This window comes from Leptospira ryugenii (assembly GCF_003114855.1).
GTDB classification, from domain to species: domain Bacteria; phylum Spirochaetota; class Leptospiria; order Leptospirales; family Leptospiraceae; genus Leptospira_A; species Leptospira_A ryugenii.
In genome coordinates, this window is record NZ_BFBB01000002.1 from 402,707 (window position 1) to 459,905 (window position 57,199).

General features: G+C 40.5%; 59 protein-coding genes and 2 tRNA genes (2 of these 61 cut by a window edge). 53 read left to right on the forward strand and 8 right to left on the reverse strand.

The features are described 5' to 3' along the window. Window positions 1–819, forward strand: partial view of a glutamine-hydrolyzing GMP synthase gene (guaA, locus tag DI060_RS02655; protein ID WP_108973416.1) — the final stretch only. It extends 993 nt beyond the left edge of the window; the window shows 819 of its 1,812 coding nt (coding positions 994–1,812); its start codon lies beyond the left edge, outside the window; the stop codon is at window positions 817–819. Between the two features lies 1 nt (window position 820). Here the strand turns inward: guaA and DI060_RS02660 are convergent, their stop codons facing one another. After that, window positions 821–1,243 (reverse strand): LIMLP_04285 family protein, encoded by a 423-nt coding sequence (locus DI060_RS02660; protein WP_108973418.1) that lies wholly within the window; start codon window positions 1,241–1,243, stop codon window positions 821–823. A gap of 135 nt (window positions 1,244–1,378) precedes the next feature. Here DI060_RS02660 and DI060_RS02665 point away from each other — a divergent pair. After that, window positions 1,379–1,449, forward strand: a tRNA-Cys gene (locus tag DI060_RS02665). Window positions 1,450–1,515: 66 nt separating this feature from the next. Further along, a tRNA-Leu gene (locus DI060_RS02670) sits at window positions 1,516–1,599 on the forward strand. Window positions 1,600–1,621: 22 nt separating this feature from the next. On the opposite strand, the gene DI060_RS02675 is transcribed toward DI060_RS02670, so the two are convergent. Beyond that, window positions 1,622–3,499, reverse strand: a complete 1,878-nt coding sequence (locus DI060_RS02675; protein WP_108973420.1) for an O-antigen ligase family protein — start codon at window positions 3,497–3,499, stop codon at window positions 1,622–1,624. Here DI060_RS02675 and DI060_RS02680 point away from each other — a divergent pair. The 9 genes from DI060_RS02680 (at window position 3,488) to DI060_RS02720 (ending at window position 11,454) form a co-directional block, all read left to right on the forward strand. Beyond that, window positions 3,488–4,354, forward strand: a complete 867-nt coding sequence (locus DI060_RS02680) for a glycosyltransferase family 2 protein (RefSeq protein ID WP_167836891.1) — start codon at window positions 3,488–3,490, stop codon at window positions 4,352–4,354. The genes DI060_RS02675 and DI060_RS02680 overlap by 12 nt on opposite strands. Beyond that, the gene (locus DI060_RS02685) at window positions 4,341–5,081 is read left to right on the forward strand and encodes an LBBP_01157 family protein (RefSeq protein ID WP_108973422.1); all 741 of its coding nucleotides are present in this window, start codon (window positions 4,341–4,343) and stop codon (window positions 5,079–5,081) included. The genes DI060_RS02680 and DI060_RS02685 overlap by 14 nt, the downstream gene beginning before the upstream one ends. Continuing rightward, window positions 5,078–5,665: a D-sedoheptulose 7-phosphate isomerase gene (locus tag DI060_RS02690; protein WP_108973424.1), complete on the forward strand. Its 588-nt coding sequence runs from the start codon at window positions 5,078–5,080 to the stop codon at window positions 5,663–5,665. The genes DI060_RS02685 and DI060_RS02690 overlap by 4 nt, the downstream gene beginning before the upstream one ends. Beyond that, window positions 5,652–6,422, forward strand: coding sequence for an ATP-binding cassette domain-containing protein (locus tag DI060_RS02695; RefSeq protein ID WP_167836892.1), 771 nt, complete (start codon window positions 5,652–5,654; stop codon window positions 6,420–6,422). The genes DI060_RS02690 and DI060_RS02695 overlap by 14 nt, the downstream gene beginning before the upstream one ends. Then, a complete protein-coding gene (locus tag DI060_RS02700) occupies window positions 6,328–7,869 on the forward strand; it encodes an FHA domain-containing protein (protein WP_108973429.1) in 1,542 nt (513 codons plus the stop codon). Before DI060_RS02695 ends, DI060_RS02700 begins: the two co-directional genes overlap by 95 nt. Window positions 7,870–8,026: 157 nt before the next feature. Beyond that, on the forward strand, window positions 8,027–9,421 hold the full coding sequence (leuC, locus tag DI060_RS02705; protein ID WP_108973432.1) for a 3-isopropylmalate dehydratase large subunit: 1,395 nt from the start codon (window positions 8,027–8,029) through the stop codon (window positions 9,419–9,421). Between the two features lie 10 nt (window positions 9,422–9,431). Next, on the forward strand, window positions 9,432–10,058 hold the full coding sequence (leuD, locus tag DI060_RS02710; protein ID WP_108973434.1) for a 3-isopropylmalate dehydratase small subunit: 627 nt from the start codon (window positions 9,432–9,434) through the stop codon (window positions 10,056–10,058). Window positions 10,059–10,065: 7 nt separating this feature from the next. Continuing rightward, window positions 10,066–10,446, forward strand: coding sequence for an FKBP-type peptidyl-prolyl cis-trans isomerase (locus DI060_RS02715; protein WP_108973436.1), 381 nt, complete (start codon window positions 10,066–10,068; stop codon window positions 10,444–10,446). A 6-nt stretch (window positions 10,447–10,452) separates the two neighbouring features. Further along, on the forward strand, window positions 10,453–11,454 hold the full coding sequence (locus DI060_RS02720) for a PLP-dependent cysteine synthase family protein (protein WP_108973438.1): 1,002 nt from the start codon (window positions 10,453–10,455) through the stop codon (window positions 11,452–11,454). On the opposite strand, the gene DI060_RS02725 is transcribed toward DI060_RS02720, so the two are convergent. The 3 genes from DI060_RS02725 to DI060_RS02735 all read right to left on the reverse strand — a co-directional run bounded on the left by DI060_RS02725 (window position 11,451) and on the right by DI060_RS02735 (window position 15,800). After that, window positions 11,451–13,331 (reverse strand): SpoIIE family protein phosphatase, encoded by a 1,881-nt coding sequence (locus DI060_RS02725; RefSeq protein WP_108973440.1) that lies wholly within the window; start codon window positions 13,329–13,331, stop codon window positions 11,451–11,453. The genes DI060_RS02720 and DI060_RS02725 overlap by 4 nt on opposite strands. A 116-nt stretch (window positions 13,332–13,447) precedes the next feature. Next, entirely contained in the window at window positions 13,448–14,002 is a 555-nt protein-coding gene (locus tag DI060_RS02730) for a YceI family protein (protein WP_108973442.1), read from the reverse strand. A 73-nt stretch (window positions 14,003–14,075) separates the two neighbouring features. Then, window positions 14,076–15,800: a patatin-like phospholipase family protein gene (locus DI060_RS02735; RefSeq protein ID WP_108973444.1), complete on the reverse strand. Its 1,725-nt coding sequence runs from the start codon at window positions 15,798–15,800 to the stop codon at window positions 14,076–14,078. Between the two features lie 121 nt (window positions 15,801–15,921). Between DI060_RS02735 and recN the strand changes: the two genes are divergently transcribed. The 8 genes from recN (at window position 15,922) to DI060_RS02775 (ending at window position 26,274) form a co-directional block, all read left to right on the forward strand. Next, complete coding sequence (recN, locus tag DI060_RS02740) at window positions 15,922–17,631, forward strand: DNA repair protein RecN (protein ID WP_108974013.1); 1,710 nt, start codon at window positions 15,922–15,924, stop codon at window positions 17,629–17,631. 77 nt (window positions 17,632–17,708) lie between these two features. Beyond that, a complete protein-coding gene (locus tag DI060_RS02745) occupies window positions 17,709–18,323 on the forward strand; it encodes a MotA/TolQ/ExbB proton channel family protein (RefSeq protein WP_108973446.1) in 615 nt (204 codons plus the stop codon). Window positions 18,324–18,328: 5 nt separating this feature from the next. Continuing rightward, window positions 18,329–18,760: an ExbD/TolR family protein gene (locus tag DI060_RS02750; RefSeq protein ID WP_108973449.1), complete on the forward strand. Its 432-nt coding sequence runs from the start codon at window positions 18,329–18,331 to the stop codon at window positions 18,758–18,760. 3 nt (window positions 18,761–18,763) lie between these two features. After that, window positions 18,764–21,637, forward strand: coding sequence for a BamA/OMP85 family outer membrane protein (locus tag DI060_RS02755; protein WP_108973451.1), 2,874 nt, complete (start codon window positions 18,764–18,766; stop codon window positions 21,635–21,637). After that, complete coding sequence (locus DI060_RS02760) at window positions 21,637–23,820, forward strand: ATP-dependent helicase (RefSeq protein ID WP_108973453.1); 2,184 nt, start codon at window positions 21,637–21,639, stop codon at window positions 23,818–23,820. The genes DI060_RS02755 and DI060_RS02760 overlap by 1 nt, the downstream gene beginning before the upstream one ends. 18 nt (window positions 23,821–23,838) lie before the next feature. Further along, on the forward strand, window positions 23,839–24,249 hold the full coding sequence (locus DI060_RS02765) for an LIC11625 family surface-exposed protein (RefSeq protein ID WP_108973455.1): 411 nt from the start codon (window positions 23,839–23,841) through the stop codon (window positions 24,247–24,249). Between the two features lie 25 nt (window positions 24,250–24,274). Next, complete coding sequence (locus DI060_RS02770) at window positions 24,275–25,147, forward strand: 3'(2'),5'-bisphosphate nucleotidase CysQ (RefSeq protein WP_108973457.1); 873 nt, start codon at window positions 24,275–24,277, stop codon at window positions 25,145–25,147. After that, entirely contained in the window at window positions 25,141–26,274 is a 1,134-nt protein-coding gene (locus DI060_RS02775; protein ID WP_108973460.1) for a glycosyltransferase family 4 protein, read from the forward strand. Before DI060_RS02770 ends, DI060_RS02775 begins: the two co-directional genes overlap by 7 nt. A 3-nt stretch (window positions 26,275–26,277) precedes the next feature. Here DI060_RS02775 and DI060_RS02780 read toward each other — a convergent pair whose 3' ends face one another. Then, complete coding sequence (locus tag DI060_RS02780) at window positions 26,278–26,592, reverse strand: hypothetical protein (RefSeq protein WP_135354975.1); 315 nt, start codon at window positions 26,590–26,592, stop codon at window positions 26,278–26,280. Between the two features lie 35 nt (window positions 26,593–26,627). Here DI060_RS02780 and DI060_RS02785 point away from each other — a divergent pair, with 35 nt between their 5' ends. From DI060_RS02785 to DI060_RS02795, 3 genes are all read left to right on the forward strand, one after another. Then, window positions 26,628–27,200, forward strand: a complete 573-nt coding sequence (locus tag DI060_RS02785; protein WP_167836894.1) for a TlpA family protein disulfide reductase — start codon at window positions 26,628–26,630, stop codon at window positions 27,198–27,200. A gap of 138 nt (window positions 27,201–27,338) precedes the next feature. Then, window positions 27,339–29,276, forward strand: coding sequence for an AMP-dependent synthetase/ligase (locus DI060_RS02790; protein WP_108973466.1), 1,938 nt, complete (start codon window positions 27,339–27,341; stop codon window positions 29,274–29,276). A 31-nt stretch (window positions 29,277–29,307) separates the two neighbouring features. Beyond that, a complete protein-coding gene (locus tag DI060_RS02795; RefSeq protein WP_108973468.1) occupies window positions 29,308–30,036 on the forward strand; it encodes an LIC11631 family protein in 729 nt (242 codons plus the stop codon). A gap of 1 nt (window position 30,037) precedes the next feature. On the opposite strand, the gene DI060_RS02800 is transcribed toward DI060_RS02795, so the two are convergent. Continuing rightward, a complete protein-coding gene (locus tag DI060_RS02800; protein ID WP_369689608.1) occupies window positions 30,038–30,694 on the reverse strand; it encodes an LON peptidase substrate-binding domain-containing protein in 657 nt (218 codons plus the stop codon). On the opposite strand from DI060_RS02800, the gene rfaE1 reads away from it, so the two are divergent. From rfaE1 to DI060_RS02940, 28 genes are all read left to right on the forward strand, one after another. Then, entirely contained in the window at window positions 30,689–31,708 is a 1,020-nt protein-coding gene (rfaE1, locus tag DI060_RS02805) for a D-glycero-beta-D-manno-heptose-7-phosphate kinase (protein WP_167836895.1), read from the forward strand. The two genes, DI060_RS02800 and rfaE1, sit on opposite strands and share 6 nt — an antisense overlap. After that, a complete protein-coding gene (gene rfaE2, locus DI060_RS02810; protein WP_108973471.1) occupies window positions 31,705–32,193 on the forward strand; it encodes a D-glycero-beta-D-manno-heptose 1-phosphate adenylyltransferase in 489 nt (162 codons plus the stop codon). The genes rfaE1 and rfaE2 overlap by 4 nt, the downstream gene beginning before the upstream one ends. A 67-nt stretch (window positions 32,194–32,260) precedes the next feature. Further along, complete coding sequence (locus DI060_RS02815) at window positions 32,261–33,883, forward strand: CTP synthase (RefSeq protein WP_108973473.1); 1,623 nt, start codon at window positions 32,261–32,263, stop codon at window positions 33,881–33,883. A 2-nt stretch (window positions 33,884–33,885) separates the two neighbouring features. Next, window positions 33,886–34,731 (forward strand): 3-deoxy-8-phosphooctulonate synthase, encoded by an 846-nt coding sequence (kdsA, locus tag DI060_RS02820; protein WP_108973475.1) that lies wholly within the window; start codon window positions 33,886–33,888, stop codon window positions 34,729–34,731. A 2-nt stretch (window positions 34,732–34,733) separates the two neighbouring features. Then, complete coding sequence (gene lptC, locus DI060_RS02825) at window positions 34,734–35,273, forward strand: LPS export ABC transporter periplasmic protein LptC (protein WP_108973477.1); 540 nt, start codon at window positions 34,734–34,736, stop codon at window positions 35,271–35,273. After that, on the forward strand, window positions 35,270–36,673 hold the full coding sequence (locus tag DI060_RS02830) for an LptA/OstA family protein (RefSeq protein WP_108973479.1): 1,404 nt from the start codon (window positions 35,270–35,272) through the stop codon (window positions 36,671–36,673). The genes lptC and DI060_RS02830 overlap by 4 nt, the downstream gene beginning before the upstream one ends. 46 nt (window positions 36,674–36,719) lie before the next feature. Then, window positions 36,720–37,427, forward strand: a complete 708-nt coding sequence (gene lptB, locus DI060_RS02835; protein ID WP_108974019.1) for an LPS export ABC transporter ATP-binding protein — start codon at window positions 36,720–36,722, stop codon at window positions 37,425–37,427. A gap of 1 nt (window position 37,428) precedes the next feature. Continuing rightward, on the forward strand, window positions 37,429–38,850 hold the full coding sequence (gene rpoN / locus DI060_RS02840; protein ID WP_108973481.1) for an RNA polymerase factor sigma-54: 1,422 nt from the start codon (window positions 37,429–37,431) through the stop codon (window positions 38,848–38,850). A gap of 4 nt (window positions 38,851–38,854) precedes the next feature. Next, entirely contained in the window at window positions 38,855–39,817 is a 963-nt protein-coding gene (gene hprK / locus DI060_RS02845; protein WP_108973484.1) for an HPr(Ser) kinase/phosphatase, read from the forward strand. After that, complete coding sequence (locus tag DI060_RS02850) at window positions 39,792–40,070, forward strand: HPr family phosphocarrier protein (protein ID WP_108973486.1); 279 nt, start codon at window positions 39,792–39,794, stop codon at window positions 40,068–40,070. The genes hprK and DI060_RS02850 overlap by 26 nt, the downstream gene beginning before the upstream one ends. Then, window positions 40,057–41,877: an LIC_11548 family sensor histidine kinase gene (locus tag DI060_RS02855; RefSeq protein WP_108973489.1), complete on the forward strand. Its 1,821-nt coding sequence runs from the start codon at window positions 40,057–40,059 to the stop codon at window positions 41,875–41,877. Before DI060_RS02850 ends, DI060_RS02855 begins: the two co-directional genes overlap by 14 nt. 3 nt (window positions 41,878–41,880) lie before the next feature. Then, window positions 41,881–43,245 (forward strand): sigma-54-dependent transcriptional regulator, encoded by a 1,365-nt coding sequence (locus tag DI060_RS02860; RefSeq protein ID WP_108973491.1) that lies wholly within the window; start codon window positions 41,881–41,883, stop codon window positions 43,243–43,245. Beyond that, window positions 43,242–44,069 carry a hypothetical protein gene (locus DI060_RS02865; RefSeq protein ID WP_108973493.1) on the forward strand — a complete coding sequence of 276 codons (828 nt, stop codon included), beginning with the start codon at window positions 43,242–43,244 and terminating at the stop codon, window positions 44,067–44,069. The genes DI060_RS02860 and DI060_RS02865 overlap by 4 nt, the downstream gene beginning before the upstream one ends. Continuing rightward, on the forward strand, window positions 44,069–46,024 hold the full coding sequence (gene priA, locus DI060_RS02870; protein ID WP_108973495.1) for a replication restart helicase PriA: 1,956 nt from the start codon (window positions 44,069–44,071) through the stop codon (window positions 46,022–46,024). The genes DI060_RS02865 and priA overlap by 1 nt, the downstream gene beginning before the upstream one ends. A 7-nt stretch (window positions 46,025–46,031) precedes the next feature. Next, window positions 46,032–46,982 carry a methionyl-tRNA formyltransferase gene (gene fmt / locus DI060_RS02875; protein ID WP_108973497.1) on the forward strand — a complete coding sequence of 317 codons (951 nt, stop codon included), beginning with the start codon at window positions 46,032–46,034 and terminating at the stop codon, window positions 46,980–46,982. Continuing rightward, entirely contained in the window at window positions 46,979–47,995 is a 1,017-nt protein-coding gene (locus DI060_RS02880; protein WP_108973499.1) for a PASTA domain-containing protein, read from the forward strand. The genes fmt and DI060_RS02880 overlap by 4 nt, the downstream gene beginning before the upstream one ends. 1 nt (window position 47,996) lies before the next feature. Further along, window positions 47,997–48,644 (forward strand): ribulose-phosphate 3-epimerase, encoded by a 648-nt coding sequence (rpe, locus tag DI060_RS02885; RefSeq protein WP_108973501.1) that lies wholly within the window; start codon window positions 47,997–47,999, stop codon window positions 48,642–48,644. Window positions 48,645–48,704: 60 nt separating this feature from the next. Further along, window positions 48,705–48,965, forward strand: coding sequence for a 30S ribosomal protein S16 (gene rpsP / locus DI060_RS02890; protein ID WP_108973503.1), 261 nt, complete (start codon window positions 48,705–48,707; stop codon window positions 48,963–48,965). Window positions 48,966–48,968: 3 nt separating this feature from the next. Then, window positions 48,969–49,199 carry a KH domain-containing protein gene (locus DI060_RS02895; protein ID WP_108973505.1) on the forward strand — a complete coding sequence of 77 codons (231 nt, stop codon included), beginning with the start codon at window positions 48,969–48,971 and terminating at the stop codon, window positions 49,197–49,199. Beyond that, entirely contained in the window at window positions 49,189–49,740 is a 552-nt protein-coding gene (gene rimM / locus DI060_RS02900; protein ID WP_108973507.1) for a ribosome maturation factor RimM, read from the forward strand. The genes DI060_RS02895 and rimM overlap by 11 nt, the downstream gene beginning before the upstream one ends. Then, window positions 49,730–50,383: a tRNA (guanosine(37)-N1)-methyltransferase TrmD gene (gene trmD, locus DI060_RS02905; protein WP_108973509.1), complete on the forward strand. Its 654-nt coding sequence runs from the start codon at window positions 49,730–49,732 to the stop codon at window positions 50,381–50,383. Before rimM ends, trmD begins: the two co-directional genes overlap by 11 nt. Before the next feature lie 8 nt (window positions 50,384–50,391). Then, a complete protein-coding gene (gene rplS, locus DI060_RS02910) occupies window positions 50,392–50,808 on the forward strand; it encodes a 50S ribosomal protein L19 (protein ID WP_167836896.1) in 417 nt (138 codons plus the stop codon). Between the two features lie 78 nt (window positions 50,809–50,886). Continuing rightward, window positions 50,887–51,504, forward strand: a complete 618-nt coding sequence (locus DI060_RS02915) for a ribonuclease HII (RefSeq protein WP_108973514.1) — start codon at window positions 50,887–50,889, stop codon at window positions 51,502–51,504. Beyond that, window positions 51,470–52,138 (forward strand): hypothetical protein, encoded by a 669-nt coding sequence (locus DI060_RS02920; protein ID WP_135354976.1) that lies wholly within the window; start codon window positions 51,470–51,472, stop codon window positions 52,136–52,138. Before DI060_RS02915 ends, DI060_RS02920 begins: the two co-directional genes overlap by 35 nt. Continuing rightward, complete coding sequence (locus DI060_RS02925; RefSeq protein WP_108973518.1) at window positions 52,135–52,395, forward strand: EscU/YscU/HrcU family type III secretion system export apparatus switch protein; 261 nt, start codon at window positions 52,135–52,137, stop codon at window positions 52,393–52,395. The genes DI060_RS02920 and DI060_RS02925 overlap by 4 nt, the downstream gene beginning before the upstream one ends. 34 nt (window positions 52,396–52,429) lie before the next feature. Next, window positions 52,430–53,617 carry an HD-GYP domain-containing protein gene (locus DI060_RS02930; protein WP_108973520.1) on the forward strand — a complete coding sequence of 396 codons (1,188 nt, stop codon included), beginning with the start codon at window positions 52,430–52,432 and terminating at the stop codon, window positions 53,615–53,617. Then, window positions 53,614–53,964, forward strand: coding sequence for a YraN family protein (locus DI060_RS02935; protein WP_244594250.1), 351 nt, complete (start codon window positions 53,614–53,616; stop codon window positions 53,962–53,964). The genes DI060_RS02930 and DI060_RS02935 overlap by 4 nt, the downstream gene beginning before the upstream one ends. Before the next feature lie 104 nt (window positions 53,965–54,068). Continuing rightward, window positions 54,069–54,269 (forward strand): hypothetical protein, encoded by a 201-nt coding sequence (locus DI060_RS02940; RefSeq protein ID WP_108973522.1) that lies wholly within the window; start codon window positions 54,069–54,071, stop codon window positions 54,267–54,269. On the opposite strand, the gene DI060_RS02945 is transcribed toward DI060_RS02940, so the two are convergent. Beyond that, a complete protein-coding gene (locus tag DI060_RS02945) occupies window positions 54,270–55,754 on the reverse strand; it encodes an ATP-binding protein (protein ID WP_108973524.1) in 1,485 nt (494 codons plus the stop codon). A gap of 104 nt (window positions 55,755–55,858) precedes the next feature. On the opposite strand from DI060_RS02945, the gene DI060_RS02950 reads away from it, so the two are divergent. Next, window positions 55,859–56,239, forward strand: a complete 381-nt coding sequence (locus DI060_RS02950; RefSeq protein WP_244594251.1) for a type II secretion system-associated lipoprotein — start codon at window positions 55,859–55,861, stop codon at window positions 56,237–56,239. A 12-nt stretch (window positions 56,240–56,251) separates the two neighbouring features. Continuing rightward, a protein-coding gene (locus DI060_RS02955) for a peptidoglycan DD-metalloendopeptidase family protein (RefSeq protein WP_108973529.1) crosses the window boundary here: on the forward strand, window positions 56,252–57,199 show its 5' portion. It continues 63 nt past the right edge of the window; only the first 948 of its 1,011 coding nucleotides appear in the window; the start codon lies at window positions 56,252–56,254; its stop codon lies beyond the right edge, outside the window.

Here is a 57,199-nt window from a genome sequence, read left to right on the forward strand (position 1 = left end):
GATACCATAGAATCAGGTGGAACCAAACACTCTCATAAAATCAAAACACACCACAATCGAGTTCCAGCGATTCAGAAAATGATTGAGGAAGGGAAAGTGGTAGAACCCATTTCCCAGTTGTACAAGGATGAGGTGAGAGATTTGGGTAGACGTTTGGGATTACCAGAGGTCTGGGTGGAGAGACATCCTTTCCCAGGTCCGGGCCTTGTGGTTCGAATGATTAGTTCTTTGGAAAGCCCGGGCAATGAGATCCTACCCAAAGTGGAATCCTTTCTGAAGTCCATGGGAAGTAAGCACTCTGCTGGTATCCTTCCCATCCAATCAGTTGGTGTCCAAGGAGACCAAAGGAGTTATGCGCATGCTTGTGTCTTAAATGACCTGAATTTAGACTGGAAAGCTTATGATTCTGTTTCCATTGCCATTACCAATAAAATCAAAGAAGTGAATCGGGTGGTCTTTATGCCGGGACTTGCCACACTACCAAAAGAATTTTTTTATACTAAAATAGAACTGGATCGGCATACTTCCGACCTTTTACGAGAAGCAGATTTTCTAGTAAACCAACACCTCTTCACTGCAGGCATCCATCGAGAGATTTGGCAAATGCCCGTGGTGCTTGTGCCTGTAGGAAGTAAGGCCAAGACCTATGGCATTGTCTTACGTCCCGTTGAGAGTACAGAAGCAATGACTGCTAATTTCTATCCCATGGATCAAAATATACTCAAAGCCATGACAAAGGACTTACATAAACTGTCCGAAATATCCGCAGTCTTTTACGATTTGACCCATAAACCTCCCGGGACGATTGAATGGGAATGACTTACGGAAGTAAAAAATAAAGGAGTACCATTCCTCCCATTGCAATCTCCGGGAATCTTCGCTCCAGTGCACTTTTGGGTGGCTCTTCAGTATTTGTTTTCCCATCAACATTCGCTTGGGTTTGGCCACCTTCAGTGCTTTGGTTGGTTTGAGAAGATTTACCAAATAGTCTTTGAAAGAATCCTGGTTTTGCTTCTGGCTTTGGTTCTTCCCAAACAACGGGTGCAGAAACAATTTGTACTTGGTTTTCTTTGAACGTTTGTTTGGTGCCGTCTTTGGACTCTACAATGAGATTGCCCGTTTGGTCTTTACTTGTCTTTACATTTTCAAAGACTTGCTTTGTTTTTTTTACCGTCACAGTGTCAGCGAGTAGAGAGACTGTAGAAAAAACCAGGGTAAGGATAAAGATAGAAAAAGTTCTCATAAGTCAAGGTCAGGGTCCATAGCTTCCTTTCCAACCGAAATCTAGAATTCAATTGTTACATTCCCATGAAATTCGTAAAATTAGAATCCATTTGACAGTGCGGTCCCTTTTTTTAGCCTATCCAAAGTACGCAATGGCGTCGTGGCCAAGTGGTAAGGCATGGCTCTGCAAAAGCTTGACCGCCGGTTCGAATCCGGCCGACGCCTCGGGGTGTGGAATAGTTGAATTCCCTTGACTGTATACCTTCCCGAACCATTGTAACCCTAAAGCTTGCCTGGATGGTGGAACTGGTAGACACACAGGACTTAAAATCCTGTGGGAGTAATCCCGTGCGGGTTCGATTCCCGCTCCAGGTACATAATGGATGCATCCATCCGCTTAATCACAATTAGGTTTTATCTGAAGTTCAGGGAGCTGTATGGATTGGTTTCCTTTGGCAGGGAAATAGGCAATTCCCAAATCATAGAATTTTAAGTCCTCATTCTTAATTTTTGGTAAGGCGATTGCAAAGCTTTCTTGCCAAGGGTCCAGAGAAAATTCTCTAGTATCGATGATTTCTTCCCCATGGGCTTGGAACCGCTGGTCTTGGTCAAAGGCATCCCTTTGCCTAAGTTCTATTCGTACCTTCTCAGGGTAAGGTACCAATGGTTCCTTTTCTCTGCGGAGTAAACGAAATCGAATGGGTTCTTCCCTGAATCCGAATCTCTTTTTGAAATTGCGAGATTGGTTTAAACATCCTTCCAATTTAAAATAGAAAAAAGGTTCTTTTTCTAAGTTTACACGTACACTTTGTCCTCTCAAAGTAGACTGAGCAAGAGGGAATAGGAAATTTTTTGCATCTCTAGTTCTATGGATAAAGATGTCTGCAATCGGTGTTTTGTTTGCGAAGTATAGGTAGCCAAGTGAAAAAAACACTGGCAAAAGTAGGAACATAAGCATTTTGCGGATCCCGCTGTTTGAAGGAGTATATTTCCCTCCCATTAGTCCTACCAAAGCAAAAAATGGTAAAGTTACTTCATCATCTAACAAATAACATTGGAAAAATCCTGAAATGTATATGATTGGAATCCCTATTGCCCTAATGTCAAGTTTATAACCTTTTAGTGCTGTTTGAATGGCTCGGAAATAAAAGGATAAAAAAAGAAAGGCAGAGAATACTCCGCCAATGACAAAAAAATGTAGAAGATCATTATGTGCATGTCCTTTCGGTGTAATGAAAATCTCATAATACAAGTAAGGTGCGCTTTCGATCATTGTATCAAAACGATTCTCAAATGCGAGTGTGTAGTTTCCAGCACCTATCCCCCAAGGAAATCCTTCCGATAGTAGCGAGGCATTTGCCTTGTGGATCCATATTCTCTGATTTTCCAAGGTCTGTTTTTCAAAGAGCTGGGAAATACTCCGACGAAAGAGCCAATTGGTTTGGTAAAGCAAACAAAGACTCCCCAAAAATGCGAAGGCAGCGAATGCTAAAGTAAGGATTGTTTTTTTCTGCGGTCGAATCGAGAAAAAGCGATCCCCAAAAAAGACAAGTAATGAGAGAAAGCCACCTAACCATATGGATCTGCTTTGGTTAAGAAGTAAAAGAAATAAACCCAATATACAAATGACAAATAAGGCTAGGAGTTTCCAATGAAACCGATCTTTGTTTCGTCTATTTGTCCTAACGAGAATGAGCATTTTATAAGGAACAATGGGCAAAAAAAGAGCGAGCAGCCCTCCGTAGGTCAGATGGGTGTTTTGGAATCCAATGGGCAAAAAGAATGCTTGGGACAATACATATCCGATCAGGTGTGGAAGCCGTCTGCCCTCAACATACTGAAAACCATCCATCACAAAGCTAGAGAGCCTATAAGGGAAAAATACTGATACCAAACCTAATCCGACAAGTAAACAGGCTGTCACTAGCAACCAATTGTAGATTTTATGTTTGTACCTTCGGTTTAACAAAATGATCGGTAGAAAGATGAGTACCATCCATACATCAAATATCTCTGAGGTTTTGATCTGCCGAATGTTGCCCATACCCCCCAAATCAAAGCGAATGAAATGGGGAAGGAGGAGTGAGGCATAGAATAAGAGCAAAAGAAAGAAAAAGGGATGAGCCTTTAGAGAAGCCAAGTCTAGTTTTGGTAGAGAACAAAGGATAGACAGAACGGCAAAGAATTGTGAGACTGTAATGGAAAAGGGTAGGCTCAACAAAAAGCAAACAAAACAAGCATAGCTTAGTTTTAAGAGCGAAATTTGGGTCACCATTGGAAACAAAGAAATCCCGAGTCTTTCAAAGTGTCTAGCCAAGGTTCAAAAAAAATATCGGTTGCGATCATTACATTCAATGAAGAACGGAACATCAAAGATTGCATAGAATCTGTGCTTCCCTTCGCAGATGAAGTGGTGGTATTAGATTCTTACAGCCAAGACCGCACCGAGGATATTGCGAAGTCATTTCCTATCGTTCGTTTCTACCAAAATCCGTTCTACGGCCACGTAGAACAAAAAAACAAAGCCATAGAGCTCTGCCAAAATGATTGGATTCTCTCTTTGGATGCGGATGAGCGCGTGGATATGGATCTAAAAACGGAGATCCTTAGGTTCCAAAATACGACTCTCAAAGAAGGTACGCAAGGCTTCGAAATGGCAAGGCTTACCTATCATTTGGGACGTTGGATCAAACACAGTGGTTGGTACCCCCAACGGAGGTACCGGCTCTTCCTGAAACAAAAAGCAAAGTGGGTAGGAGAGAACCCACACGATTACATTGCCATAGAAAATCCCCAAGCAGGCCAAAGGATGAAGGGAAATATCCTCCATTACAGCTTTCTGGATTTTTCGCACCAAATCAATACGATCAATCAGTTCTCTTCCATAGTAGCCTTTGCAAGGAAAGAAAAAGGCCACTCATTTTCTCTAACAAAGTCCCTTTTAAAACCGTTTGGTAAATTCATTGAAATATATTTTTTTAAATTGGGTTTTTTAGATGGGATTCCTGGGCTTTTCATTGCCCTTTCCTCTTCTTTCTCTACCTTTCTCAAATATGCAAAACTCTATGAATTGGATTTAAAGGTGATCGAAAGACCGTCTAACATAAGAAAGGACTATGGGAAAAAATAAGAAAAACTTTTTCTCTCGACTTTTGGGCTTTTTCAAAAGAAGGAAAGTATCCTCAGGAAACGGCGATGAAAACAAAATCAGAAAGCAGAATTTCCTGAGCGAATGGAACCTTGCCTCTCAAAAGATAAAGTCTCTTCTCCCATTATTATTTGCACCCATTGGTTTCATTTGGGAATCAAAGTCTTTGAAGGTAAGTAAAACAAACCAAAACCTATTTAAATTAGAAGGTAAGACCTTTCAATTTTTATTGGTCACTGGCTCCTCAATTCAAAAAAATTCGGATGGGAACTACACAGGTATCATCATCGATGAGAAAGGCAAGTTCCACCGCGCCATTCAATCGGAAATCAAAACAGCGGAGGAACTTTTCCAAAAGTTGGAACTTCCCTTTCCCGAAGTGGATTCTCAAGTAGGTGAAAGTTGGAAGGCAATCCTACAATGGGAGAGGTTTTGGCAGGCACAACTCTTGGCAAAACTCAGACCAAATGTAATTGCCATTCTCTCTCTTTTATTAGGCGAAGAGTTTAAAAAGTTTCTTGTTCTCACTACTTCCGAAAGGCAATTAGAACTGGTTCGTGATGAATTATTTTATTTAAACCTAGGAAAAGTGGGTCAGGCCTATTCACCTCACTCTAAAAATTTTCACTACTATGAGTTTGGGACCGCCTTGCAGGAATTCAACCAGAGGATATTGGAAGTTACCGAGAAAAGGAAACAAAGTATATGAAGTACCAAAGTTTAATCAAATCTACGATTCTTGATTCTATAGAAACCAAACAAAAAGTACTCGAGTCAAACCGAGAACACATTGAAAAAGCTGCCCTTCTTTGTATCGAAACATTACAGAAAGGCGGAACGCTTTATTTTTGTGGAAATGGTGGTTCTAGCTCAGATGCTTCCCACATCGCCGCAGAATTGGTAGTTCGTTATAAGGGCGGAAATGAGAGAAAGGCCTTGCCAGCCATTGCTCTCAATGCAGACTCAGGCGTTCTCACTGCCTGTGGAAATGATTATGGATATGAACATGTTTTTAGAAGGCAGGTGGAAGCCTTTGGGAAACCGGGTGATCTTTTTTTTGGGATCACCACCTCGGGAAACTCAGCCAATATCATTTTAGCCCTAGAAGAGGCAAAGAAGATTGGTCTAAAAAGCATACTGCTGTTAGGTGGAACAGGTGGCAAATTGAAAGGAGAGGCTGAGGTTGAGATTATTGTTCCTTCAAACGTTACAGCACGCATCCAGGAATCACATATCATGATTGGTCACATCATCTGCAGTATCATTGAAAAGGATTTATTTGGACTCGACTAAATCCATTCCATTAGTAGAAATCCAAGGAGCCAATCTTGTCTCGGAAAAAGGGGACAAAATCTGGAACTCCTTCTCTTTTCGGTTGGAATCACAAAGTATCCATGCCCTCATCGGACAATCAGGTTCAGGAAAGAGCACATTCGCCTATTCTTTGTTTGGTGTGATCCCACAAAAGTGCAACCTTACCTACCAGATATGGAATGTTTTAGGCAATCAATTTGAGGAAAAAAGAAGCGCCAAACACCAAATGTTTTTGGTTCCCCAAAACCCAAATCTTGCTTTCCATCCCTATTTGAGTTTAGAATCCCAAATGAAATCCTTTTATAGGTTTTCATTGGGAAGAAAGTACGACCCTAAGGAGCTGGAAAATCTATGGGAGTCCCTAGGTCTTTTGGGAGTGGCCCAAAAATCAAAGGAGACACCCCATTCTCTCTCGGGTGGGGAAAAGCAGAGAATCCTTCTATCATTGGCTTTACTGGCTGATGCCCAAATACTCGTTTTGGATGAACCGACTACAGGGCTAGACTCGGAATCGGAGTCTTGGGTGTTAAATCGAATCTATGAATTTTCAAAAAAAAAGGACAAGGCAGTCATTTTTGTCAGCCATGACCTGAGGATTGTGGAAAGTCTAGCAAGTCATATTACGATAATGAAAGAAGGGCATGTGGAAGAATTCCAAACAATTAAAGAACGTAGCTGGATACCGAGTTCTGACTATGGCAAAATCCTATATGAGGCGTATGCATTCTTTCAATAGATTCATTCTAGTTCTATTTGTATGTTTGAGCCTTAGGCCTATCTATTCCGAAGAAAACCTAGAAATCAAAGAGACAATTAGCAGCCAATACCCCGATATCAAAATTGTTTGTAAGGCGAGAAACTATTCCCCAGATAAGTCAGAAGAAATCCTACTTTCAGAAGGGGTAGGCCCTGAAAAAAAAATCATTTCTAAGTTTCAGATCTTAGAGCACAAAAATCCAGATCCTTTAGAAGTCTACCTATCGTTGCCAAGTTACCAGAATTGGGAGGAGAAAAAATGGCTCCTATCATTTGCTCATAACATTGCTTTGGTGCTCGAAAGAAGTAAGGGACAGTTTTTTCTGAATATCCAATCTGATGAAAAATTCATCCTTTATGAAGGCATTCCATCGCAAAAGATAAATCCATCCTTTTCCCTTCCCAAAGAAGAACCATCCAAACAGCCAATCCGTTCTTGGGAAAAGCTACTCTCTCGTGTAGAAAGCAATGGAAATAAAAACCAAGTCTTTATTGTTGTATCATTCCATACTGACTGGGAAGATAAATTTAAAATCTCAGATTTCGCAAGGAAGGTCCAAGACAAAAAAATTTCCTTTTTAGTTCTTGGGCCTAATGAACTCGAAACTACAAAGTTAGCAAGTTATGCGAATGGAACCTTTTTCTCGATCTCATCCAAAGAAGGCATAGCAAATCTATTTAAAGAATTGAGCGTCTTATCTCTTCCTTTACTCGATATTCATTACCAATCGCAATTAGGTTTTTCCAAATGGTCGGATGCGGCTGTAAAAGGGGAGATTGTTTGGCAGGACGGTAAAGTATTTGAATATTCTTACCAACTTTCTTGGTGGCGTGCACTCTATGAATTGATGATAGATCCTTTTGTCTTTTTTCCTATACTTTTCTTTTTTATTATCCTCTGCTTCTCCATTCTCTATTATCTGAGAGGATTCGATCCTATTACAAGCGTAGCGGAAAGCCCATCTACCCAAACAATAAACAGGGAAAAAAGAGCAAAAGAATTTCGCTCCCCACAAAGGGAACAAGAAAGAACCATATACGAACAGGTATATGGCGAAGTCTCCGAAAAGGCCAAAGAAAATGAAATGGTCCAACAAATCCTGGAAAAGGAAGAACTGATGGGTAATGAATACCATGTTGCTTTTTTGGTTCTTAAAGAAGGTAATCATTCTGGTGAACGATTCCAGGTACAAAAGGAAGAAATCTTTTTGGGACGAAATGACACGAATGATATTGTGGTGAATGATCCCTATGTGGAAGGAAAACATGCGAAGATCAGGCGAATCCGAGGCCGACTTGTGCTTTTTGACTGTGCAAGCGAAGAGGGAGTTTTTTTGAATGGGAGAAAGTTACTGCGTCCCAAGCCCCTCCACGACCTAGATGAAATTCGGATAGGCAAAACAAATCTTGTGTTCCGTGCTCGGTAAAGCCATTGAGCGCTACTCATCACTAGAAGTCGCAGTCTAAGCTAAAAGAGGGATACATCCAGTCCGTATCGAATCTGAAAAGCCAATTTCTTTTTTCTCAAATTCTCTGGACGAGTACCCCCTTTTGTAAGGTATGACTAAGGTGAGGGAGATTCCAATGAAAACGATGTTTGAGAAAATTTGGGAAGACCATTTGGTCGATGAGGAAAATGGCACATGCATTCTTTACATTGATCGCCATCTCGTTCATGAAGTCACTAGCCCGCAAGCCTTTGAAAACTTAAAACTAACTGGTAGAAAGGTGCGTCGTCCTGAGGCAACCTTTGCTACGATGGACCACAACGTTTCTACGCGCACCAAGGATCTTTCGAAGATAGATCCCATCGCTGTCCTCCAAATGCAAACCTTAGAAAAAAATTGCAAAGAGAATGGCATTTCCTTATTTGATATCAACCACCCAGACAATGGGATCGTGCATGTTGTTGCACCCGAGTTGGGAATTACACACCCAGGAATGACGATCGTTTGTGGTGACTCACATACGGCAACGCATGGAGCCTTTGGTGCTCTTGCCTTTGGGATTGGTACATCCGAAGTAGAACATGTGCTCGCGACACAAACACTTGTCCAAAAACGCCCCAAAACATTGGAAATCCGCGTGGAGGGTAAACTCTCTCCTTTAGTTTCTGCAAAAGATATTGTCTTGGCAATCATTGGAAAGATTGGCACGGACGGAGCGACGGGCTATGTCATAGAATTTACAGGTTCTGCCATTCGGGCACTTTCCATGGAAGGAAGAATGACGATCTGTAATATGGCGATTGAAGCAGGTGCCAGGGCAGGGCTCATCAGCCCAGATGAAACTACAATCTCCTATATTAAGGGAAGAGACTTCGCCCCGAAAGGTGCCGAGTGGGACCTTGCCGAAAAGCGATGGCGTGCTCTTGCGACAGATCCAGGAGCAAAGTATGACAAGTCAGTCGTCTTACAAGCAGATGAAATTGCACCGATGGTGAGTTGGGGTACTTCTCCAGGACAGGTTGTGCCTGTAACAGCGAATGTCCCAAGTCCCGACGATTTCTCAGATCCAGTCCAAAAAAAATCCGCGGAGTCTGCCTTGAAGTATATGGATTTGAAAGCAGGGCAAAAGATATCCGATATTTCTGTGAATAAGGTATTCATAGGATCCTGCACCAATTCGAGAATCGAAGACCTACGAGTCGTTGCGAATACAGTAAAAGGCAAAAAAGTAAACCCAAATGTTGAGGCGATCATTGTGCCTGGCTCAGGCAGAGTGAAGAGGCAAGCGGAAGCAGAGGGTTTAGACAAAATTTTTCTGGAGGCTGGATTCCAGTGGAGAAACCCAGGTTGTTCTATGTGCCTTGCCATGAACGATGATGTTCTATCTCCCGGAGATCGTTGTGCTTCTACTTCCAATCGGAATTTTGAAGGAAGACAAGGTAAAGGCGGACGGACTCATTTAGTAGGACCTGCAATGGCTGCAGCGACTGCCGTGGCTGGACACTTTGTAGATATTCGAGATTGGAAATAAGGAAATCATTATGAAAGCATTTACAACATTAAAAGGCATTGCTGCACTCTTGGATAGGGCGAACGTAGACACAGACCAGATTATTCCCAAACAGTTTTTACGAAAGATTGAGCGTTCTGGTTTCGGAAAACACTTGTTCCATGATTGGAGATTTTTGGATGATGCTGGCCAAAAGCCAAATCCTGATTTTGAATTGAATGCCCCTCGTTATCAGGGTGCGAATATCCTAATCACACGAGACAATTTCGGCTGTGGCTCCTCACGTGAGCATGCTCCATGGGCTCTCGAGGACTATGGCTTTCGGTGCATTATTGCTCCTTCTTTTGCGGATATCTTTTTCAATAATTGTTTCAAAAACGGTATGTTGCCCATTGTCTTGGATGACAAGACAGTAGAAGCTATCTTCCAAGAGATTTCCCCGACACCTGGGGCAGAAATTTCCATAGACCTAGAGCAGCAAAAGGTGATTTTACCATCGGGAAAAGAGCATTCCTTTGAAGTGGATGCCTTTCGGAAATACTGCTTACTCAATGGCCTAGACGACATTGGCCTCACCTTAAAAAAGGCTGATAAAATTGCGGAATTTGAAGAAAAGAATAAAAAAGATGTTCCCTGGCTCTACACAAAAGCGGTATAATAAAAGTATGAAAACTAAAAGTTTACTGGTTACCTTATTTGTTTCCTGTTTTTTTGGGCTCCACGCGGAAGACCTTTTGGTCCAAGATACCAAGATCGGCTTGGGTAAAGAAGCCACTCGCGGGACTGAAGTTACAGTGCACTATGTAGGCAAACTTACGAATGGAAAGATATTTGATTCTTCCTTAGACAGAGGCAAACCCTTTGTATTCAATCTTGGCCAAGGCCAGGTAATCCAAGGTTGGGAAAAGGGAATCCAAGGCATGAAAGAAGGTGGGAAGAGAACTCTAACAATTCCACCAAATCTTGGTTATGGTAGCCGTGCCGTTGGCCCCATCCCCCCTAATTCTACTTTGATTTTTGACGTGGAATTACTAAAGGTAAAATAAAAAGAGATGTTCGATCCGATTTCCAAAGGTATTGATGATTTAGGCAATAGCCTCCTACAAGCATTGAATAACGTACAAGGTATCTTTGGAAAAGAACTCTCAGTCGCAAATCCACTAAAAGACAATATTCTCCAGCTAATTGGCAATACTCCTCTGATCCGCTTGAACCGGATTGGCTCGGAGTACAGGGGCATTCACTTTTATTTGAAAGCAGAATTTTTAAATCCCACTGGTTCTGCTAAGGATCGCACCGCATTAGCTATGTTCATCGATGCGGAGAGACGAGGCAGGCTGAAGAAAGGAATGTCCGTCGTGCTCATTGGTTCTGGCTCTTCTTCCATTAGCTTTACTTGGATCGGTAAATTGAGACAATACCCGGTGTATTGTTTGGTTCCCATCGGAACTTCCTCGGAACGAGTACAAGTTCTCAGAAGCTATGGTGCTGAGGTAACCATTGCGAGTACAGCAGATGAACTCTCACTCTGGCAGCTAGCAAACCAAAAAGCCCAAAAGGTAAATGGTTGGATCCCAGATGAGAAAGAAAATCCCGCAAATCCTAACTTTCACTTTAAAACGACAGGCCCTGAAATCTTCCGAGACCTACAAGGGAAGGTGAATGCCTTTGTTTCATCTCCTGGGACAGGAGGAGCGATTACAGGGATCGGACGCTACTTAAAATCTCAAAACAGAAACATTAAAGTAGTCCTGGCTGGAAAACCAAACTCACCTTACCTGCAATATGCGAATGAGAAAGATAAAAAGAAACAAGAGCAAATCAATCTTCCAGCTGTTTATGACCCTAGATTGGTTGACGCTTACTTTACAGTGACAAATGACGAGGCCTTACACATCCAAGCAGATCTTTATGAAAAAGAAGGTATTTTTGCTGGTTTGACAACGGGCGCAGTCATTAGTGCAGCTTTACAATACTCCGCGCAAATATCAGATCAAATGAGTTTTGAAAGAGAACCTTACAATATCATCATATTATCGCCTGACAAAGACTAATCAATTCTCACGAGTATCAAAGTAATATCGTCTGTTTCCCTTTCTCTTAATGTTCGAAGGTAGTGGATCAAGGCTCGAGAAAACTCTGACTTTGGCGAAGCTAAACATGCGAGAGCAGCATTTCTAAGAATGTCTTCAGGGCTTTCTTCGCTATTGATGTCTCCATTTAAACCATCTGTATACAATAGGTAGACATCGCCAGGCTCTATCTCTGTATCAAATGTCTCATATTGAGCCTCAGGGACGAGTCCTAATAAAAATCCTTCCGAAGGCAAGAATGTCAATTCCCCATTTCGAATCCTAAGGATGGGTGGGTGCCCAGCGGTAGCATAGAACAATCGCTGGCTATTTAGATCAAAGAACGTATACACAGCACTCACGAATCTTTGGTCAATGGTCTCATACAAAAATGAGTTCACATTTTTCATGAGCTCCTTCGGTTGCAAAGCCTGCATTCTTTCATTTCGAAAGGCTATCTTTACAGTGGATGAGTCCATAGCTGCACTCACTCCATGCCCTGTTACGTCCGCCAAGAATACACCCAATTGGCTCTCGCTTGTCTCATAAAAAACATAAAAATCACCACCCACAAGTCCTAAAGGATGGTATTCCACATTCACTGTGATCTGATTTAACTCAGGGATTTTACTTGGTAGGATTCGATTCTGGATCTTTCTTGCAACTTCCAGATCTTTCTGGATGATCAGGAGACTCGCATTTACTTTTTCCTTTTCTAGTGTTAGGACACGGATCCGCCGACCGATCGCGATAGCAAATAGAATGATCTCCAATAGAGAAGAGATTTGCGTTCCAAACCTACCAATCCAAAATTCCATGGGAAGCACAGCCAAATTGGTAAGTGTCTCTAAGATGATCCCAGTCGTAACAACAACCCAAGCATATAAAAAAAACTGAGATTGTTGAACATTTTTTCTAACACTTTGACCCGCAGATAACATCATTAACAAAGAGCCAAAAGGCAAAAGATAATTCATCGATTTCACCATCCAAGAGAAGGGAAGCCAAAGGCTTAAAATAGCTAATATTAGTCCAAAATAGGCCAATGTTTTTAATAAAAGATGAAGTGTGTAAAATGATTTTCTTAAGGATAGAAATTCATCGGTAAACTGGAGGACCGAGAAAATAGTCATATAGGATGCGAAAAATAGTCCTGGTTTGATAAACATAGGTGCATTAGGAAACAGAAACAGTCTTGCGAAACCACCTAATACGAGATAAATGTAAATAACAGATGCAATGTAAAGACAGTAATATAGAAGGCTTTTTTCCTTTGTGATGATGAATATAAATAAATTATAAAAAAATAAAGCAATGATCGATCCAAAATAAATCCCGTGGATCAGATATTCACCTTTGATTTTGTCGACAAATTCTTTTTCTGTTAAGAGTCTGAGTGGGATTGTCAACAATCCAGAATTATATGCCTTAATGTAGATATTTACTTCTGACTGTCCTGGAATTTTAAAATCGAAACTCGGATTTCTATGATTGAGTTCTGTTTCCGATCTTTTTAGAATTGCCCCATATGTCTTTTCTTGTATTTTCTCATTTTCTTTAATTAGATAAAATTCAACTCGGTCCAAGTACGAGACACCCAATTCAAGAACATACGATTGAAGTTCAGAACTATTGTTTTTTATCTTTGTTTTTAGCCATACTGTCGGTTTTCCGTTTCCGAAATTGGGTATTGAACCATTGATCACTTTCCATTCAGTGGAAGGTATCTCTACAATGGACTCTATATTGTCTTCGCTAAATACCCACTCCAACTGTGGCCTTTGGATATCCTGCGTACAAGAGACTAGGAATGTGAGAAGGCAAACTAGGAAAGATCTAACATAGATTTGCAGGCTCATAGGGAGTAGCAGGGATTGCTAATGGGAAATATTGGTTGTTTTATGAATCTTTGTCTCCAACATTTTCATAGCTTGAACGATTTTAAAGAGATTGGGCATCAAGCTATGATGACCCCTTAGTTTTGCCAAAGAATCACTAACTTTACTTGGACGATTCTGTTTACCTTTAGGAGCACCAATTTAGGGATTTGGATATTGTAGTCGTCTAGAGCCAGATTGAAATTGACAAGGAGCTCATAGCCATTCTCTTTTTTGCTAAGAAAACCTCGGAATTGCTGTTTTTCTTTTTTCACACCATGCAGAAAAAAGTTTCCAAATGCGATTACCTCACCTTCTTCTCGGTAGTTGGAAACAAAACCTATGAATTTTGCAGTCGGGTATTTTTCTATTTCAAAGTAATTGTCATGGAGATGGGAAGTTTGTAAGGAATTTTTTGTTTGGATGGAACTAAGGTCTACCTCTAAAAGTAAATTCTTTGTTTTGGGGTCGAAGGTACCTGAAATGCCATCTCCTTCTCCAACGATGGTTTCGAGTTCTGTGTTAGAGACAAAACTAACTTTACCAGAACTGACAGTCCAAATTTCGCTCGCCCACAGGGTGCTTTTGGGTGCTAGGAAAAAAACAAGTAGGGCAAGTAGGAAGGAAAGAGAGAATTTTGAATCGAATGTCATTGTTGGCAAGCCTTGTCTTCTTAATTGGACGTTTTATCCTGACTTCTGCTGAAAGGGAATGTGCAAAATCTACCTATACCTTTTCATTTGGGTCAAAGAGCTTACGGATTTCTGTCAAGGATTCTCTGGCAACACGTTCCCCGATCTCAATGAACTCTTTTGACCTCCAAAATTCAAACCAATTGGAATTGGCAAGAATTGGATTTAAATAAACGTCTGCATCTTGAGCGGAATACTTTCCGATTCTATATTGTAAGGAATACAAACTGTTCACAATAATATCGAGCACATTTAAATTTGCTAATTTATTTGTTTTCATTTCATCTCGGGAAGAGGGCATCGAATTCACAGCGATGATTTTTTCTACCCCTTCTGCCTTCAGAGGAGATACGGGTAGCGGATTGACAATACCTCCATCCACATAGACTTTCCCATTCTCCTGGGCTTGGGGAGAAAAAACACCAGGTATGGAAATACTTGCCATTACCGCATCTAAAACCTTTCCTTCCGAGAGAACGACTTCCTTTCGACTGGTGATGTCACAAGAAATTAACCTAAGTTTTATGCTTAGATCCTCGAAGGATACATCACCTAGATACCGTTCTAGTAGATTTCTTACTTGTTTTCCGTGCAAAAGACCCTGGCCGGGAAAGGATAAATCCACTAATTTAAACATTTTGAAAATAGAATCGATTTCTGCGAGCAATGGTAGGATTCCTTTGTATCCCAAACCGCTTGCCCAAAAAGCACCTATAATGGCACCGATGCTTGTCCCTGAAATCATGTCGAGTTGTAGATTCTCTTCTTCGAAGACCTTCATGATGCCAATTTGTGCTAATCCGAGAGCAGCACCACCTCCAAGGGCAATCCCCACTTGTACACCAGAGATTTCTCTAGCTTTTCTTGTTAAAAATAGAGAGTATTTATCTTGGTTTTGCAACTTTTCGATGTTGATTGTGGAATAGAGATTGGTATTGGATAAAATCTCTTCTGGAATGAAACTGAGCTCATCCTTAGGATCTAAAAGGTCTTTAGAAGAGAGGCATTCTATATGATCAGCTTCCTCAATTAATGTTTGTTTTACTTCGATCGGGTCCTCAGGAAAGATATCTAAAAAGATAAATGGATGGCTTGGGTAGTGCCGGCCCAAGGTTTCCATTATCTTTTCTGGATCGCGGAAACGATAAAATTTCAATATCGGAGACTTTTCAGGCTCTGAATTTGGCCTCTGGTTGAAGCGTAAGATCACCACACTTTTCCCAGATTCCCTTTCGATACTTTCTGCGAGTTTGCTACTAAAATCTTCAAGAGTTTCGCGTTCACTGTGTACAAAACAATAAACAGAATTTTTGAAATATTCTCGGTGTCCAAGTAATTCATTGCGAAGAGATTTTGTGAGTAGTTTAGAAAAGGAAACGGATAAGGAGGGAATCTTTCGTATTAATTCTTGAAAATCTTTTTGCTCCAGGACTAAAAATCTAGATTCGGAGAGTGTTAGGATGGAGTGAGTTTGTTCTTCTCCTGTGAGAAGGGAATGGATTCCAAAGTATTCCCCCTTCTTTAAGATTTGCAACTCCTCTCTTCTTTCTTCCTCTTTCGATGGTAAGTATACTAGGACAGATCCAGAGAGGATTAGATAGAGATTTGGTTTCCTTTCCCCTCGCTTGAAGAGAATGGAATCGCGTTTTGCTTCCACAATTTGTACTGATTCTGCGATCCAAACCAATTCTTTTCGCTTTAAGCCTCTGAATAAGGGCAAACTGGAAACGAGGTGAACCTTTCCATACAAATCCTTCATTTCAGCAAGCTCTCAGAAAGTTCTAAAATCCGAAATTGTGTTTTTCTCCTTTTCTAGAAAAAAAGTTTTGACTAAAATTATGTATAGTGCTTACTATGCGTATAGTAAACAGAGGTATGGCATGATTACACACATTCAAATCCGCGACTTTGCTCTTTTGGAGTCAGTCGATCTAGACTTCAAATCAGGATTGATGGCATTTACAGGAGAATCTGGTGCTGGTAAATCCCTCATTTTTGATTCCATCACTTCTATCCTAGGTGGCCGTTGCAGCACAGCCAACATTCGGCAAGGCAAAGATCGATATAGCATCCAAGCAATCATTGACCTCAAAGAACAACCCGAGGCAGCGCTCTACCTAAAGTCCCAAGGGTTTCGTTGGGAAGGTGATGAGATCATCTTATCCAAGGAGCTGCAAAAAGATGGTAAGGCTAGAGTGAAGATTGGAGATTCCTTAGCCTCTACAACCCACCTGAAGGAGCTGGGCAAATACATTGCGGAAGTCCATAGCCAAAACGAACAACTCTTCCTCTTAGAGAAAAGCCACCAGTTAAATTTCTTGGATCGGTTCGCTCATTTAGACTCCCTTCGCTCCAAAGTAAAACTTTCCCTGCAAAATTTCCGCCATTGGAAAGAAAAGCTCCAAGGATTCGATGAAGCTTTGGCTGAGTCCCAAAAAAAACAAAGAGAGTTGCGAGAGGACATAGAGGAAATCGAGAGCATTTCTCCGAAGGAAGGAGAGGATGAGTCCTTATTGCAAGAGGAGAGATTTCTTGCCAATGGAGAAAGATTAGCAGAAAACTATCGTTATATCCTAGAAGAGTTAGTAGAAAAGGAAGGGGCCATCCTCAAGGTCTTCCCAAGTCTTTTAAGTGCTATGGAAAAAATCTCCCAGATGCTTCCCGAAAAGATGGCCCAAAGAGAGGAGTGGGAAGAAGTGTACGATAGACTGAAGTCATTAAAGACAATGGTGCGAGAAGAAGAGGAGGAGTTATTCTTTAGCCCAGAACGACTTGATATGGTGCAGACCAGATTACAAGAGTTAAACAGACTTAAAAAAAAGTATGGGGCTCAGATTCCAGAGATCCTCAGTCTATTAGAAGAGAAAAAATCAGATTTGGAAAAATGGAATTTAGTTGCGGAAGATAGAGATTTTCTGTTCCAAAAATTCAATCAGTCATTAGGGGAGTTAAAAGAATTGGTATTCCAACTTTCAAAGGCAAGGCGCAATGCACTTTCCTCCTTTGAAGAGGAAGTCCAAAAAGAGCTCATCGATTTGGGCATGGAAGGAGCAAAATTACAGGTAGTCTTGCGGTGGGAGGAGAATCCGGATGGTGAAGTAGAAGAAGGGTCTAAGTCATATTATCTTTCCGAAACTGGACTTGACCAGATTGAATTTTATTTTAGTGCCAATCCAGGCGAAAAGCCACGGCCTCTGCGTAAAGTAGCCTCGGGCGGGGAACTTTCTCGTGTGATGTTAGGACTTAGGAGTGTGCTTGGAAAGTTTAGTCCAGCTCCCCCGATTCTGATTCTAGATGAAATTGACACCGGTTTAGGTGGAGAAGCTGCCAATTCACTTGCACAAAAGTTAAAAAAGTTATCCCGAAGTTCCCAAATCTTACTGATCACACATACACAACAGATTGCTGCCGTCGCTGATGAGCATTTTAGCCTGGAAAAGGTAACTACTTCAGGCAGAACCGTTGCTTTTGCAAAAAAATTATCCTTCGAGGAAAGAAAACGGGAACTCGCTAGAATGATCGGAGGCAAACAATTGACACAAGGAGTTTTGAAAGCGGCAACAGACTTACTGCAAAAGAAAGCCGTTTGATTTTAAACAAAAAATGTATTTGGCGAAAAAGGGAAGAGTGAAATCCTGATTCCGTAATCCTGAATTGGGGCAATTTCATGTTCTTTCCTTTCGCAAAATCAGACTCTATCATCTCCGCGGTTCCACCTGAAACCATACCTATCTTAATTATCTTTGTCTCAATCGTAGGCTTCACGATCATCATAGAACGTTTGGTATACTTTTGGAAATTAAAGCCCATCCCACAAGAGGATTTGAAAAAAGTAAGGGTATATGCAAAAGAAAAGAAGTGGGATGACGCAAAAGATCTGTTAGCTCAGAAATCAATTGCACCGGCATCCGTGGTTTTACAACTCGCTTTTGATTTGAAGCGTCGAAATGCTGATGATATCCAAGATGATATCCGCCAAGAGGGCTTTCGCCAAATTGCCTTGATGGAAAAATACCTTACTAGCCTCGGCACCATCGCTACCATTGCTCCACTTTTGGGAGTTTTGGGAACGGTAATTGGTATTGTGCGATCTTTCGCGGAAGGCGCTGGTACGAAAGGAGCGGAGGTAGGTATTTCGGAAGCCTTAATCACGACTGCCATGGGTTTAGGAGTAGCCATTCCTGCGTATATTTTTTACAATTATTTTTCAAGATCGAAAGAAGAGAGAACGATTGAACTCGAAAATGTTACCGATCTTGTGCTTCCCCATTTGTTAAAATAATCACGATGAAGTTTCGTAAAAAACAAGAATCTTTCAACAAGATTGAGTTGGCACCTTTGATTGATGTCATCTCATTCATTGTGATCTATTTTTTGATGAACGCTACATTAGAAAAAAATACAGCCTTAAAGGTTGAATTGCCTAGGTCTTCCAGCGTAGCAAAAGAAAAACAGAAAGATGAACTGATCATCACAGTAGATAAGGCTGGAAAAATCTATCTAGACCAGAATCCAGAGGCTGTCAGCCTTGAGTCGCTCACTGACAAAATCAATGGTTTTCTCGGCCCCGAGAAAGAACGTGACCCGAAAAAAAATAAAGTCATAATCCGTGGAGACGGTGGAGCCTCCTACCAAGTCGTTGTAAAGGTTATTGATGCAGTCAATGCTGCAGGCGTTAGCCGATTCAATTTAGCTATGGTAAAAGGTACTTCCAAATAGAAATTGAAGTTTCGTAAAAAACATTTTGTTGGCCTAACGCTTGTTAGTTTAATTCTCCTGCTTTATCCAAAGTGGCAGAATTTATATTCAAGTAAGTCAGTCTATTTAGACAGAAAGATTACGAAAATAGAGTTTGCTGGCAACATCAATACCTCTGCTTCCGACATCGCGGACATCATTGATATGAAACCTGGAATGGTTTTGTCGCAGGATCTTTTGGATGCTGACATGAGGGCCTTATTCCAATCAGGTTTTTTCTTCCATATAGATATTTTAGGTGAATTGGATGGAGAGGGTGTCAAGATCCTAGTTCAGGTTAAGGAAAGACCTCGGGTAAAGGACATTGAATTTATTGGTGCCGATGAAGTATTTCCATCTGACTTACGTGATAAGATTCCCTTAAAAGAAAATGAAGTTATCACTCCGAAAAAGGTTCAATTATCAAAAGAAGTAATCTTAAAAAAATACCGGGATGAAGGTTTCTTCTTAGCTTATGTGCGCTTTGAGTTAGAACCCCTCGACCAAAAAACAAATACTGTAAAAGTAAAGTTTATCATAGATGAAGGGGAGGAAATTCCTGTATCGAAGATCAATATCTTTGGCAATTCAGAAATTGATACCTTTGATTTACAGTCCGTTCTGGATTTAAAAGAGTCAGGCTTAATTGAATCAGGCGTTTTTAAAGAGGCGGCATTTGAGACCGACAAACAGAAGATTGTTGCTTACATGAAATCTCGAGGATATGTAGATGCGGAGATTAGCAATGATGGAACAAACTGGGAAATCAAATGGGAGAATCCAAAGAAAAAAGATAAACGTGTAGTGGTCGTAAATTTCAAAGTAGTGGAAGGTGAACAGTATTTCTACAACGGATATACTACCAAACATGATATGACTTTGGGGCCCAATAACATGCCTATTTATCTCAATAAAGAAGGTAATCCACCAGGGACACCTTTAGAAGAGTGGCGTCCTGTTTATGAGGTCAAATACTTACAGGACCAATATGAATTTTCCACAAACGACGTAGGTGATGTATTTGATGAATCCAAATTCCAAAAGGATAGAGGCTCCATCAATGAAGCGTATTCTGCAAAAGGATACTTATTTGCACAGGTAATTCCAAGAAGAAAGATCATCGAACTCACAGACGAATCATTGGCTAGGTATGAGAATTGTCAAAAACGCTCGAGCCCAGAAGCGGTAAAGGATTGTGAAGAAGAATATGTCGCTTTAAATATTGCAAAATTACGAAAAGTATATGATTCCAAACCCTCTCTTAGGGGGAAAAAGTTTATCCATGTTGATTTTACGATCCGTGAGAACAACCTAGCTTTCGTTGAAAACATCATCATAAAAGGGAACAAAAAAACACTCGATCGTGTTATCCGCAGAGAATTGCTCTTTAAGCCAGGAGATTTATTCAACTCAACGCTTGTGAATCGATCACGGGAAAGGATCTTTAACTTAGGCTATTTTAAAGAAGTCAACTTTAACATGAGGCCTGGTTCCGATGAGACAAAGATGAACCTCATCATCGAAGTTGTGGAGCAACCGACGGGCACGGTATCGATGGGTGGTGGGTATGGAACGATTACCGGGTTTTCCATTTTTACTCAGTTAGGTGAAAATAATTTAAACGGAAGTGGGCAGCAGATTACAGGTCGTATTGAGTTTGGACCTATCCGTAGATTTTTGCAAATTTCTTGGACGGAGCCTTGGTTACGAGATAAACCTTGGTCTTTGACTCTTTCCGCATTTTATTCCTCCAGAACTCTATTCGTGGGTGCAACTTCGATTACGGAAAACAACAACCAAGGTATTAAGGAAGCGGCATCTTACGAAAGGGCGGGTGTTGGTGTGAGTGCAGGGATCGGGCACCGTTTTCTTGTTAACTGGACACACTTCCATCGCTATAGCCCAAGTTTTTTTGCTTCCACTCGGCCATCATCACTTGTCTCGGACCAAGTTCTCGCGGAAGTAAACCGAGGTTGGCAATTTAGGTCCCAACTTACCAACGGTGTTGCCTACGACAACCGAGACAATGTGTTCAACACCACACAAGGCTTTAACTTAGTTCTTTCCATTGACAATGTTGGCCAGTATCTCGCAGGGGAGAGCCACTTTGACCAATACAGTCCTATTTTGGAATACTACCACACTTGGTTTGATTATACGCTCTTTGGATTGATTCGCAAGAACATACTCAGAAGGTGGAGAGTTGTACAACAATTCCGAACCTCTTCTGTGTTTACATATGAAAGAGCACCCAAGTACGGTAGGCAGGACAAGGAAAAGATCCCTTACATCCAAGTGCAAGATCGATTGTTTTTGGGTGGTTATGAGTCTTTACGCGGTTGGTTTTTCGATGATAAATACTACCCGGAAGAGTGGAGAAATGGAGCAGCATCCAGGGTTTTGTTTACTACGGAATTACGTTTTCCTATTGAACCAAGTTTATTGTGGTTTGTGGTCTTCATGGACGCAGGTGCGATGTATGAGGAAGTGAACCGTGCTATTGGTGAGAGAAAGGAAGCATTCCAAAATTATGATTCGGTTGTACGCGCACAACGGTTTGCAGATCCCGCTGCCACCTATTTATTTGAAACATTCAATTCAAGTGGGCAAAAGTTACCTATGTCACCGTACGAATTGAACGATCCTGGTCGTTTGGTTCTCTCTGGTAAGAATATTTCATTGCAAAACTTCAAATACTCTTGGGGATTCGGTCTGCGGATCCAAATTCCAGTCCTTCCGCTCAGAATATATTTTGCACAAAAAATCCTCTATACAGGTGATGCTGAAGCTCCTTTCTCCACCTATCCAGATACCAATGCTTTCCAATTTGTGTTTGGTATCGGCGACTTAAGATTTTAATGGCACAGTCACAGCTGAACGCAGAACAAGAAAAGGCGGTCATTTCGATCGCAGGGCCAGTTTTAATCCTGGCTGGTGCAGGTTCAGGTAAAACCAGAGTGATTACTCATCGCATCTCTCATCTCATCCAAAACATTGGGATAAGAGCCAGTAGAATCCTTGCTGTAACATTTACCAATAAAGCTGCAGAAGAAATGAGAGAAAGATGTCGCCACCTATTGGGCGCGAATGAAGAACCTTTCATCAAAACCTTCCATTCCCTTTGCCTCTACATTCTAAGACGAGAAGGAAAACATCTAGGTCTAGGCTCGCATTTCACAGTGTATGATTCCGAAATGCAAGAATCCCTTATTAAAGAAATCTTAAAACGTAGGGAATTGGACACAAAAGAATTTAAGCCGAGTCATTTTGCAAATCTCTTTTCCAAAGCAAAGGATTCTTTCCAGACAGCAGAGGACTATGCCAAGAAGAACGATAAGGATGAATACGAATCCATCGTTTCTCAAGTATTCTTGGAATATGAGAAGACGAAAGCAGATAGAAATGCTGTTGATTTTGGAGACCTGATATTGCAATGTGTGCTGCTTTTCCGCAAATTCCCACTGATACTGGAGAGGTACCAAGATCAATGGCAATATATCATGGTCGACGAGTACCAAGATACCAATAAAATCCAATACCACCTTATTCAACTGTTAGCTCAAAAACACAAAAACTTATGTGTAGTTGGTGATGATGACCAATCGATTTATTCTTGGCGTGGTGCAGACATCAGCAATATCTTAAATTTTCATAAAGATTATCCTGAGGCCTTAATCGTAAAACTAGAAGAAAATTATCGATCAACCCAAACCATTATCCAGACTGCCGCAAAAATCATTTCCAATAATAAACAGAGAACCAATAAGACTCTTTTCACAAACAATGAAATTGGCGATAAAATTCGGATAACAAGTTTTCAAAATGAAACGGAAGAGGCAGCGGGCATTCTAAACAAAATCTTATCCTTGAAAAAATCGCAAAATAAGTTTTCGGATTTTGCCATCTTCTATAGAACAAATAGCCAATCTAGAGCATTTGAAGAAATCTTTCGGAAAAAAGGGATCCCATACAAGATCTTTGGTGGGTTTCGATTTTTTGATCGAAAGGAAGTAAAGGACCTAATTGCTTATTTATCTGTGATTGTAAACCCAATTGATTCAACTTCCCTTTTGAGGATCATTAATACACCTCCCAGAGGCATTGGAGATACAACGATTAACCACCTCCAAAACCATTCTATTGAAAATGGAATATCACTTTTGGAGTGCCTAAAGATTTCAATTCCAGAAATCAAAAGAGGAACTGCCAAAAAACTTTTAGATTTATCTAAAATGTTTGAACATTTTATTTCTGAACATGAGAAAAAAATTCTGCCATCAGAATTAACCTATGAAGTCTTAGAAAGATCAGGATATAGAGAGTATCTTGAAAATGAAGGCACGGAAGAATCCTTTTCACGCCTAGAAAACTTAAATGAATTTGTAAATGCACTTAGAGATTTTGAAGAATCCAATGAAGAGGCGAGATTAGAGGAATATCTCGCAAATATCTCTCTGATCACTAGTGAAGAAGATACAAAAGAATTAGCAGATTATGTAATTTTAATGACCGTACATAATGCGAAAGGATTAGAATTTAAAAATGTGTTTTTGTCTGGTATGGAGGAGGGAACCTTTCCCCATTTCTTGGCCAGTGAAAGAGACGAAGACATCGAAGAAGAACGCAGATTGTGTTATGTTGCCGTCACAAGGGCTCGTGAAAGACTAGAAATATCTTTATCAAGATTTACCCGTAAATTTGGTGAGGTGGAAGCAAGGTTTCCATCTCGATTCCTTCAAGAAATGCCAAAAGAAAATGTAATAGGCGACCACATTGAACTCTTATATGGCCAGAGACTTCCTGAATCTATGCCAAAAGCAAAATATGCACCAGTTCAGATGTCGAAAGAAGAAAGTACAATTTCTGCCTCCGAACCACAAAAAATCAAAGTGGGTATTCAAGTAAAACATAAGGTGTATGGACTCGGAAAAGTAGTAGAAAAGAGTGGTACTGGGGATAATACGAAGGTGACAGTTCGGTTTGGAGCCCACGTAGAAAAAAAATTTTTATTGGCGTACACCCCTCTTGAGATAGTATCTTGATCATAAGAGGAAAAGTTTATGAAACCGATACTCATCTTATTGCTTTTAACCACACATTTTTTGTATGCTCAGTCTAGCGGTAGTTTGGCGGAGGAGTTTGCAAAACTTGATGCTCATGTTAAAAATCCAAAAAAGTCTGCGGATGAAAAGAAAAAGACTTTAGAGACAAATCTTCTCAATAGTCTACGATCTTCCCTAACGCATCGGTTGACGAATCCCAAAAAAGAACTCAAGGATTTAAAAATCCAAGACTTGGTTTCAGAAAGACAGCCTGGCACAAATAATTTTTTTGTTAAATACAAGAACTATTTAATCGCCTATCAATTTGCTTCTGACCCAGAAGAAAATCTTGTGAATCCCAGCGAGGAATATCTCTTGGAAAGGTCCCCTGGTGACGATCTCTCAGCAAACCATGATGATAAAAAGTAAACAAAAGGAAATTACCGTTTAAGGAATGGTGGAGACTGCTTTTATTGAAGTTTGGGATTGGGTTTTGCAGATTGGTGATCGAGTCCTTGCAATCTATAGGAGTGATTTTTCGGTCACTGATAAAGGAGGAAACGACCCTGTAACTGAAGCAGATCTTTGGACAAGTGAGTTTCTATATGAGAAGATTTCCAAAGAGTTTCCAGATCATGGTTTTTTATCAGAAGAGAAAAAAGACAATGAGGACCGTCTAGAAAAAGAGTGGGTTTGGATCCTTGATCCCATCGATGGAACCAGAGAGTTTGTCAAAAAAAATGACCAGTTTGCACTGAGTTTGGGCCTAGTGCGCTCAGGGATTCCCATTTGGGGGATCGTATTCAACCCAGCTACAGGAGAACTTTTCTCGAAAAATGGCCATACGTTCCAAACTAAATTAAAGGCACCTTACCACAATCAACAGAATTTAGAAGAGATTAGGCGATCAGCAAAGATACCTGCTGAAATCTCACAAATTGCTTTTACTTCCTCCGAGCTTCCTTTGCTCTATGTATCGGGTACAGAACTCAGAGAAGGGCTCTTTGACCATGCTGATTGGAGAAATCATTTTCAGATACAAGCCATGGGAAGCATTGCCTACAAATTAGGACTCTTAAGTTCTGGTCAAATTGATTTAATCGTCTCATTAAAGCCCAAAAGTGAGTGGGATATATGTGCAGGAGTAGCTCTCTTGTCTTCGCAAGATTTTGAAGTGAGAGAGTTGAAAACTCTTAAGGAGTATCATTTCAATGGAAAGTTTACAAAAACATATGGCTTGTTAGCTGGAAAAAAATCTGCTGTGGAGTATTTAAAATCAAAAATTGATTTGGAGAGCTTAACTAAGCAAGTGAGGGACTCATGGTAATCCCTCATCGGATTGGTTTAGACGCAAGACCATTGTCTACCCGTATGTCAGGCGTCGGTCGTCTCATTGGAGAGATACTTAAATCCTTTCCAAATCCAGAGGCTTATACCTTTTATCTCTATTCACATCTGCCGATTCATCCCGACCATAAAGATATTCTTTCATTACCAAATGTAGTCGTTCCAAAAGGAGGAGGGATCTTTCGTTGGAAAGGCGGTTTGTACTACAATCTATATCTCCCCATTCTCCTTCGCTTCCAGGCCATTGATTTATTTTGGGGCTCACAACAGATCCTTCCCCCATTTTTGCCACGGCGTATCAAGGCGTTTCTGACTTATTGTGATTTGGTACTCTACTTTTTCCCAAAAACCATGAGAGGACTTGCTCGTTTTCAGATGAAGCTTTTCCAAAGATATTCTGTTAGGCGTTCATCTTACATATTGTCTATTTCACAACAGACGAGTGGTGATGTATGCAAATTCTTTGGATATCCAAAGGAACTTTCTGGCGTTACCTATCCAGGTTTAAATAAGGATCAGATTCAAACTGCTTTATCACAATCATGCCAAAAGAGATACTCTGAGATAGGAGAAGGTTTCATCCTTTCGGTTTCCACAATTGAGCCTAGGAAGAATTATCCCTTTCTTTTAGAGGTATATAGAGCTTATCGAAAGCTAAATCCTAAACAACATAGAGAATGGATAATCATTGGAAAGATAGGATGGGAAGATAAAGAATTCATCCAAGAATTGAAGACAGAACAATCACTCTTCCGTGATATCCATATATTAGATTCAGTAGATGACATAGCCTTGCACCATTTATATCGGAATTGTGGTCTCTTTTTATTTGCCTCCAAATACGAAGGATTCGGCATTCCACTTTTGGAAGCTTTATATCATAACAAATATGCCATTGTCTCGGATATCCCAACATTTCGAGAAATAGGCGGTGATTCTATCACCTATCTTCCCATCCATCACGAATCTGCTATTGCATTATGGGTAGAGGCAATCAAATCCTTTTTTGAAACACCAAAAATACCAAATGCCGATATAGAAAAATTTAAATGGGAGAATGCTGCGAACAAAACGGAAGAAGTGATCGCAAAACTCCTTCTTGAGTGATGTCTAAAAAAATAAGGAAGATAAAGGGTTAGTCTTTTCGATCCTTCCAGAATATAAAATTTCTTTGTCAGAGAGCAATGAATTCACATGAAGGTGCATGCTTCGTGTGGTCATTGCTTGGATCTCAGCCTTCCACTCACGTTTGTCATCTACAAACACAAGTTTATCGGAAAAAATAGATTCCAGATGTTCCCAATGGATTTCATAGTTTTGTTTTCCTCTTCGGAAGACTGCTTTTCCGACTTTACCTTTTGAAAATTTCATTCGGGCAAAGGTTACTAGTCTATCCTCATATGGCTCCGTCTCTTTGATAAACATGGAGATACCTTCTCCTTTCCAGCTCCCCAATGAGTATGAATTCCATTCTTCTTTCTTGGAGAAATAGTTGTATTGAATCAGAGTGCCACCACCTTTTCCGTATGAGCTTTTTCTTTCGGACTTATCTGGCAATTCTTTTGGTTAGCCTTTGCCTCTTTTGCGGACATGCGGAAACGGAATCCAATCTCTACTTGTCTTCCATTCGTCTGAAGGATACATCTGGAAAGGAACAATCCTTGCAGAACTTTAAAGGGAAGGTACTGGTTGTAGACTTTTGGGCTACTTGGTGTGAACCTTGTCAAAAATCGATTCCAGTGATCAATGAGTGGAAACGAAAATCGGAAGGAAAACCCATCGTCTTTCTGGGGGTTAATTCGGACCAAGGGGAAGGATTGGAATCCATTTTGGAACACAAGAAGGATTGGAAAATGGATTACCCGAGCTTATTAGACCCGGAGTGGAAACTCACAGACTTTTATACGGTGGAAGGACTTCCTTGCCTACTTGTCTTTTCCCCAAAAGGTGTTTTGGTCTACAGGCAGTATGGGATCGCAGCATCGGATCTTCCTGGTTTGCTCATCCGTTCTCATGTTTGGGCACAAGACTGATTGTGCATTGCAAAATTAAACAATCGTTACTCTTGCCATTGCAAAGAGACCACTTCGAGAAAATGTCTTGACGCTACGTGTTTCTGCTAGTCTTCTAAACTTACTTTTTTACCTTTGTGATTCAAAAAGGAGTCCATAATGCCATCGAATCTGCCCGAACTATTTCGCGAGAGCGCAGAAAAATTTGGGAGTCGCCCAGCCTTTGTCAGCAAAGACGAATCCAAAACATACAAACCCGTTACCTTCAAAGAAGTATATGACATAGGGATTGAACTTGCCGAGGCACTGATTGACTTGGGTGTGCAAGCAAGGGAGAATGTGGCTCTCCTCGCCGACAACCGATTGGAATGGATTATTTCTGATTATGCAATTTTGATGACCGGCGCTGTGGATGTTCCTAGAGGAACTGATATCACAGACTCCGAGATCGTTTATATCCTCAACCACTGCGAAGCAAAGGTCGTCTTTGTAGAGCATGACAAGATGTTGGAAAAGTTCCAAAAGAATCGTTCCCAACTCGAACATGCAAAGACCATCATTATGATGGATAAGAAGTCCCAAGCAACAGGTGTATTGAAACTACAAGATCTCATTTCGAAAGGAAAAGAGCTCCGTTCAAAAGGAAGTCGTAAGGCTGAAGAGAGGATACAAGGGATCAAACCTGACGATCTATTCACAATGATCTATACATCAGGTACAACAGGGATGCCGAAGGGTGTTATGCTTATGCATTCGAACATGCTTCACCAAACACGTTCCATTCTCTCTAAGATGATAGACATTCGGTCCGAAGAGCGAATGCTTTCTATCCTACCGATTTGGCATGTGTTTGAAAGGGTTTTTGAATACCTCGCGATCGCAGCTGGTTGTGCAACCTATTACACAAATGTCAGAGATCTACGTGACGACATGAAAAAGGCGAAGCCAACATTTATGGCATCTGCTCCTAGATTGTGGGAGAGTATTTATAATGGAATTTATACTCGGATTAGCGATCCTAAGCAAACACCTGCTATCCGTAGGGTATTGTTCAAGACTGCTTATTTCTTTTCTAAACACTATAACAATGCCACTCGTTTTCTAACAGGTAGGCAAGTGGATTACGTCGGAAGAAATCCAATTGTTTCCCTATTTAAGGGGATTTTTTATCTTGTGTCATTGGTTCCTTTAGCACCTCTCAATTTCATCTTCGATCTCATTGTCCTCTCAAAAATCCGAGAAGCAACCGGTGGGGCCTTGAAAGCATCTGTTTCTGGCGGTGGTGCTTTGCAGAAACATGTGGATGCCTTTTTCAATGATATTGGTATCAATGTTTTAGAAGGATATGGAATGACTGAGACCTCTCCGGTGATCAGTGTTCGAACATTTAAACATTTGGTGCAAGGTTCGGTGGGAGTCATCACACCAGAATCGGAAGTTCAGATTCGTGACGATCTTGGTAAGGTTTTGACTCACTTAGATTCTGACCAAAAATTAATTTCAGGAAAGTTGGGCCAAAGAGGAGTGATCCATCTCCGTGGGCCTCAAGTCATGAAGGGATACTATAAGAATCCAGAGACTACTGCGAAGGTATTGAAAGATGGTTGGATGGATACTGGTGATATTGGGATGTTCAATTTCAATAGAACTCTTACCATCACAGGTAGAGCAAAAGACACTATCGTTCTCTTGGGTGGCGAAAACGTTGAGCCAGTTCCAATTGAAGATAAGTTAAGTGAGTCACCTTACATTTCTCAGGTAATGGTCATAGGACAAGACCAGAAAAACCTGGGCGCGATCATTGTTCCCGACTTTGAGCAGTTAGCAACATGGGCTAAGGAGAATGGCATAGCAAACACTGCTCCCGATAAATTGGTGGACGACCCTAAGGTTCTGGATTTCTTCAAAAAAGAGATCAAAGCCCTCAACAACACCAAAACTGGCTTCAAATCCTTTGAGCAGGTAACTCCTTTCTTTCTCATCACCAAGCCATTTGAGGTTGGAGATGAGCTTACGAACCTTTTCAAAATGAAGCGCCACCTCATCACGGAAAAATACAAAACAAAGATCACTGCCATCTACTCTAGCGACATCTAATCGCGTTTAGTTTCCAGGTGGTGGAGAATCCGTGGTTTTTGCCCGAGCAAAAGCTACGGATTTTTTTTTCTTTGGAATCGGTTCATCCACCGATATTCATTCTGTGATATCGCAAGACGAATCCCTCCAAGAGAGTAAGCCAGCAATCTTTCAACCATACCAACACCATGATTTTTATGGCCTGGATTCTTTGTTTTTATCTCCTCTGCAAGTGGAAGAACGATGGAACCTTCAGAATGTTCCGCAAATACAATGTGCCGCTTTGGGATTTTTAACTCTTCGGAGTTTTTTGGCCGTTCAAATGGCGAAACAACCAGTTACCGTGTATGGATTGAGCCCAGCTTGGAAAGCCTATTTAGGAAAAACGCAATACTTTCGAAAGAATCCTAATCTAGTAGCCGAACAATTCGTACCGGAAATGGTAGATGTAGATTCCAAAGGACTGGAAAGCCCCGTAAGCGAAGGACTGTGGGAACAAAGTATGTATTGGGCTATGCCCAACCCAAAAGGCCAATCAATTTTTTTTGTAGCAACTGGTCGCCTGGGAGAATCAGAAAACCAGTCGATATCAGAAACTCTCGGAAAGATTTTAAAAAGTAACCAAGAAAAGTTTCATTTGGAGAAGGCCTATATTCGAAAAGAATCTAATTCTTATTTATTTATACACACCAAAGAACAAGTTAACCCTCGAGTATTTTATAAAGAAGCAGAGAGTACATTCCCCGAATTTATTTTGTTGTGTGCCGATTTAGTTTTATAATTTATTCGCTTAAGTTTAAATTAATTAAGACTTCTAAGAACAAGAGTGATTTTTCCCAGCTTTTGGTTGTAGACAAAATTTTTTGTTTAGATTCATAATCGAAGGGTATGATAGAAGCCAAAAAATCCACTGGATAAAAATGATTTTTGATTTGGTTCATTTTTAAGATCAGACTTTCATCAGCTCCCTCTCTCAAAAGAATCCGTTTACTTAAAAAAATGAGTTCATCTAACGTTTGCTGATAATTTTCATCTTCTTTCAAATTTCGTTCCGGGATCATTTTTTCTACATTTGCGATGATAAAGGGTTCTTCGGAAATGATTTCTTGGAGAGAGGCAATGCCTAATCCTTCCAGGATGATGTTTGATCTACCATCGGGAAGTGCTTCATGCTGTATGATATGGCCAAATCCAAATGTTGTTTCCATTTCGATATTCCATTGGTCACTCTGTCGGTAAGGCGAAACGGCGAGTTCTCTGCCATTTTCTAAACAATAACTCAACATGCTCCTATACCTTGGTTCAAAGATATGCAGTGGCAAAAAAGTGCCTGGAAAGAGAAATACTTCAGACAGAGGAAAGATAGGAAGCGAGAAGGTTGACACCATAAAACTAAACAGATTCACTGTAAAGCTGTAAATCGAAAAAGGCAAATGCATTTGAAAATTCAGGAATCGAAGTTAAACCAGTGCTTTGAAACACTTGCCAAAACCAAAATTTTAGTCATTGGCGATCTTATCTTAGATGAGTATCTATTTGGAAGTGTAGACCGCATTTCACCAGAAGCTCCCGTACCTGTAGTCTGGGTGCGTAGAGAAGACCATAAATTGGGTGGTTCAGGCAATGTCGTCTGTAACCTTTCCTCTCTTGGAGTCAGCTCTCTTATCTTCGGCAGAATCGGACAAGATTCTTGGGCGACAAAAATGAGAGATATCTTTGATACAACAATCACCGCGCCGAAAGAATTAGAACTTACAGTGTCTCCAAATTTGCCAACGATTGTAAAAACAAGAATTTTAGCTGCCCAGCAGCAGATTTGCCGCGTTGATCGAGAAGAGATTAGACCACTCACAATCGAAGAAGAAGATTCCATCATCACAAGATTAAGAGAAAAAATTTCTGAATGTTCTGCTGTTATCATCTCCGACTATGACAAAGGTTATTTGACGAAACGTTTGATCCAGGAGACAATCCGACTTGCGAAAGAAAAAAATATATTTGTCACGGTGGATCCCCAGGTTGGTCATTTTTTTGAGTATCAAGACGTTCATCTCATGACACCTAACCACCATGAAGCGGGAAAGGCGCTAGGAAGAAAATTATCAAATGAGTTAGAAGTAGAAGATGCTTTGAAAGAGATTGCCAATCGTTTGGGTTCAGATGCGATGATGATCACGCGTGGTGAGAAAGGCATGAGTATTTTTGACAGAAAGAAAAATTCCTTTTTTCACATACCAACGGTGGCCCGTGAAGTATTTGATGTTACTGGTGCAGGAGACACTGTGATCAGTATTTATACAGCATTTTTGGCAGCTGGCATGAGTGTCGAGGAATCAAGCCTCATCGCAAATGCCTCGGCAGGTATAGTCGTAGGTAAAGTTGGTGCAGCAACAGTCAGCAAAGAAGAGATTCGGAGAAGTTTGTTTGAACTGAATGTATTGGAGTCACTATGACATTCTACGAGGCGTTGCAGAAAAAGTGGATTGAGAGGGAAAAGATTCCAGCTATTCGGTCGAGCTTGGTTGGCAAAAAGATTGTATTTACGAATGGATGTTTTGACATCCTTCACCCAGGCCATGTAGAGTATTTAGCACGTGCCAGAGATTTAGGTGATTTACTTTGGTTGGGACTCAATTCAGACCAATCCGTCCGTGCCCTCAAAGGAGAGAGCCGTCCGATCAATACCCTAGTAGACAGAGCCAAGGTTTTGGCTGGACTTTCCTCTATCGATTTGATTTCGAGTTTCTCAGAACAAACTCCCTTAAGGCTCATTGAGGAGATCCGTCCCCAAATCCATTGTAAAGGCGGGGATTATAAAAAAGAAGAATTACCAGAATACCCGCTTTTGCTTTCTCTGGGCGCAGACATCATCATCCTACCGTTTTTGGAAGGAAAATCCACCACGAAGATCCTGGAAAAAGCGCGGATAGCTCCCTAATCTGTATTGATTTTGGGCTCGTTTCCCCTAATTTGTAAAAAACAAAGATTTATCTAGGGGTTCTCCTTTGTCCAAGACCAAATATATCTTCATCACAGGCGGTGTATCCTCCTCATTAGGGAAGGGAGTCACTGTTGCTGCCCTAGGCTGCTTACTCGAAGCGAGGGGTTATTCCGTTTCTCTGCAAAAAATGGATCCCTATATAAATATTGACCCGGGCACTATGAGTCCTTACCAACACGGTGAAGTCTATGTAACGGAGGATGGAGCTGAAACAGATTTAGACCTCGGTTATTATGAGCGATTTACCAAAAGCCATCTCTCTAGAAAGAATTCTGTTTCTACGGGCCAAATCTATCATGCCGTAATCGAAAGAGAACGTAAAGGAGATTATTTGGGACGAACCGTACAAGTTGTCCCGCATATCACAAATGAAATACGCAATCGGATTTATACCTTAGCAAGAGAGCACGAAACCGATTTTGTCATTGTTGAGATCGGAGGGACAGTTGGAGATATAGAATCTGTTCCTTTTTTAGAAGCCATTCGGCAGATGCGCTATGAGCATGGTTCCTCACAAGTATTGTTTGTTCATTTAACGCTTGTTCCTACGATCACGGCTGCAGGTGAAGCAAAAACAAAGCCTACACAACACTCTGTGAAAGAATTGCTTGCACTTGGTATCCAACCAGATATTCTGATTTGCCGTATCAACAAGCCGATGACGAAAGAGATGAAGACAAAAATATCTCTTTTCTGTAACGTAAAAGACCAAAATGTAATTTCTGCCGTCGATATCAATACAAGTATCTATGAAATTCCAATCATGTACAAAGAGGAAAAATTGGACGAAGTCGTTCTCAATGCATTGGGAATGGATACGAGAAAACTCAGTTTTTCACATTGGGAAAATTTAGTTAAAAAAATATTGAATGCCAAAAAGCAAGTGAAAATCGCTGTCATTGGAAAGTATATTTCTCTCCAAGATGCTTATCGCTCCGTCTATGAGTCACTTGCTCACGGAGGAATCGCCAATGACACAGAAGTAGTCGTTCACAAAATCGATCCGGAAGATATTGATTCAAAAAATGTAAAAGACCACCTGAAAGGAATGCACGGTATCCTCGTTCCTGGCGGATTTGGCGAAAGAGGGATTGAAGGAAAGATACAGGCTATTCAATATGCAAGAACTAAGAAGATTCCATTTTTCGGAATTTGTTTGGGAATGCAATGTGCTGTCATTGAGTTCGGACGAAATGTACTAGGATATAAGGACGCAAATTCCACTGAGTTTAATCCTAAATCAAATCATCCTGTAATATCAATGATTGAAGAACAAATGGAAATAGAACGTATGGGTGGTACCATGCGACTTGGAGCTTACCCTTGTATTCTCAAAAAAGGGAGTACGGCTTATTCCGAATATAAATCAGAAAAGATATCCGAGAGGCATAGACACCGGTTCGAATTCACCCTCCGGTATAAAGATGAATACGAGAAGAAAGGTATGAATTTAACTGGATTTTCACCTGATGAAAGTTTGGTGGAAATTGTCGAGATACCATCTCATCCTTGGTTTGTTGGAGTTCAATTCCATCCTGAGTTCAATTCCAAACCTACAGAACCCCATCCGTTATTTGCAGGGTTTATCCGCCAAGCGAGCAAATTGGCTAAAAAGTCGGAGGACTAAGAATGAAAGATTTAGTATCGGAAAGAGAGTTTTTTGGAAGAAAGATAGGTGGTCGCTCCCCATTATTTTTGATTTCGGGTCCCTGTGTAATGGAAAACCAAGACCTGTTAGATAGAGTTTGTGGTGAAATGAAGGAAATTTGTGAAGAGTTAAATATTGTTTATATATTTAAATCTTCCTTTGATAAAGCAAATCGATCTTCTATCGGATCTTATCGGGGTCCAGGCATTGAAGAAGGTAGAAGGCTTTTGGACTTTATTAAAAACAAATACAATCTTCCTGTATTGACTGATATCCATGAAACCATTCAGGTAGATCCATTAAAAGATACAGTAGACATTTACCAAATTCCAGCCTTTTTGTGTCGTCAAACAGATCTTATAGCAAAAGCAGCAAGCACAGGTAAATGGGTAAATGTGAAAAAAGGTCAATTTATGGCACCAGAAGATACGCGCCATATAAAGACTAAAATTCAAGAATCAGGCTCAGAGAAATATCTAGTAACAGAACGAGGAGCAAGTTTTGGATATGGAAATTTAGTCTTTGACCTAAGGGCAATTCCAATGATCCATAAGTATGATATACCGCTCATTTTTGATGGCACACATTCTGCCCAGTTGCCTGGAGCCGCAGGAAATATCACAGGGGGTTTGCGTGAATTTATCCCTCATATGATGCGCGGGGCAGTATCGGTAGGGGTGGAAGGATTGTTTATGGAAGTGCACCCAGACCCGGAAAAGGCCTTGAGTGATGCTACGACACAGTATCCATTGGGTCAGGTAAAAAAGTTACTGAAACAACTTCTAGAATTGGATCGATTTGTAAAGAATGAGGTATTGGAGTCTTAGAAATGTGGAAACACTTTCTATTGCTACTTTTTTTCGTTTTCATTTCTTGTAATGAAAAGAAGTACCTTCGCATAGAAGAAGAAAAGGAATCAGGTTCTATGGTTTCCATGCGTGATTTTTCTCGCGTGTCCTATTCAAAAGAAGGAGATTTGGAATGGAAGTTGATGGGTGAAGAATCCTACATTTACCCAACGGAGAACAAAACCATAGTATATGGCTTTGAGTTCTATCAATATGAGAATGGAAAGTATAAGTCCTACCTTACTGGAAACCGAGGAGAAATCGACCATAGCTCAAAATCGGTGACTTTAGAAGGGGATGTAAAATTAAGAACAGAAGAGGGCAGAACACTCCAATCGGAACTTTTGAATTACAATCTAGATGAAAAGACTCTGTCCACCGATTCTGAAGTAGTCATCTATTCGGATGGAACCACAATCCGAGGGAAAGGACTCAGGGCTGACAAAGGCTTAAACAAATACACCATTATTAAACCAAGCGCAATTACGGTTGGCGGAACCAATCCTTTAAAAGAAAAATGAAAGAATGTTTGCTTATCATTTTTTTTGCATTGAGTATAAAACCTATCATTGCTGAGGTAAGTTTGGAACCACCCATTTTATTTGGCTCCGAGGATTTGTTTTACCAAGAGAAGTGGGTTGACCCAAATATTCCAGAAAAAGGCAAGAAAAAAAGCCAAATTCCTGTTATGTGGGGAGGTAACTCATTAACCCAAGAAGAAAAGCTTATCAACGGGTTCCAAATGAAAACGTTCATTTTGGGAGGCGGAGCCTATATTACACATAAAAATATACAACTAATAGCTAGAGAGATCGAAATTATTGGTGAAGATGCTTTATTAGGTAATTTGAAAGGGCAAGTGCAAGTAGAAGACCGCGAAAATGGTGCGACTTTAATTGCGAGTAAAGGCCATTACGATAAAATAGCTGGTACTGTTACTCTAGAAAATTCGCCAACACTCATCCATAAAAAAGACAATAAAATAGTTAAGATTCAATGTGAAAGCATAGTTCGATACCTAGACGATGCCAAGACAGTCTTGAGTGGTAAGGTAGTTGTTACATCCAGCGACTTTCGAGTATTTGGTGAAGATGCAGTTTTTTATGAGAAAGAAGATAGAATTGATTTGTCAAATGAGCCTTTTTTGTTTTCGGAAAATCGTTTTATCCAAGGCAAAACTCTATCATATTTCGTAAAGGAAGGAAGTATTGTTTTAGAAGGTGATGCATCTATTTACCAGGTGAGTTACGAAAATAATCAGAAAAGAATTGCTGATGAAAAGAAAAAGGAAAAACAGAGCCAAAGCAATAAGACTGAGAAAAAGGATGAGGAAAAGCTTCGCATTGTAACAATTTTTAGCGGGAATCAATTGCGGCATAAAAATCGCTCCGGAAGTGAGGATGCCTATACCTCAATGAATGGTAATGCATTTATGTTCAGGTCTGACTCAGAGTTCAAAGCAGACGAAATACAAAGCAAAAATAATAACCAATTGATCCTTTCCAAAGGCCAGGTCTCCTTCTTAGATAAAAAAAACGCTTACCAAATGGAAGGAGGATACCTAGAGTATGACAAGACAAAAGGGTATAGTTATTTGTCGGAAAAACCCAAAATTTTATTTTTAGATGAAAAGACTCTAACCGAAAAGGGAAACTTAACTGCGGTTTTCATAGAACGATTTGAAGAAAAAAAGGAAGCGGTAGCGCGGGGCGATGTACAAATCCAAACACAAAGTTCGCAGGCTACAGGTGAGTATGCTACTTATTATGAAAAAGAAAATCGTTTAGAGCTAGAAGGTAACCCAAATCTAATTAAAGACAAGACAAAAGTTTCCGCAGGCAGAATCATAATCTATCCGAATGAGGATCGTGCAATTTTAACCGATGGTTTAAAAGTGATAGGAAATGACCCGAAAAATTAAGAAAGAATCCCCGCTTGTTGAGACCCAAGCTGTAAAAACGTTTAAGATGGAGAATCTTGTTAAGATCTACAACAAACGAAAGGTTGTAGATGGGGTGAGTTTTTACATCCGCAAGGGTGAAATTGTCGGTCTTTTAGGTCCAAATGGAGCGGGCAAAACTACTTCGTTTTACATGAGCGTAGGCTTTGTTACTCCAGACGAGGGAACTGTTTTCATCGATGATAATGATCTAACAAAAGCACCAATGCATATCAGAGCGAGGATGGGTGTTGGTTATTTGGCCCAAGAAGCATCTATCTTTCGAAAGTTAACAGTAGCAGAAAATTTAGAGGCAATATTAGAAACTATGAATCTTCCCAGAGAAGAGATAGTCCGAAGAAGGGATGCTCTTCTAATGGAATTGCAAATTATGCGAGTGGCAAACCAAAAAGGCTACACTCTTTCTGGTGGCGAAAGGCGTCGATGTGAGATCGCAAGAGCACTCGTTACAAATCCCGACTTTATTTTGTTAGATGAGCCTTTTGCAGGAGTTGACCCGATTGCAGTGAAGGACATACAAAACGTAATACAATCTTTAAAAGAACGAGGATTGGGAATCCTGATTACCGACCATAATGTGCGCGAAACTCTAAAAATTACAGATCGGGCTTATATTATGTATAGTGGCAAAATCCTTATTTCTGGGACAGCCAATGATCTGATCAATGATCCTGAAACAAGACGAATCTACTTGGGAGAGGATTTTACTCTTTAAAATGAAGCTCGGCAATACGATAACTCAGAGGCAAACCCAAAAGTTGATCATGACGCAAGATTTGCGTCAATCAATTGAGCTGTTATCCCTTTCTACTCTTGAGTTGTCCGATAAAATTCAAAATGAACTCCTTGAGAATCCTATGTTAGAAGAACTTGGAGTCGATGAAAAACAAAAAATGCCCGAATTGTTTTCCATCGAAGAAGTAAAACGAATAGAGAAGTTAAACCACGAAAAAAGCACTGATATTAACTGGCAAGAGTCTTACTCTATAGATGGACCTGGTCGTCTCAACCAAGAAGCAAGCGACAGAAACCAAAAATACATAGAGTCTACAACGAAAGGTATATCTTTGGAAGATCACCTACTATCTCAATTGAGATTGATGGATCTAAGCAAGCAGGAGTTTCAAATTGCCGAAGTTCTTGTTTCCATGATCGACGAACAAGGTTTTATAAAAGAAGATTTAGCCATTTTAGCAAAGGAAATGAATCTTCCTTTTTCAAAAATAAAAAAAGTAATCCAGTTGATCCACGAGTTGGATCCAATCGGTATTGGCGCAAAAGATGTGCAAGAAACACTTTTGGTACAGGCAAAAATCCTATACCCAAACAATGATGTTCTCTATCAATTGATATCAGATTCACTGGGAGACCTTGAGAAGTTTGATTATAAAAAAATAGCAAAGAGTTTGAGAGTCACTGAAGACGATGTTATTTCGCTTGCACGTTTGATGAAAAAATTGGAGCCATATCCAGCTACTCTTTACCAAGGCAAAAAAGTTGACTATGTCGTACCTGATGTTGTTGTGAAGCAGATTGGATCAGAATTTAATATATTTATAAATGATGAATGGCTACCAAAGTTATCGATACAGGATGAATATAAAGAGCTTCTAAACACAAAATTGCCTCCAACTGAGAAAGAATACTTTCAGACAAAGTACAGCTCGGCACAGTGGCTCATTAGATCTATCCAACAAAGAAGGCATACATTACAAAGAGTTGTTAGTTCAATCATTGATTTCCAAATCGATTTCTTTCGCGGTGGAATTGGATTTATAAAGCCCTTAACATTGAAAGAGATCGCTGAAAAATTAAACTTACATGAATCAACGATTTCAAGAATCACAACCAATAAATACATACAAACCAATTGGGGAATTTTTGAATTAAAATGGTTTTTTTCTTCAGGTGTGAAATCCTTGGAAGGCGGTAAGGAAAGTTCCAAAAAGATACATGAAATCATTCGCAACTTAGTAAAAGATGAAGATGAGAAAAATCCACTCTCTGACCAAGATATCGTTGACCTCATGGAGAAAAAAGGTATTGAAATCGCAAGGAGGACTGTAGCAAAATATAGAAAGGTGCTGAAAATCCTTCCTTCTAATCAAAGAAAAAAGATCGGCACTCACAAGGGTTAAACCAATGCCTGTACCTGGGATTACTGTTGAAGCCATTCTTCGAGACCATGAAGATTTAAAGTTAACTCTCCTTACGGGTGAGTCTGGTTTAGCCAATCGTATTACAAATTCTGAAATCAATAGACCTGGACTTTCTTTGACAGGTTTCTTTGACTTCTTTGCCAATGACCGCATTCAAATCTTTGGTAAAGGGGAGTGGGCTTATCTTAATTCTTTACCTTTAGATCAACTTAATGAGATCACGGAAAAGTTCTTCCAGTTCCATTTGAATTGCATCATCTATACACACGGAAATGAACCCCAGAAACAATTTGTTTCGATGGCAAACCAAAAAGGTATCCCCCTATTTGTTACACCTATTTCCACGCATCGTTTCATCACATTGATTTCACAAATCTTAGACCGAGCACTGGCACCGAGAACCATGCGTCATGGAGTACTCATAGAAGTATTTGGCATTGGTACGCTCCTAACAGGTAAATCAGGAGTGGGCAAGAGTGAGACGGCTCTTGAATTGATCGAACGTGGACACAGGCTTGTAGCTGATGATATGGTGGAAATCCGTCGTTTGAGTGAGAGTTATCTCATAGGTTCTTGTTCTGATTTACTTAGACACCATATGGAGATAAGGGGTTTAGGCATTTTAAACATCAAAGATTTGTTTGGTGTTGGCAGTGTTCGGGACCATAAATTGATTGAACTTATCATTAGCCTGAGAGAATGGGAAGAAGACGGCGACTATGAACGCACGGGCATTGAGCAAAGGACGGAGGAAATTTTGAATGTTCCCATTCCTCTCATTGAAATCCCTGTAAAACCAGGAAGAAACATTCCCATCATCGTGGAAACAGCAGCCATGAACCAGAGACTTCGGAAAATGGGGAAGAATAGTGCCAAAGAATTTTCTAATAAACTAACGAATTACATTCAGCAGAGTAAAATTGAAACAAATCCAGCTAAAGATTAAAGACGAAAGTTCTGGTTTGCATGCAAGACCAGCTTCTTTATTTGTAAAGGTAGCTTCTTCTTTTCCTTGTGATATATTTGTGATCAAAGATGAGATTGAGGTCAATGGTAAATCCATAATGGGTTTAATGATGTTGGCGCTCGGAGCTGGAGTTACCTTTGCGGTAAAAGCGGACGGTGCCAAAGAAGAAGAGGCATTGGCAGCATTGGAAAAATTGGTTGAAAGTAACTTTGAACTAGATGTTCCGAAATAAATTGAATTTAAAAATTTCCGATGAATCTCGGTATTACCTACGAGATATTTTCATTTTTACATTTACGATTTTACTTTCGATTTTCTTTGCGGAAATGTTCTTTTTCCAAAAAGAAGATGAAGTTCCTTTAGCTGCAAAGCTTGATACGTATCTCTTTTTATTAATTCCTTTTTTTATTTTTTCACTGATTGTTAGCTATGTATACAGAAACAAAAGAAATTTAGAAACAGGAAAAATCCGAAGTTCCATTCGATACAGGCTAACATTGGCTTTTTTGTTTGTTGCACTTGTTCCTTCGATTCCTATATTCCTACTTACTTCCAATTTAACAGGAAGGATTATTGAAAGTTTCTACCGAGTTGATATTTCAAATGCATTAAAATCATCAGCAGATCTCATCCGAACAACAGAAGAAGTTACCAAAGAGAATTTAAAATCTAAAGCCTTAGTATTTTTAAAGAATGTAAAATTGACTAACAAAGACGCCAATTTCATCTTTGGACAAGCGGTCAAGGAAGGTCTTTTTGAAAAAGACCGATATTATCTTAGTTTTGTGGAAAATGATTCTGTAAGATTTGAATCCAAAGGATTGTATAAGGATGTCTCTGAGGAAGATTTTGAACAAACAACATGTGGTGATCTTATTTGTTCCGAAGCAAAACTGTACAAAGAAGATATATCTTATTATCTACTTAAACTTTCATTGGGACAAAACGTGTTTCTATATCTAGGTGAGCGTATGCATGTAGGTGTTGAGACTGATGTCTTTAATATTATGAAAGCAACACAAACCTATGATACTGTGAGCTTATGGAAGGAAAAGATACCCTATAGCGTTCGGTTGATTATCGGTATTTTCTCTTTTTTAATGTTTTTGATTTCTATTCTTTTTTCATTCATTTTTGCAAGGAAGATCTCGCGTCCAATCATCAATTTGGCAAATGCGACAAAGAAGGTATCCTTAGGAGAATCTGACGTTAAAATTGAGATGAGAGAAGAAGGAGAGATGGGCATACTCATTGATTCTTTTAACCAAATGGTTTCAGATTTGAATTCTAAGAATGAGGAACTAATGCACATCCAAAGGATAGCTGCTTGGAAAGAAGTAGCACAAAGAATGGCGCATGAGATCAAAAATCCTCTCACACCCATTCAGCTATCAGCGGAACGCATCCAACGTAAATTTAAAAATACCAACCCAGAGAATCTTGAGGGAATCGTGAAAGATGCAACAGAAACTATCATTGGGCAGGTGAGAGTTCTAGAACATCTCGTGAAGGAATTCAGTGAGTTTGCTCGAATGCCTGTTCCTGTCCTCATCAACCAACAGATCAATCCGATTTTGGAAGAGGCTGCATTATTATTCAAAGAGTCGACAGAAATAGAATTTGAGCTTAGATTAGCTGAAGTTTTGCCTGAAGTCTTTGTGGATAAAAGATTGTTTTTAGGTGTGATCAACAATCTATTAAAGAATGCAGTGGAAGCGATCCAAGGCGAAGGGAACCAGCCTGACGCAGTGGAATACTGGACTCCGAAACAAAAAAAGATTACCATCCAGAGTAAGTTGAAAAGAAAGGCACTTCGAAAATTTATTGTGATCGAGATCGATGATTCGGGCCCAGGTCTGAAGCCTGAATTACGCGAAAAAATATTTGAACCTTATTTTTCCACGAAGGAAAACCATGGATCTGGGATAGGTTTGGCTGTTGTCCAAAAAACGATCATCGACCACCATGGACATATTAGTGTCAACGATTCCAAATTGGGTGGCTGCAAGTTTACGATCGAACTTCCGCTAAGTGCTTAGAAGATGCAAAAGTTAATTTTTATCGTCGATGATGAAAAAGAAATCCGTAAATCGCTACGAGCCATTTTGGAGGACGAAGGATTTATCGTTGAGGATTTTAGCTCTGGAAAAACCTTTATCAAAGCTTTGGCAAAGGATAGGCCAGGCTTAGTATTGTTAGATGTCTGGTTAGGCAAAGAGGACGGTCTGCAAATTTTGGATGAGGCAAAAAAAGTCTATCCGATGCTACCCATTGTGATGATCAGCGGCCATGGAACCATAGAACTAGCCGTGAATGCGACCAAAAAAGGAGCGGTTGATTTTTTGGAAAAACCTCTTTCAATTGAAAAGGTTATTCAAACAATTGAAGATGCCTTCGAAAAAACTAGAGACCAACCGAGTGAAATCCCGAACTTTAAATTAGAATATGATGATATACTGGGAATCTCACAAGGAATTAACAAGGTAAAATTTTCTATCTACCAAGCAGCTCAAACAAATGCACGTGTTTTTATTTATGGTGAGAATGGAACAGGTAAAGAGTTGGTTGCTCGTGCGATTTACCAAAATTCGAAAAGAAGAGAGCAATCCTATGTCGAAATCAACTGTGCCGCGATTCCTGAGGATTTAATAGAATCAGAGCTGTTTGGACATGAGAAGGGTTCATTTACGGGAGCCATCGATCGTAAAATAGGTAAATTTGAACAAGCTCACAATGGAACTCTATTTTTAGATGAGATATGTGATATGACACTTGCCACGCAAGCAAAGGTTCTACGGGTTCTCCAAGAGCAGAGATTTGAAAGGATTGGTGGGAATGAATCTATCTCTGTTGATGTGAGAGTCATTGCTGCTACCAATATCAGTGTTGAAGATGCGATCCGAGAAGGTAAATTCAGAGAGGATCTTTATTATCGTTTGAATGTGATTCCTATTGAAATCCCCCCTTTACGTGAGAGAAAGCAGGACATCCCTATACTCGTTGAACATTATCTAAAAAAATCTATCAAAGAAAATGACCTGACTCCGAAGACTGTCGATCGAGAGGCTTTAGATCTTCTCATCCAACACTTTTGGCCAGGGAATGTACGCGAGCTCAGAAATATTCTTGAACGGCTATCAATATTAACACACGGAGAAACCATTCGTGCTAAAGATGTCAAAGATTCCTTACAAGGATTTAAAAAAGCAAATGAGATGGCAGAACGAGGTGATTTAAAGCATGCTAAGGATGAATTTGAACGCCAATACATCATACGAACTCTACAAAATTTTGATGGCAATGTATCGCGTGCTTCAAAGGCACTGGGTATTGAAAGGACACATCTCTATCGAAAATTAAAATCTTTAAACATCCAAACCGAACAAACTAACGAAGGTGACAGATGAGCGATAGAAGGCTGATCCTAGAAAAGTTAATTGAGGTCTTTGAAGAGGCTACTTTTTTTCTTAAAAACCAAAACCTTCCCATCTTTCGCTACGGAACCGAAATCGCTCCCGAGGAAGTTCCCATTCACTGGTCACCCATATCAAAAAAAAGCAAAGAACAAAAAGAAACTGAGAACAGAGAAAAACTTCGTGCAAATCGAGAATTGGCTAACTTCCCGTGTAACCTCTGTGAGAAGAAGACTACTGGCATTAAACATTTTTTTTATACGGGCAGATTTCCTCTTCTTGTTTTACATTATTCTGGCCAAACGTCTACCAAAGAAAGGCCATTTGTAAAGAAAAATCCCAAACAAGTATTTAAAGATGAGATAACCGGAAAGATTTGGAATCATCTTGTTCAATCAGCCTTTCAAATGAGTTCGGAAGAGCTCTTTTACCAAGAATACCCGGCATGTAACTTTAATATTCCTCAAACAAAAGAAGAAGATTGGAAAGAAAGGACTGAAAACTGCAAAAAGTTTGTAAAGGAGTTTGTTTCTGATTATGGGATTAAAGGTGTCATCATACTCGGTTCTTCTGCGAAATTATTATATGGCGCAGAAAAAGCCAAAGAACTCCTCGGAAAGACAATCCATTGGCAGCTGGGTGATACCAAAATCCCCGTGATGATCCTTCGCTCTCCGGAGGCCCTAGTTGTGCTTGAAGAAAAATCTAAACAAACAGCTGAAGATAAAAATCTTTTCCATTATGCGGAAGAAAAATCAAAATTAGAAACAAATTTTATTGATAGTTTGAAACAAATTCGAAACCAAATGGCGGTTTAATGGAATACTTTGCTGATATTGCCATTCATCAATCCTGGATTGAGGACAGCCTAACTTATACTTTGATTCCAAATGTAGATACCCCAAAAGTTGGGATCAGAGTCCATGTAGAACTAAATGGCAAACTAACGGAAGGAGTCATCATTAGGCTCCATAGCCAAGAACCAAATTATCGATGTCTACCAATACAAAACTATATTGATTCCGAACCGATAGTGAGCGAAGAACAACTGTCACTCGCTTTTTGGATGAGGGAACAATATTTATCTAGTTTGGGTGATTGTCTCTTTAAGATGATCCCTAAAGGCAAAAGAAAAAAAGAGAGTCCCAAGAAACCGAAGGAGGTTCGGAGTGAATTCCTTCAGCAATTGAATGCGGAACAAAAGCAGGCTTTCCTCGGGATTCGAGACTCAAAGGCAGAGCAAAGAATTCACTTATTATTTGGGATTACTGGAAGTGGAAAAACTGAAGTTTATCTGCATTTGATGAATGAGGTTTTACAATCAGAGGATGCTTCCATTATTTTTTTAGTTCCAGAAATCAGTTTGACCTATCCCATGATCCAGCGTATTGAAAAGGTTTTTCCCAATCAAGTTGCTGTTTTACATTCTTATTTAAGAACGAAGGAAAGATTCCAAAATTATTGGGATATTCTGCAAGGAAAGAAACGGATAGTCATTGGTACAAGATCCGCTATATTTGCGCCGGTTCGAAATCTTTCTTTGGTCCTCATTGATGAGGAACATGATACTTCATTTAAAGAAAACTCAAGTCCCAGATACCATGCACGTCAAATTGCCGACAAGAGATTAAAAGAAACAAACGGAAAACTAGTATTAGGATCAGCAACACCTAGTTTGGAAATGTACCATTTCGCTCTACAAGGCAAAATAGGATTTCATCGTATTTCAAAGAGAGCGGTACCCGAAGCAAAAGAGGCAAACATTGCCGTTAACCAGAAACTAGAGGACAAACAGTTGATCTCGGGTGATCTTCAGTTTAAAATCCATACCCATTTACAGAAAAATGAGCAAGTACTGATACTGTTAAATCGGCGAGGTTACCACCCACTTGTTTATGATGAAGAAACAAAAGAGTTCATCCATTGTCCAAAATGCTCAGCAAATCTTTGTTTCCATTCGAATCAAATACTTCGTTGTCATTTGTGTGGTTTCCAGGAGTCCTTTAATTACTTCCAGAAACAATCCAAAAAAGATTTATCTCTTATGGGAGCTGGGAGCCAAAAGCTAGAAGAAAATTTATTAGAACTCTTTCCGAGTGCTAAGGTGGAGCGCTTAGACCAAGATTCCACCAAACAAAAAGAAGTCATTGCAGAAGTCTTTCAAAAGTTGGAAGAGGGGCAAATCGATATTTTGACAGGTACTCAAATGATTGCAAAAGGTTTAGATTTTCCCAACGTCACTCTTGTTGGCATTTTAAATGCAAACCATGGTCTTGGGGTCCCTGACTTTCGTAGTTCTGAGAGAACCTATTCACTACTATCACAAGTTGCGGGAAGAGCTGGACGGGGTGTAAAACCTGGTGAAGTTTTTATACAATCAAGTGATCCAGAACACCCAGTCATCAAACTCGCATTAAACCAAAACTATCATGAATTTTATCTTTGGGAGATAGCCTTTAGAAAATCATTGCACTATCCTCCTTTTAGCCGTTTAGTGCGATTGGTATTTCGTTCCAAAAAAGAAGACGAATGTATGAAAACATCCTTAGAGTATCGAACAAGGCTTGAAAGTCAAAATTTAGAGGGGGCTCAAATACTAGGTCCTTCCCCTTGTCCTTTTGTGAAGATAGATGATAACTATCGATACCATATTCTGCTAAAGACAAATGCTATGGAAAAGTTAAGAGAACAATTGAGAGATTTTAAAAAAAATAGTAAACCAAATATTCATTGTTATGTGGAATATGATTTTGATCCGGTAGATTTGGTTTAGGAGTTGTATGATTTCAATAGGATATTTCGGCACACCAGAATTTTCGGCTGACCTACTAAGAGCCTTGATCAATGCAAATCTAAAAATAGATTTTGTGGTTACAAATCCCGATAAACCCGTAGGTAGGAAAAAAGAATTGAAACCGACTGCTGTGAAAGCATTGGCAGAATCGCATTCAATTCCGGTTATTCAAAGTGAAAAACTGAGAAGCGATGAAAATGCAATTCAAAAAATTAGATCATTTCCCAGTACATTGCATATAGTCTACGCATACGGATCTATCATACCAGAAGCAGTTTTTGCTTGTCCCAAATTTGGAAGTATTAATTTACATGGAAGTTTATTGCCAAAATATCGAGGAGCGTCGCCCGTACAATCTGCACTGTTGCACGGTGATGAGATAACAGGCTATACCATCCAATATGTTTCGCCTGCCTTAGATTCAGGTGATATCATTGCCCAAGAATCTTGGCCCATTCTTTTATCAGATACGACAGAAAGCCAAATCCAAACTTTGACGAGTCGTGGTGGTGAAAGACTGATACAATTGCTTAGAGATCTTCCAAATAAACCTTTTCCGAGGCAAGCTCAGGACCACTCTCAGGCTAGCCATTGCAAAAAAATTACCTCTCTTGATCGTCCCATCGATTGGACAAATCCTAGCCTGCGCATCCACAACCAAATCAGAGCATTGTATCCCGATCCTTTAGCTTTTACTTCATTTCGAGGGAAACAAATCATTCTTCTTTCCTCATGGATTCCTACAGAGGAGGTGGAAATTCCCTCTGGATTGCAAGTTGGTAGCTTTTTCCTTGGGGCGAAAAAAAGGCTTTTCTGCCTTTGTGGAGACGGAAAGCTGATCGGTATCGAGAGGATACAGCCAGAGGGAAAAAAGCCCATGGCAGGTTTTGAATTTTTGAATGGTGCTCGTTTGGAGCCCGGAGATCGGTTTTTGTGAAAGAAAAATTTCTGAAGATTTTACCCTATAGTGGATATGTTTTATTCTTAGGCTTAGGCCTTATCTTGTTTTTTACAGCTGCCTTCTTAGTTGTTGTGGTTCGTACAAAAGACGAACAGAAAGTTCTTATGCCAAACATTACTGGAAAGAACTATATTGAAGTTCATAATGAACTGCAAAGGCTACAGTTAAAGGTAAAACTGGAAACAAAGCGCATTCCAGAAAAAACGGATGGCATCGTACTTTCCCAATCGATCGATGCTGGAAAGGAAGTTGAGGCTGGCAGCAAAATTTATGTGACTGTAAATATTGGTTTTGACCGGGTGACTGTCCCAGATGTGAAAGGCCAGGATTTGAAGAGAGCCCGTGCCATTTTGGAAAAGGTTTTATCTGGAGAAATCTATGTACCTATGTCCATTGGTGGGATCACTTATGTACCTTCGAGGGGTGATGAGCCCGCAGACACAGTCATAGACCAAATCCCACAGGCTGGAAAGGAAACTCATTCGGGTGAAAAGGTCTATCTTCTGGTTACAGAATCCAATACTTCAAAGTCCTCCAAAGTTCTCACACCCAAAGATTGGGAAGAACTACTCATAGCAGTTCCGACACCCTTTGCAGTAGAGGCTTTGCAGCGGAATAAGATTCCGTATAAGATCCAAGAGATCCAAAAGGCAAAGAGAAGGGAAGATTCTGGTATCGTGCAAAGCATCAAAGTCACAGAATCTGGTGCTCACATAACGACTGTTTTCCATGAAGCCCAAGAGAGAATGCTTTATGATTACGAGACTGTTTCCTATGAGATTGATGATACGGATGTTTATACTGCTTACCTTTCCTACACTGATGCAAAGACGGGCACTGAGATGAAAAGAGAAGTTTTGACATCCCAAAAACTGAAAGAAGACGAAATGTTACATCTCGTTGTTTACCGTGGCCCTTCTGCTAAATTAACATTAGTTGGCTTAGAAACAGGGGAAGCCAAAACATGGAAATGGAAGGGAGTATATTAAAATGAAAATCTCTGCCTCAATCTTGGCAGCAAAGCTTAGCCATTTAGCTGTCGACCTTCCCAAGTATGATCCAACTTCTATAGATTTCATTCATATGGATGTAATGGATGGCAATTTTGTTCCCCAGATCTCCTTTGGTGAGGCTTTCACAAAAGAAGTGAAATCGCTGACAAACATCCCACTAGATGTTCACCTGATGGTACGTCGGCCGGAAGACCATGTCCCCAAGTACTTTGAATTCAAACCTTACTGCATTACTTTTCATATTGAGACCACTCACTTTTCCGTGCGCCTTGCTGAGGAAATCCGAAAATCAGGTGCAAAAGTGGGTATCTCCTTAAACCCCCAGACGCCTGTTGAATCAATCTCGCATCTTTTGCCGTATTTAGATTTGGTACTTTTGATGACGGTTGATCCTGGTTTTTATGGGCAAAGTTTTGTTGCCTCTGGTATAGATAAGATCAAACGCATGCGAGAATTGACTGCAAAACACGGCATCCTTCTGGAGGTCGATGGAGGAGTAAACGAATCCAACATCAAGACACTCTCGGACTTGGGTGTTGACCTTTGTGTGGTAGGCTCGGGGCTCTATAAAACTGGCGATCCTAATACCCAAGGTAAAAAATTAAAACAATTGGCTGGCGCATAGGGAAAGCTATCTTGACAGTCTGTCCTACTAAAAAAAAATGTCGATCTAGAGGTATTTTTCTTGGTTAAGTTAAGATTACAAAGAACTGGCACAAAAGCAGACCCACATTATAGAATCGTTGCCGCAGACCACAGAGCCCCTCGTGATGGTCGTTTCATTGAGGCAGTGGGTCACTTTCATCCGAGTGCACATAAAGTGGACCAAAAATCTATTTTCAATGAAGAGAAAACCATCTCTTGGTTAAAAAAAGGAGCAGTACCCACAGATACTGTCCTTGCTCTCTTGAAGAAAGACGGGATCTGGTCTAAGTTCAAAGGATAGTTGATGGAATCCTTAGTGAAATATATCGTTACCTCTCTTGTTGACCAGCCAGACCAGGTTAATGTCACCCAGGTTCCAGGAGAAGAGGAGTCCGTTATTGAATTGCGTGTGGCTCCAAAAGATTTGGGAAAGGTGATTGGTAAAAACGGACGGATTGCAAAATCACTCCGCACCGTTCTGCAAGCTGCCGGAACCAAACAAGGTAAAAATTTTAGCTTAGAAATTGTCGATTGATCCAAGCTCCTTTGTAAGCATTGGGACTTTTGGTGCAAGCCATGGCGTCAAAGGTCTCATCAAAGTCTTTACATCTGGCGATACTCTCTCCCAAAAAAAGCCACCCATAACAGTATATACCAAGAAAGGGCAAGAGTCTTTCACTTCACTTTCCCTTTTACAAATCCATAAACAAGCCAATCATTTTTTGGTACAAATCGATGGTTTTGTATCGAAGGAGTCTGTCGCAGTTTTGACAAATTCCGAGTTGTTTCTGCCCAAAGAAGAGCTACCTCAGACTGAGCACCCGAACGAAATTTATACCTTCCAACTCTTAGGTTTGCAGGCGGTGCCTTCCATTGGTGGCGAACATTTAGGATATGAGGTAACGGATGTCATTGATAACCCCGCACATCCCATTTTGGAATTCAAAGTATTGGATGCAAAGGCTGAAACATTACCTACCATTCTGGTTCCTTTCCTCGACCAATTTATAGGAAATTGGGATATTCATAAACAGGAGATCGAAGTGAAACAATGGGAGCAATGGTTTGAGGTTTAACTTCGTCACACTTTTTCCTGAAAAAATTGAATCCTATTTTTCCACTGGGATTCCAGGTAAGGCCCGAGAGAGAGGCATTGTCCAAATCAATGCAGTCCATCTAAGGGACTTTGCAGGAAACAAGCACCATAAAGTAGATGATACAATTTATGGTGGAGGACCAGGAATGCTTTTGCAAGTGGGTCCCGTATTCCGTGCTTTAGAATCTTTGGGGGAAGAAAAGGGAGAAGTGATTTTACTTAGTCCGTCAGGCGCTCTCTTCAACCAAGACCTCGCTCGCGAGATCTACGCGTCCAATCAGGCAATAACGTTGGTATCTGGGTATTATGAAGGCGTCGACCACAGGGTAACAGAGCATCTAGTTGACAGGGAAGTGGCCATTGGAAATTATGTAATTTCATCGGGGGATTTGGCCTCTCTAGTAGTCGCTGATTGTATCTCTCGCTTGGTGCCTGGTTTCTTGGGGAAACAGGAAAGCCTTGTGGAAGAGTCGCACAACGAAGAAGACCAGTTGGAATACCCACAGTTCACAAAACCATTTGAGTTTAATGGCTGGACTGTCCCAGACGTCTTAGTGAACGGAAATCACGAAGAAATTAGAAAATGGCGGGAAAAAAACCGCAAAAAGAGAAATCATCCTTAGAGGCAGTTATGAATCACATCCTAGAAAAAGCTCTTTCAACTGAACCAAAGAACGAACTCAATTTTGAGATCGGAGATACTGTGAAAGTTCACTACAAGATTGTTGAATCTGGTAAAGAACGAGTTCAGGTTTACGAAGGCATAGTGATTTCCATCGCCAACAAGTCCCATTCCAAAACATTTACCGTTAGGCGAATCTCTTATGATGTAGGAGTGGAAAGGATCTTTCCTTTGCATAGCCCGAGAATCGCCAAGATAGAACTCGTTCGTAAAGGAAGTGTTCGCCGAGCCAAACTATTCTACTTGCGTGAGAAAAAAGGAAAGGCTGGCCGAATCAAAGAAAGAAAGGGCGGTCAGGCTATGGTTGCCCAAGACAGAAAACGCCAGGATGAAGCCGCTAAATCACAAGCGAAGGCTTCCGCTTAAACAATCTTTTCCCTTCCATATCCCATTCCAGAGCGTCCTTACTTCCCAGAGTTTGGACTCTCCTCTGGCACCATAACGATTTCTGTTGATGAGGCTGGGCGTGGGTGCCTAGCGGGACCTGTTGCGCTTGGGCTTGTTTCCTTCGGTAGGGAGAGCCTAGAACGTATACGGAGTGGAGCTGTTCTCCGAGGGATTCGAGATTCCAAAAAACTCCCTGAAGCGATTCGAAAACGACTGGCATCGGAAATCAAAGAACTCTGTTCCTTTTGGAAGGTAGTCTTTGTTTCTCCCAAAACAATTGACCGTATCAATATCAACCAGGCAATTTTTTACGGAATCAATCGTGGTCTTCCCAAGGATGCAAAACAGCGAGCCTATCTGTTTGTGGATGGGAATTACAAACTTGCTCTCCGAACTCCAATCCTCGGCTATACGTCTATCCCCAAAGGGGATGACATTGTTCCTAGTATTTCAGCAGCCTCGATCCTTGCAAAAACACACCGGGATGCTTGGATGGAAGAGATGGATAGAAAGTATCCTGGTTATGGGTTTAGTAAACATAAGGGCTACGGAACCAGTTTCCATAGGGAAAAGCTCATCCAGTTGGGGGCATCGCCCATCCATCGCTTGAGTTTTTTAAGAAATCTCCGAAGCTGGGAGAGTGAAGAGCTCCCATTTCCTAATCTCGCAGATTGAGACCCTCTTTCGGTATACTAGTACAGAAAGACCCATTGTCGGTCCAAGGAGGTATTCCTCGAACTCTCCTAAGCCTCTTTTGGGTTCCGCAACAGAGATCGCTCTGCAAGCAATGCCTAAACCTCAATGCGAAGGAGTCGTTAAGAAAGTCCCTGAATATCAAAAGGCTCTTTTGAAGGCATTTTTTGATGTGGAAAGGGCTGCACTTTGGAAAGAGACAATCGGGCAAAATCAGGCCCAACAAACGACAGAAGAGCATAGATTTCCTACCAATATTTGGAAACAAATCTTCCCTGAGTTTATCAACGCACCAGAGCCTCTTCACTATGACAAGAATCTATGGGGTGAGGAAGCAAGCGTACAAATCCTGAAAGAACGTGAGACTACATCCGTTTTATTGCTACACCAAAAGGAATCCGGGGAAACGATTTGGGTATTGGCAAGCCATTGTTTCGACCAAAGCCCCAATTTAGAAATTTATATTTGTTCAAATTCCTTACAAGTTCTCTCCGAAATCAAAAATACCAAGGAACAAAAGCTAGGTGATCTTCAACATATCACTTCGGTTTCTTTACATATAATGGACTTGGCGGAGGTTCATACGCTCACAAAGTGGGAAGGTTGCTACGCATGAAGAAGTATGCCGTTGCTTTGGGCTACCGAATGGAACAGAACCAAGCCCCCATAGTGCTGGCCAAAGGGAAAGGAGTGGTAGCCTCGCAAATTTGCCAAATTGCAGAATCTCATGGAATTCCTCAGGTTCGGGACCCTGTACTCGTCTCCTCCATGGAAAAACTTGAAGTTAGTAAAGAAATTCCAAGAGAATTGTATAAGGCGATTGCAATCATCTTTCGAGAGCTGGTAGCAGTCGGAAATCAGAAAAACAATTGATCCAGAAGGCTCACTTTCGTAGTATACAATCGTAATGCGAAAGATACCTGTTTACGACTTGGCTCCTGGAACTAAGTTTACCAAATCTGTTTATCTAGACAAGGATACAGTCCTTGTGGGTTCCAAACAACCCATCACCCAACAAGACTTGGATCGCCTCAAACAATTCGGGATTTCATTCGTATTAACAGAGGGTGAACCCATCCTGGGCATTGAGGATGAAAAAGGCCAGTCCGCAACGGGACCTGGATTGTTTGATACAAATCTTCCGATGATGCAGGAGGATGAGTATGCCACTCGCTGTAAATACATTCTGGATAGAGCTAACAGCAATAAGGTTGAATTCAATGCTGTTTTCAAGGATGCATTTGAATTAGTACAGAGAACCTATCGATCTGCTTCAGAAGGAAAGTATACCGAAATTAGAGAATTTCGAGAAGTGGCAGAAAGGATAGCAGACCATGTAAAAAATAACCCGCAATTGCCTATCCTTCTCTTATCCCACTCTCATTCCGGTTATTATCTGTATACACATGTCTGTTATGCGACCTTTTTCTCCGTTCTCTTGGGCAACTATCTTGAGTTTTCGAGACCCAAATTGATAGATTTGGCTTTGGCATCTTTGTTTGCTGATATAGGGATGGTTACAGTTCCAGAAGAGGTATCCGAGAAAAAGGGTGCGCTGACTGAACTCGACCAAAAAACAATCAAAAGACATCCTGTAACTGGTTACCAAATCCTAACGCAGAGACTCAAATTAAAGAACTCTTTGGCGATTGTATCTTTGCAACACCATGAAGCCATGGATGGATCTGGTTACCCACAAAAGATCTTAGCAAACCAAGTGGAAGAATTGACGAGAGTGTACTCCATTGCGGATCAATTTACGTCCATGATCTCTGCAAGGCCCTACCGACCAGCTCTTTTACCTTATGATGCAATGAGAATCATGATCAGTGAAAATGTAAATCGGTATGATCTAAAAATGGTTCGCCTCTTTTTGAACAAGCTGTCTATGTTCCCAATTGGTTCAGGCGTTTCTTTGAGTGATGGTCGTATAGGTATCGTCATTGATTCCAATCGTGACAAACCTCTTCGTCCTATTGTTCGGGTAACAAAGGATATGGATGGAAATCGACTAAAGATGTTAGTTTTTGTAGATTTGATGCAAGACCTAAATACCTTTATCCAAAAGGCGATTCCGTTCTCTCAAATCTATTGAGAATTCCAATCATCCAAAAAGGCCAAGACGGAGAACGCATAGCTACTTCCTTTTTAATAGAACAGGGTCATACTCTTCTCTTTCGAAACTATCGAACACGTTTTGGCGAAATTGACATAATCAGTTTCAAGGATGGGACATTATTTTTCATTGAGGTGAAACATTGGAATCTATCTTCGGGCTTCCATCCTCTCCATGCCTTTCCCAAGCAAAAGAAAATGAGGATGTGGAGGGTTACACAACAGCTATTTCAGCAATATCCAGCGTTGGAACGATGTGATTTTAGTTTTTCGTTGGCCCATATCAATGAAAAAAGGGAAGTTTGTTTTTATTCCGATTTGTTTTAAAATAGTGCATAAAGGGATTTTTTAGTACTTCCGATTGTTTCAGTATCTCACAAATGTGGGAGCGCACTCATGGATGAGTGTGTATCGTTACAAGGAAGTAACTCATGAGACAATTTAGCATTTTAGGCAATTTAGCCGAAACGGATGAATTCGGTCCAGATCCTGTACTTTTGCGGAAGCGCGGGATGTCGGATACCATTGAAAAGAAATTCAGAAATTATAAAAAGAAAGTGAATGATCCAGCTTATATGGATTACGCGATCAATAAGATTGCCATGGAAATTTCTCATTTCATTTCAAAATAATCAACGTAACGATTCCAGCAAAAGTGAATTTCGAAAGTAAACGGCAGCTTCATCCTTATGTTCCACACGGATCTCAAGAGAAAGATGAAAGTCTGCAATTGTACGCGCTAATTCATAAAAATTATTTTTTTGTCGCAAAGAAAGAAAGGAATGGAGTGGGTCAGTCTCATCCACATAAAGTTCGCGTTTTTGGTAAACATTCCTCTCTTTCTTAAGTCTCTGCCTTCTAAAAAAACTAGCTTCTTTTAAAGCATCAAAGATCCGCTGTCGGTGGATGGAAACATTTCTCAGGTCCGCATGGTCAAAAAGGGAAATGTGTAAAGTGATGCGATCCCAAAATGGACCACTGATCTTTCTAAGATACTCTCTAATCTGACGATTGGAACAAGAGCATCTTTTTCTCCCTTGGAAATAGCCGCACGGGCAGGGGTTGCATGCGGCCATCACTAAAAAGTTAGCTGGCAGGCTGCGACTCGATTCCAAACGATTGATTTCGATTTTCCTTTCTTCCATCGGCTCGCGGATGGCATCTAAAACTTTTGATTTAAATTCGGTTAGCTCATCCAAGAATAAAATCCCACCATTTGCCTTAGAAATTTCGCCTTCCTGGACAGGGCGACCACCCCCTACAAGTGCCTGCTCTGTAATGGAATGGTGTGGTGACCGAAAAGGGCGACTTGGGATTTGCGCATTTTGGGGTTGGAAGTCTTTATCTAAAAAGAACTGCATCCAAGGAAACTCTTCTGGATACCAAGGAAGCTGCATATCTTTCATAAGTTTGATCAGCATCGATTTCCCTGTGCCAGGATTGCCCACAAGTAGGCTATGGTGGTTTCCTAAGATAGCATAGAGCAATCCTTGGAATGCACGGGCTTGTGCTGTGGTGAGTAAGACTTTTTCCCATTGGCAAGGCTCTTCTTTAGAGAGGAATACTGGCTCCTCAAACACAGTCTTTCGAGGAAGGTCTAATCTTAGCTCAGATAGATGGGAGATAAAGAGATACTCTGCTTTGGGCAATTGGTAATCTTTGGCAGACATAGGCAAAAGGAAGGTTTGTCCCTCGGGTAGATACCTAAAACTTGCCCATAGAAACCGCAAAAGATCCTCATGGCAGAGAACATCTCCTCTTAAATTGATTTGGCCGAGAGCAATACAGTTTTCCCAAGGATTAGCAGGCAATTGAGAGCTCGCGACAAGGATGGAGAGGGCTAGGGCAAGGTCTAAAAACGTGGAACCTTTTTGCCTATGGCTAGGTTCAATATTTGCCGTAATGGAGGCCAATGGAAACATAAAGCCAGACTGTAATAAGGCCAATGGGATTTTATCTTTTGCTTCTTTAATTTCTTGGGAAACCTTTCCTAAGATTTGAAAGTGGGGGAGACCTTTTCGAATTGCCAAGTCCACTCGAACCAAAAATACATCCTGGTGGTCTTGGGCAAGAGAGGGAATTCCCGAAAGTCCGATATTGGCTGAGAGTCCTTGCACATGAAAGAGGAGTTTTTTGCGATCTTATTGGTTCAAAAAAAAATTCGCTTTCCTTTTTAAGGACAGAATGGTGTCTTTTCCTAGAAATTCATTTGGATGGATTGGTGATTCGTCTTTTCATTGTTTTATTGCTAATTCTAAGCTCGCATTGTTCTCAAAGATTGATCGAGAAGGAAAAGTTACGCGAAATCAATGATTTTTACGATGACAAGGTTTTTTCCTTAAAAGAGGACTTGCGGGTTTCTGACTCAGAAGTTTGGAAAAAGGGAACGATGGTTCGGCTCTATGTGGAATCAACGCCCTCATTACTCAAATTGAAGATTTACCCTCTCACGGAATCTCGAGAAAGCTCTACAGGGAAATTGGCTGCATATCTAATCAATGATGATGTGAAAAAGAAGAAGTACAATCAGTCCGATGTGGAAGCATGGGTAAACCAAAAGTTTCTTCTGGCTGATCCGAAAAAAATAAAGATAAAAAAATAGTTCAGGTTTGGAATGCTAGCTTTGTTTCATTTTGCCCATACTTTGAGTAGGCCATGCTCAAGATTTTCACAACTTCTTTCCGATATTCACTCAGTGAAGGGATTCCTGACCATATCCAAGTGTTTGCTTGTTCTGTCTCTCGGGACAGCTCTGCAAGCAAATCCATTTCGTAAATTTGACGACGAAATACAGAGGTCCCATGCTTCTGCAGGGTCCAGCCCTTCCGTATTCCGCATCTTTTCTGTTTCGAGCGAAGAATCGGAAGTGTTACGTTTATTTGAACAAGGTATAAACCAACAATTAGAAGAGGAAGATGAATCGGTAGCCTCTTTGGACTTCCCTAAGTATATCGAAGTCTCGCCTGTAGTAAGCAACACGGTTGTCCATGAACCTGGGATTCTGATCAAAAAGTATGTGGTACAAAAGAAAGATACTTTAACTCGGATTGCAAAATCCTTTGCGACAGAAGTCGCAAAGATAAAAAAACACAATGCCCTCACTTCCAGTGCTTTGAAACTGGGGCAGACATTGGAAATTCCTGTCCAAGTGAAACAAGCGAGCGCATCCCGTGTGATCAAAAAGAAGCTCTTTATCCTTCCTGTTCCCCAAAGTAAAATTACGTCCAGATTTGGACGAAGGATCGATCCATTCAATAAATACAACCGAGTCTACCACACAGGATTGGATCTTGCTGCAAAGGTGGGCACTCCAGTCGTTTCGGCCGCAGAAGGCGAAGTGATCTTTACAGGGCGGAATGGTGGATATGGAAATTCGGTGATCATCCAACATAAGAATGGATACAAAACATTGTATGCCCATTGCTCTCAAATATTGGTGGAAGTAGGAGAGACTGTAAAGATGGGGCGTGTGATCGCAGCGGTTGGTAGAACAGGGACTGCAACAGGTGCTCATTTGCATTTTGAAGTTTTTCTGAATGGTAAGTTGATAAACCCGGAGACA

What these genes read in the sequence shown, in the direction of transcription:
- kdsA (WP_108973475.1), top strand. Translation starts at nt 33,886, where the DNA reads ATGAAAGATTTAGTATCGGAAAGAGAGTTTTTTGGAAGAAAGATAGGT.
- hprK (WP_108973484.1), top strand. Translation starts at nt 38,855, where the DNA reads ATGCCTGTACCTGGGATTACTGTTGAAGCCATTCTTCGAGACCATGAA.
- rpe (WP_108973501.1), top strand. Translation starts at nt 47,997, where the DNA reads ATGAAAATCTCTGCCTCAATCTTGGCAGCAAAGCTTAGCCATTTAGCT.
- DI060_RS02800 (WP_369689608.1), bottom strand. Translation starts at nt 30,694, where the DNA reads ATGCATTTGCCTTTTTCGATTTACAGCTTTACAGTGAATCTGTTTAGT.
- DI060_RS02700 (WP_108973429.1), top strand. Translation starts at nt 6,328, where the DNA reads ATGTGGAAGAATTCCAAACAATTAAAGAACGTAGCTGGATACCGAGTT.
- priA (WP_108973495.1), top strand. Translation starts at nt 44,069, where the DNA reads ATGGAATACTTTGCTGATATTGCCATTCATCAATCCTGGATTGAGGAC.
- DI060_RS02735 (WP_108973444.1), bottom strand. Translation starts at nt 15,800, where the DNA reads ATGAAGGATTTGTATGGAAAGGTTCACCTCGTTTCCAGTTTGCCCTTA.
- DI060_RS02760 (WP_108973453.1), top strand. Translation starts at nt 21,637, where the DNA reads ATGGCACAGTCACAGCTGAACGCAGAACAAGAAAAGGCGGTCATTTCG.
- DI060_RS02715 (WP_108973436.1), top strand. Translation starts at nt 10,066, where the DNA reads ATGAAAACTAAAAGTTTACTGGTTACCTTATTTGTTTCCTGTTTTTTT.
- DI060_RS02785 (WP_167836894.1), top strand. Translation starts at nt 26,628, where the DNA reads ATGAATTCCATTCTTCTTTCTTGGAGAAATAGTTGTATTGAATCAGAG.
- DI060_RS02925 (WP_108973518.1), top strand. Translation starts at nt 52,135, where the DNA reads ATGAAGAAGTATGCCGTTGCTTTGGGCTACCGAATGGAACAGAACCAA.
- DI060_RS02775 (WP_108973460.1), top strand. Translation starts at nt 25,141, where the DNA reads ATGGTAATCCCTCATCGGATTGGTTTAGACGCAAGACCATTGTCTACC.
- DI060_RS02720 (WP_108973438.1), top strand. Translation starts at nt 10,453, where the DNA reads ATGTTCGATCCGATTTCCAAAGGTATTGATGATTTAGGCAATAGCCTC.
- DI060_RS02895 (WP_108973505.1), top strand. Translation starts at nt 48,969, where the DNA reads ATGGAATCCTTAGTGAAATATATCGTTACCTCTCTTGTTGACCAGCCA.
- DI060_RS02765 (WP_108973455.1), top strand. Translation starts at nt 23,839, where the DNA reads ATGAAACCGATACTCATCTTATTGCTTTTAACCACACATTTTTTGTAT.
- DI060_RS02790 (WP_108973466.1), top strand. Translation starts at nt 27,339, where the DNA reads ATGCCATCGAATCTGCCCGAACTATTTCGCGAGAGCGCAGAAAAATTT.
- leuD (WP_108973434.1), top strand. Translation starts at nt 9,432, where the DNA reads ATGAAAGCATTTACAACATTAAAAGGCATTGCTGCACTCTTGGATAGG.
- DI060_RS02770 (WP_108973457.1), top strand. Translation starts at nt 24,275, where the DNA reads ATGGTGGAGACTGCTTTTATTGAAGTTTGGGATTGGGTTTTGCAGATT.
- DI060_RS02855 (WP_108973489.1), top strand. Translation starts at nt 40,057, where the DNA reads ATGTTCCGAAATAAATTGAATTTAAAAATTTCCGATGAATCTCGGTAT.
- DI060_RS02780 (WP_135354975.1), bottom strand. Translation starts at nt 26,592, where the DNA reads ATGTTTATCAAAGAGACGGAGCCATATGAGGATAGACTAGTAACCTTT.
- recN (WP_108974013.1), top strand. Translation starts at nt 15,922, where the DNA reads ATGATTACACACATTCAAATCCGCGACTTTGCTCTTTTGGAGTCAGTC.
- lptB (WP_108974019.1), top strand. Translation starts at nt 36,720, where the DNA reads ATGGAGAATCTTGTTAAGATCTACAACAAACGAAAGGTTGTAGATGGG.
- rplS (WP_167836896.1), top strand. Translation starts at nt 50,392, where the DNA reads ATGAATCACATCCTAGAAAAAGCTCTTTCAACTGAACCAAAGAACGAA.
- leuC (WP_108973432.1), top strand. Translation starts at nt 8,027, where the DNA reads ATGAAAACGATGTTTGAGAAAATTTGGGAAGACCATTTGGTCGATGAG.
- DI060_RS02730 (WP_108973442.1), bottom strand. Translation starts at nt 14,002, where the DNA reads ATGACATTCGATTCAAAATTCTCTCTTTCCTTCCTACTTGCCCTACTT.
- DI060_RS02865 (WP_108973493.1), top strand. Translation starts at nt 43,242, where the DNA reads ATGAGCGATAGAAGGCTGATCCTAGAAAAGTTAATTGAGGTCTTTGAA.
- DI060_RS02940 (WP_108973522.1), top strand. Translation starts at nt 54,069, where the DNA reads ATGAGACAATTTAGCATTTTAGGCAATTTAGCCGAAACGGATGAATTC.
- DI060_RS02745 (WP_108973446.1), top strand. Translation starts at nt 17,709, where the DNA reads ATGTTCTTTCCTTTCGCAAAATCAGACTCTATCATCTCCGCGGTTCCA.
- DI060_RS02725 (WP_108973440.1), bottom strand. Translation starts at nt 13,331, where the DNA reads ATGAGCCTGCAAATCTATGTTAGATCTTTCCTAGTTTGCCTTCTCACA.
- rfaE1 (WP_167836895.1), top strand. Translation starts at nt 30,689, where the DNA reads ATGCATTTGAAAATTCAGGAATCGAAGTTAAACCAGTGCTTTGAAACA.
- rfaE2 (WP_108973471.1), top strand. Translation starts at nt 31,705, where the DNA reads ATGACATTCTACGAGGCGTTGCAGAAAAAGTGGATTGAGAGGGAAAAG.
- DI060_RS02750 (WP_108973449.1), top strand. Translation starts at nt 18,329, where the DNA reads ATGAAGTTTCGTAAAAAACAAGAATCTTTCAACAAGATTGAGTTGGCA.
- DI060_RS02660 (WP_108973418.1), bottom strand. Translation starts at nt 1,243, where the DNA reads ATGAGAACTTTTTCTATCTTTATCCTTACCCTGGTTTTTTCTACAGTC.
- DI060_RS02685 (WP_108973422.1), top strand. Translation starts at nt 4,341, where the DNA reads ATGGGAAAAAATAAGAAAAACTTTTTCTCTCGACTTTTGGGCTTTTTC.
- DI060_RS02930 (WP_108973520.1), top strand. Translation starts at nt 52,430, where the DNA reads ATGCGAAAGATACCTGTTTACGACTTGGCTCCTGGAACTAAGTTTACC.
- DI060_RS02675 (WP_108973420.1), bottom strand. Translation starts at nt 3,499, where the DNA reads ATGGTGACCCAAATTTCGCTCTTAAAACTAAGCTATGCTTGTTTTGTT.
- fmt (WP_108973497.1), top strand. Translation starts at nt 46,032, where the DNA reads ATGATTTCAATAGGATATTTCGGCACACCAGAATTTTCGGCTGACCTA.
- DI060_RS02690 (WP_108973424.1), top strand. Translation starts at nt 5,078, where the DNA reads ATGAAGTACCAAAGTTTAATCAAATCTACGATTCTTGATTCTATAGAA.
- DI060_RS02830 (WP_108973479.1), top strand. Translation starts at nt 35,270, where the DNA reads ATGAAAGAATGTTTGCTTATCATTTTTTTTGCATTGAGTATAAAACCT.
- rpoN (WP_108973481.1), top strand. Translation starts at nt 37,429, where the DNA reads ATGAAGCTCGGCAATACGATAACTCAGAGGCAAACCCAAAAGTTGATC.
- lptC (WP_108973477.1), top strand. Translation starts at nt 34,734, where the DNA reads ATGTGGAAACACTTTCTATTGCTACTTTTTTTCGTTTTCATTTCTTGT.
- DI060_RS02860 (WP_108973491.1), top strand. Translation starts at nt 41,881, where the DNA reads ATGCAAAAGTTAATTTTTATCGTCGATGATGAAAAAGAAATCCGTAAA.